Source organism: Acinetobacter sp. UBA5984 (genome assembly GCF_002429925.1).
Lineage (GTDB): Bacteria > Pseudomonadota > Gammaproteobacteria > Pseudomonadales > Moraxellaceae > Acinetobacter > Acinetobacter variabilis.
In genome coordinates this window covers 1-57,671 of sequence record NZ_DJBE01000060.1, presented here as the reverse complement: position 1 = coordinate 57,671, position 57,671 = coordinate 1, and the positions used below count along the sequence as shown (strand labels likewise).

The following is a 57,671-nucleotide window of genomic DNA, read 5'->3' as shown; positions in this document are numbered from 1 at the left end:
CTTTCAGACGTTTTGCTCGTGGGCCTTCTACACACCAAGGTGGCACAATACTTTTCGCATGTGGATCATGAGAAAGTGATTTTTCTACCAGACGCATGCCTGCAATACCATCTACCATCGCATGGTGAATCTTGAAGTACATGGCAAAACGATTGCCTTCAATGCCTTCAATAATATGACAGGTCCATAGTGGTTTAGCGCGGTCAATTAGTGCACTGTGTTCTTGGGAAATATAAGTCAGCAGCTCGCGGATACGCCCAGGCTTCGGTAAGGCAATATGACGAAAATGATGATCTAAATCAAACTCTTCATCTTCATCCCAAAATAAACCGTTTAAATAGTTATTAAATGGAGGAATCGGTGAGGATTTGGAATTACGAATATCAGTCACCAGATCCTGGATAAAAGAGGCTGGTGCATTGTCAGGAATTTGAAACAAAAATAACCCGCCTACATGCATAGGCTGCTGCCGTTTCTCTAAAGACAAAAAAATAAAGTCAATCGGATGTAATGGACGCATAGCGTAGATTGCCTCACTGCATTTTCTTCAGCTGCTCATGTATAAGCAACCTTGTTAGAATTATTGGTATCACATTACAAAGTATAGCGATTTTGTCGCATAAAGGTACTGATTTTTCTGTACCCGATTGGTTCACAAAAAAACCACCCGACGAACGGATGGTTTTTTAAGACTATTTTTTCAAGTTGCCGGCATGCAAGCCACATTCTTTATGGGTGGCTTCTTCCCACCACCAGCGTCCTTCGCGTTCATGCTGATTTGGCAGCACAGGGCGGGTACAAGGTTCACAACCAATCGAGATGAAACCTTTTTCATGCAATGGATTGTATGGAATTTCCATCATACGGATATAATTCCACACATCTGCACTAGACCAGTTGGCAAGGGGATTATATTTAATCAGCTGTTTGCCTGGACCAGAAAAACCTTCATCAGATTGAACCACTGGAATGTCATTACGTGTTCCCGGGCTTTGGTCTTTACGCTGACCGGTAATCCAGCCATCTAAAGTTGCCAGTTTTTTGCGTAAAGGTTGCACCTTGCGGATTCCGCAACATTCCTGATGGCCGTCACGGTAGAAACTGAACAAACCTTTTTCAGTCATCAGTTGTTGAATCGCCTCTGTTTCCGGGAAGCAGATTTCGATATCAATATTATAGTGCTGGCGAACCTTTTCAATAAATTGATAAGTCTCAGCATGCAGACGCCCTGTATCTAGGCTAAATACCCGGAAAGGTTTACCTAAATNNTGGTCGAGAGCAAGCGCTAAAATTTCACTTGGTGATTTATCCGCATATTCAGATGCGAACGCATCTACCATAGCAATAGTGGGGATTTTGGTCATATGAGTCCTGGCAACATAGGCTTGGAAATGACGTGGCCTATATGAATTTATTTCAGATTTATTCTATTTTAATAGAAATGCCCAAAGCTACTTATCACTAAAAAATAAATACTTATGAAAAAAACAGATTTAAAAAAGAACAGTGCAAAATCTTTTTCTTCAGCTATGATAGGGCAAAATTTTTTCAATACAATTGAGGGGGATGCTTCATGGAAGTCGTATGTCTAGATCTAGAGGGCGTTTTGGTTCCAGAAATCTGGATTAATTTTGCTAAAAAAACAGGTATTAAAGAGCTCGAAGCAACGACACGTGATATTCCTGACTATGATGTGTTGATGACCCAGCGTTTGAATATTTTAAAACAGCATGGTTTAGGTCTAAATGATATCCAAGCCGTGATTGCGGATATGGGACCATTTGAAGGCGCTAAAGAATTTGTAGAATGGGTAAGTACTCATTTTCAGCTGATTATTCTGTCTGATACTTTCTATGAATTTGCTCATCCTTTAATGAAGCAATTAGGCTGGCCAACGATTTTCTGTCATAAGCTGGAAACTGATGAAGAGGGCATGATCACTGCTTATAAACTTCGTCAGCCGGACCAAAAACGTCAAGCCGTAAAAGCATTACATGGCTTGAACTTCCGTGTGATTGCAGCAGGAGATTCTTATAATGATACCACGATGCTAGGTGAAGCAGATCATGGTTTCCTATTTGATGCGCCTGAAAATGTGATTGCTGAATTCCCGCAATTCCCGCCAATTCGTGGTTATGATGCGTTAAAAGAAGCCATTCGTAATGCTTCAGTACGTGATATTCCAGCTTAATATTTAAGTGTATGTAATAAAAGAAAGGGCGCTTATAGCGCCCTTTCTTGTTGAATACTAATTTTTTAACGCAATTAGAAACGGTAGCCGATTTTTAAGCCATAACCCATGGCATGGTTGTCTTCAAAATCACCTACAATAGTGCCACCAGTTTGTGCTTGGGCATCGCCTAACCAGAAATATTTTACGCCAGCCTGAATAAAGTAGTTCTCAGCAGGGCTATATTGGGCACCTAAGCCTACGTTCCAGTAACCTTCAGTTGGACCTAAAGTCGTTACAGGGTTGCCTGCACCTGAGTCATAACCTACAGAAGCTGAACCTGACCATTTATTATTGAATTTGCGACCTACACCGACTGTTGCTGACCATTGATCATCAGAGTAATCGATCAGATTTTGTGCTTTTCCTTTTGCCAAGGCTGAAGCTTGAGCGAGTAAAGATGGTGTCACAGCAAATTGGTCCCAATGAACCCAACGAAGATTTGCAAAAGCAATAGTATTTTGAGCGATACCTGACTGTAGATCAATATTTACCGACTGAGGTGTAACCGCCTCAACAGTGCTTTCTCTTTCACCTAAAGTCGCCAATAATGGTTTTGCTGGACTTAAAGGATGACCTGCATCAGGAAGTTGTTGTCCTAAAAGAGCTAAATCAGACTGTTCAGAAGATTTTGCTTTATGCTTAATTTCTGAACGATAGGTAACAGAAGCTTTTAATGCAATTTCAGGAATTTGATAAGCAAATCCAGCAAGCCATCCAAAGGCTTCTTCTTGTTTAAGCTGAATGTTATAGCCACTTAATAAAGAATAAGCACCCCCCCGTAATTTAATATCAGCCTCAACAGTTTGCCACACTGGACCAGCATAGAAATTCCAGTTTTCTGTAGGTTGATAACCAATGAGGGCAGTTAAATTATGTGTGTCAACATCAACTGATGTACCTTCTACACCATTACCAAAAGAACCAGCAGTTTCAGCGTATGTTGCATCTGCTCCAAAAGGTTGATCATAGATCAAGCCTAAAGAAATTTTGTCTGTTGCTTGAACTTTAATTGCAGCAGAGGGGAAATAGTAATCTTCCCCCATGTCGTTAATTTTTTCACCTTCAAAAGCAGATACTTTAGATGTCCCTTTTACAGTGGGATCTAGAACAGAAATTCCTGCTTCTGCATAGTTGCCAGGTTGTAAAAAAGCCTGAATAGACTGACCTGAACGATCTAAACCAGCAGCGAATACCAGAGAAGTAGGCAGGCTAGAAAGAAGAATAGCGATAGAAATTGGCTTAAGCTTCATGGCTCATCCTTGACAATGTTGTATAAATATTAATGAAAGTTGTGGAAAAGTAACACAAATTTAAAAAGAGTAAATGCTCCACTTGTCCAAGAAATGAACTATGGCGGTTATAAAAAATGATTGCTTAGAGTATTTATACTATATTTTGTTGATTAACTTAATGAAAATAAACAAATAATGATTTTTATTAAAATATATTCAAAAATGAATTTAGGCAAAATTTGAGTGGTGATAAAAGCATCGAATAGTATACAGGTGTATAAAAATATAATTGGGATGATAAAAACCACCCGAAGGTGGTCTTTATTAATTATCAGGAATTAGAAGCGATAGCCCATTTTTAAGCCATAACCTAAAGCATGGTTATCTTCAAATTGTGCTACAGAGCTTCCTGTACCAAACATTGATGCAGGTTGAGCTTTAGCATCACCTAACCAGAAGTACTTCACACCACCAGCGATAAAGTAATTTGGAGCAGGTGAGAATTGCAGACCTAGGCCAACGTTCCAGTAACCTTCAGTTGGACCTAAAGTTGAAACAGGGTTGCCTGCACCTGAATCCCAACCTACAGAGACATTACCTGCCCATTTTTCATTAAATTTACGGCCTACACCTACAGTAGCTGACCATTGATCATCTGTATAACCCACTAAGTCAAAACCATTTGGATTATCTGGGGTTAAGCCTGCAGCACCTAAAGCTTCTGAAACTGTGCCAAACTGTTCAGGACGAATTGAAAAATCTTCCCAGTTTACCCAACGTACATTAGCAAAAGCGACTGTGTCAGCCATGATACCAGTTTGGAAATCAAGGTTTACAGATTGTGGAGTTGTAATTTTGGTAGTAGTATTTTCGTTATATACTGCACCTGGTCCAGGAACTAAACCAGTTAAAATTAAGCTTGTACCATATTCATTCGTTGCTGCTTCGTGATCAATTTCAGAACGATACGTTAAAGATGCTTTTAATGCGATTTCAGGAATTTGGTAAGCTAAACCTGCAATCCAGCCTACTGCAGAATCTTCTTTCATATCTGCATTATATTGGCCTAATGCAATAGTAGAACCGTATGCGGTACCACGTAGTTGAACATTCCCTTTAACGGTCTGGTATACCGCACCACCATATAGATTCCAGTTTTCAGTTGGTTGGAAACCTAATAGGAACGTTAAATTTTCGGTTGTAACTTCTACTTCAGTTGCTTCTTGGCCATCATGGAATAAGCCCTGTCCAGCAAATAATGCAGCTGGAAGCCCCAAGCCTGCTAATGCTGGGTTTGCTCCAGCATCACCAACTGAATAGGCTGCATCAGCACCAAAAGGTTGATCGTATAAAAGACCCACTGATAATTTATCAGCTACTTGAAACTTTAATGCTGCACTTGGGAAGTAATAATCTTCGCCCATGTCTGATAGAGAGGTATTCTCAAGACCAGCTAATGCTGCAGGAATGGCAGCGTTAGGTGTATAACCTGCATTAGCTTTACCAGATACAGATGGATCTAAAACAGAAATACCTGCTTCAAAATAGTTACCAGGTTGTAGGAAGGCTGCAATAGATTGGCCTGAACGATCTAGTGCTGCTGCAAAAGCACCCGTCATTGGTACAGTTGCAAGAATCATTGCAGTAGTTAATGTTTTTAATTTCATTTACGTCTTTCCTTGAGGTACAAATTTATATCTAGCGTTGTTGTTTGCACTTATTAAATTCTTGGAGATTTCGGGTATTTATCCGCAATCATTTGTTACTCCATGTGACAAAAATAGCACAATTAAAATAAGAGTAAATGCTCTAGAAAAAACTAATTAGTCTAAAAAAGCACCAAAATAGAGTTTTTGCACCAAAAAATAGCCTTATTTTGAAATAAGTATTTGAAAGTAAAGTAAATAAAATAATGGAGAAAAAATGATTTTTTGTATAAAAAATATTCTAAAAATATGAAGATTAACGCTAATTTTTTGAAGTATAGATTACATTTTGAAAGGATGGTGCGCCCTGCGGGACTCGAACCCACGTCGGTCGCTTAGGAGGCAACTGCTCTATCCAGTTAAGCTAAGGGCGCAAAAAGAAGGCTATTGTACTGTAAAAATGCAAAAAAAAGTTATTGCCGAAACAATAACTTTAAAAATCATCGATTAAAAGATTTTTTGATTAATTCTTAGGGCGCAGTGCCTTAAACAGAATAAACATGATCACGACCCAGATCGGAAGCATCAGCACTGATTCTTTAAAACCTTGTGTCCACATGATGTAAAGAATGGTCGCAATGAAAGCTAAAACCAGAATATTACTTGCAGGTGACCACAATGCAGGGAAACTGGTCTTTTGTCCTAACTGCTTCATGCTTTGCATAAACTTGAAGTGAGTCAGGCTAATCATGGCCCAGTTCAGTACTAATGCACCTACCACCACATAAATCAGATGACTTAAGGCATCTTCAGGAACAAAGTAGTTTAGGAGTACACAGCCGAAAATCAGCAGGGCAGAGAACAGAACTGCAGGAATTGGCACCCCTTGTTTGTTCACGGTCTTGAAGATTTTAGGGGCATTACCTTGCTGCGCCAGACCATAGAGCATACGGCTATTGGCATACATACCACTGTTATAAACAGAAAGTGCAGCTGTCAGGATGATGAAGTTCAGCAGATGTGCTGCCCAGTCAATCCCCAGCTGGCTGAAGATCATCACAAACGGGCTTTTATCCAGGCCACCCAGTTCCAGTTGGTTCCAAGGCACTAAAGACAACAGGATTGTCAATGCACCTACATAGAACACCAGAATACGGAATACCACCTGATTAATCGCTTTTGGAATGGTTTTTTCTGGATTTTCAGCTTCTGCTGCTGCCATCCCGATCAGTTCAATCCCCCCGAAGGCAAACATCAGGAAGGCCAGCATATAGAATAAGCCTTCAAAGCCATTAGGGAAGAAACCACCCGCAGTCCAGAGGTTACTGAAAGAAGCCCCTGAAGATGCATCAGCGGTTAGGATCAGATAGAGACCAAAGACAATCATGGAAATGACTGCAGTCACTTTCACAATGGACAGCCAGAATTCTGATTCACCGTAAAATTTCACATTGCCGAGATTGACCAGCGTAATTACGATGAAGAAAAACAGGACTGAGGTCCAGGCAGGAATATGCGGCCACCAGTAATTAATATATTTTGCAACGGCGGTAAGTTCGGTCATGGCTACCAGGATATATAGGATCCAGTAGTTCCAACCCGCAAGGAAACCAGGGAATTTGCCCCAGTATTTATAAGCAAAATGGCTGAATGAACCTGCTACAGGTTCATGAACAATCATCTCACCCAATTGACGCATGATTAAGAATGCAATTAAGCCACCAATGGCATAGCCAAGAATAATAGAAGGACCCGCAGATTGGATCACCTGTGCGGAACCTAAGAATAAGCCTGTGCCAATTGCACCGCCCATGGCGATCAACTGAATATGACGGTTCTTTAAGCCACGCTGAAGTTGTGAAGACTCGTTATTCAAAGTGTTCAGCCCGACAATGTAAGAAATAGGTATAAAGATTGTAATGGAACAAAGATAAGAAGCCTAGAGCACCCGTCTGGATGAAATATTATTATCGTATTTATAAAAAAAATTATAAAAATAAATAGAATAAAAGATATGTGAATCAATATATTAATTTTATTGAAAATGTAACTGATGAGTTTGCTGTTTTTTTAACTCGACACAAATGCTGTTTTTTTATACTTAGGTCGGGCAAGGCAACTACTTGGCTTTAAACCAATTATACTCGTCTCACAAATATTCAATAATTTTGATCAGAATAAAGACAAGCCAGAGGAAGAAAGTATTCATGAGTTTCGCTGCCCAAATCAAAATCCTAGCCACTTATATGCGCGGAGGCACCAGTAAAGGGGTGTTCTTTAAACTGGACGATTTACCTGTTGCTGCACAACAGGCAGGCCGGATTCGGGACCAGTTATTATTAAGAGTGATCGGCAGCCCGGATCCATATGGCAAGCAGATTGATGGGATGGGCGGTGCCAGTTCAAGTACCAGCAAAACTGTGATTTTGTCTAAAAGTCAGCAAGAAAATCATGATGTAGATTATCTGTTTGGTCAGGTATCGATTGATCGACCTTTTGTGGACTGGAGTGGTAATTGTGGCAATCTGACTGCAGCAGTTGGGGCATTTGCGATCTCCAATGGTCTAGTCGATCCTGCACGTATTCCTGAAAATGGGCTGTCTACGGTGCGAATCTGGCAAGCGAATATTCAGAAAACCATTATTGCCCATGTACCGATGCAGAATGGTCAGGTTCAGGAACTAGGTGATTTTGAGCTGGATGGCGTAACTTTTCCAGCAGCCGAAGTGCAGATTGAATTTCTGGATCCTGCCGATGATGATGCCGAGGGCGGTTCAATGTTTCCGACTGGAAATTTAACCGATACGCTGGAAGTACCGAATATTGGCAGCTTTGAAGTGACGATGATTAATGCCGGGATCCCGACAGTTTTCTTAAAGGCAGAAGATCTGGGCTATAACGGTACTGAGTTACAGGACCATATCAATAATGATGCAGCCGCCTTGGTGAAGTTTGAAGCTATCCGAGCCTATGCTGCTCAACAGATGGGTCTGATTCAGGACATTAGTGAAGCTGTTACACGTCAGCATACGCCAAAGATTGCCTTTGTGGCTCCGCCAAAGACTTATACGTCCTCTAGTGGTAAGGAAGTCACTGAGGCAGATAGCGATATTCTGGTCCGTGCCTTATCGATGGGTAAATTGCATCATGCCATGATGGGGACAGCGGCTGTAGCGATTGGGACAGCGGCAGCAATTCCGGGAACCTTAGTCAATCGTGTTGCAGGTGGCGGAGAGCGTGAATCAGTTCGATTTGGTCATCCTTCCGGTACCTTAAGAGTGGGTGCGCAAGCAGTGCAGGAAAATGGGGAATGGAAAGTGAAAAAAGCCATTATGAGTCGTAGTGCTCGTGTGCTAATGGAAGGTTGGGTGCGTGTTCCTGCAGATGTTCTTTCTTAAAATTATTTCTTGAGAAAATTAGCCTAAGTAAAACCATCAGTTCTCTGGTGGTTTTTTTATTAAAAAAGATATTTCTGATTTGATTATTTTCAGTCTCTATACAGAATTATGAAACAACATTTGGATTTAAGACTGAAAATTCAAAGCAATTCTAGGTACAATACCTGATAACAGACAGGTACTTATAAACTTGTTATTTTATTATTCTGGCTACGTATTCGAGGCGAATGTGTCATCTATCACTGACGTATCAACCCATGCACTAACTCAAGCACAACAACGGATTCAACACGATTTAATGACTGCTTTGGAAGCCTTTTCCATTCCGGAACCGTTAAAGTCGGCAGTACATCATGCCGTAATGCTAGGAGGAAAGCGGGTACGTCCAGCACTCTGTTATGCCACTGCCGCGTTAAAACCAAATCAGAATAGTGCTGCGGTACGCCGTGCCGCAGTTGCGATCGAGTTTATTCATTGCTATTCACTGGCACATGATGATCTGCCATGTATGGATAATGACTTGTTACGTCGTGGTCAGCCCACCTGTCATGCTGCTTTTGGTGAAGATACGGCTCTTCTGGCGGGTGATATTTTGCAATCCATGGCGTTTGAAATTCTGGGTAGTCGTCTGTTTGACCAGGGGCCTGCAGTAGAGCCAGCGATTGTCTTGAAGCAGATACAGATTCTGGCGACTGCTTCCTCGAAAATGGTCAATGGTCAGGTACTGGATTTACAGGCCGAAGGCAAAAAAATTGATCAGGAAGCACTGGAAACCATTCACCGAAATAAAACCGGAGCCTTGATCAGTGCAGCGATTATGATGGCAGCGGTGACGATCTTTGAAGGGACTGATCTGGCCATTCCAAAACTGCGTGAATTCGGGCAAGCGATTGGTCTAGCTTTCCAGGTACAGGACGATATTTTGGATATTATTTCTGATACAGAAGTGCTGGGTAAAACGGCGGGCAAGGATGAACAAGTGGAGAAGTCAACTTATCCTGCATTGATGGGTTTACAGCAAGCCCAAGACTATGCACAGCAGTTACATGATCAGGCGATGACTGCACTGAATCATTTTGAAGGGCAAGTCGATGACCTGATGCAGATTACCCAGTTCCTGCTGACACGTAAAAGCTGATTTTAATAAACTAATCTTCCTGAAATCAGCTGAAAACGAGCATAAAAAAGAGGACTTAAAGTCCTCTTTTTGTTTTATATTAAATTATTTACTTTCGTTATACAGACGTTCTGCCTGTTCAAAGCGTGTCGTAATTTCAGCTGTTGGCGCTTTGCCTAAGAGACTTACAACTACAATCGCAATCCATGAACAGATAAAGCCTGGAATAATTTCATAGATGCCGGCTGGAATAAAGCCAAGACCGGTTGTACCAATGGTGTTTTTCCACAGAATCACCATACATGCACCAACGATCATGCCTACCAAAGCGCCATTCAAGGTCATACGTTTCCAGAACAGAGACAGAATAATCAATGGACCAAAAGCAGCCCCAAAACCTGCCCAGGCATACGCCACCAGACCCAGTACTTTAGATTCAGGATTACCAGCCATCCAGATCGCCAGTAAAGCAATGAGAAGCACCATCAAACGACCGACCCAAACCAGCTCTTTTTGTGAGGCATTTTTACGAAGGAATGATTTATAAAAGTCTTCAGTCAGGGTACTTGAACAAACCAGTAATTGACAGCTAAGCGTACTCATCACCGCGGCCAAAATTGCCGCCAGAACCACACCGGCAATCCATGGATTGAACAGGATTTTAGTCAGTTCCATAAACACGGTTTCAGGATTGGCATTCACCACAGCAGCGAGTTCCGGATGTTGCTGGAAATAGGCAATACCAAAGAAACCTGCGGCCACTGCACCACCCAAACAAAGTGTCATCCAGGTCATCCCGATACGGCGTGCATTCGGAATCGACTTCACTGAATCGGCTGCCATGAAACGCACTAAAATATGCGGCTGACCAAAATAACCCAAACCCCATGCCATTAGGGACAGGATTGCGATGGTACTCAGATCACCGACCAAGTTCATGGCCTGTGGACGTGCGGCTTCCAAAGCGAGCGTAACTTGGGACATATCTGAAAAAGTCAGAATGGTTACGATTGGCGTAAGGAGCAGCGCGAAGATCATTAGGGTTGCCTGAATGGTATCCGTCCAGCTGACTGCCAGGAAACCACCAATAAACACATAACTGATCGTTGCAATCGCACTGATCCAGAGTGCCGTACTATAAGACATGTCGAACATGCTTTCGAACAGACGCGCACCTGCCACCATGCCTGAAGCACAATAAATTGCAAAGAAAATCAGAATGACAAATGCAGAAACCACACGCAGCACTTTTTTCTGATCATTAAAGCGGTTCGAGAAATAGTCCGGTAGGGTTAGAGCATTGTGCTGGACTTCGGTATGTACCCGTAAACGGCCCGCAACCAGCAGCCAGTTTAGCCAGGCACCGATAATCAGACCAATCGCAATCCACATTTCAGACAGACCTGAAAGATAAATTGCGCCCGGCAAGCCCATCAGCAGCCAGCCACTCATGTCGGAAGCCCCTGCAGAAAGTGCAGTTACGAAACTACCTAAACGTCGGCCCCCTAAGATGTAATCAGAAAAGTTGTTTGTCGCACGGTATGCCATCAGGCCAATCACGACCATGCCGACAATATAAAAAAGAAAGGTAATTAAGGTTGGATTTAGGGAGCTCATACGGTATCCATTTTTAAGTTGGACAGTAGATCGAAACAAGGATTATGACAGATGCGAAAGACTTTAATCCGAAAGCCAAGCACCATCGAATCCAGAGGATTTCAAAAATAAACGCGAAATTTAACCATAAATTCACAATCTTTGCTGAGATTTTCTTATTTTGAAAGAAAATAGGCAACCAATTGGCTGCCTATTGTGAAGTATCTCTGAAATTTAGTGACGTCCCATCACACCGCGGATGGTATTCAGCACATCGGCAGGCAAGACCACAGTCTTGGCATTTGGAGACTTGGCCATATCCTGCATGGCTTTGACATATTGTTCACCCAACAGATAAGCCACAGGAATTTCCTTATCGCCAATTGCCTGACTCACCATATCAATCGCACGCTGTGAAGATTCTGCCAGTACGACTTGTGCTTCTGCATCACGACGTGACGCTTCCAGACGACCATCAGCTTCCAGAATAGCGGCCTGTTTTTCACCATCCGCTTTAGTCACGGTTGCACGACGTTGACGCTCTGCCGCTGCCTGTTCTTCCATCGCCGTCTGCATGGTTACAGAAGGTTTAATATCCTGGATTTCAACCGTTTTTAAGGTGATCCCCCAGTCTGAAATATCATCAGAAATACTAGACTTTAAACGTGCCTTAATATGATCGCGTGAAGATAAGGCGTCATCCAGATCCATTTCACCCACGATTGAACGTAGCGAAGTTTGTACCAGGTTCTGAATTGCCCAGGAGTAATTCTCAATCCCGTATACCGCTTTTTCAGGAGTTGTCAGGTTGATATAAGCCACCGCATTCATCAGCAAGACAGCGTTATCACGGGTAATTACTTCCTGCGAAGGAATATCCAGAACGATATCTTTGGTGGTGACTTTATAAGCCACTTCATCTACATAAGGAATAACAAAATTCAGGCCAGGATTAAGTGTGGTGTGGTATTTACCCAGACGTTGTACGATCCATTTATAGCCTTGTGGAACAATTCGTACACCCTTAAAAATGGTAATCGCAACAAAGGCCAAGAACGCAATAACAATGATAGTGCCAGCAGACATAATTTATTCACCTTTTTCGTTTTGATATTGAGTGCTGTGGGGCTGTACAACCAGGTCATTTCCCAAGATATCGACAACACGGACACGATCTCCAACCTGAACTTTATCCAGAGCACGGCAATCCCATTCATCCGAGCCTAAAACTGGCAGCGGAAAACGGACCCGGATCTGATCCTGTTCAAGATCGGTCTGAATCACCATGCCAATTTGGCCAATAGTGGCCTCACGCGACAAGCCGGCTTTGGTCTTGTCGATAGAAAGCGGCTTGATGAATTTGAACCAGAGCAAAGTACAAAGAACAGACAGGATGATCCAGGTCAGGATCTGGGTGGTCAGTCCCATCATCGGGAACATCCAGTACAGAATGCCGACCATAATGGCACCAATCCCGAACCAGAGGGCAGCAAAAGCGGGCAGGAGTAATTCTGACAGAATAAGAAGTATTCCCAATACAAACCAGTGCCAAGGTTCAAGAACTAATTCCATATCGTGACCTATATTGCTAAGTATTTAATTAATCATCATCTTTATATGATTTACTTCCAATGTAGCAGATGCTGCAGCAGATGAATATAAAAAATTTCTGATTAAAATTTTGCCGGTCGTACAGGCTTGAATGCAGCCGGAGACTGCCTAAAATCACTGATGGCTTTTTCAATTGAGCGGATTTTCAGTTGCGCAGCTTTTTCACCTTCAAGGATGGTTTCATTGCTGGCTTTTAAATCCAATGTGCCGATATGACCTACTTTAGGCTGGATCACGATATTGGCCTGGCTGAGTTCTTCATTGATGCTTTGCTGACCCATGATATTAATCGTCTGGTCCAGTACGCCCCACATGTTGAGCGCTTTATTGCTGTCCGGACGTGCAGAAATATCTACGGCAATAACAATATCAGCTCCCATATCCTTAGCAGTTTTTACCGGAATTGGGCTAACCAGACCGCCATCGACATATTTTGTACCGCCAATTACAGCGGGTACAAAGACATTTGGAATACTGCAAGAGGCACGCACGGCTTGTCCGGCATTGCCTTTGATAAAATCAGCTTTACGGCCATTGTCCAGGCGGGTTGCCACTGCCGCGAAGCGAATCGGGAACTGTTCAATCGGTTTATTCGCCACATTTTTATTGACGAAATCCTGCAGTTTTTGTCCGGCAATAATCCCTTGGCGGTTCAGGGTTAAATCACGAATATCGGATTCTTTAAAGTTCAAGGCGATTTGCTGCAACTGATAAGGAGATTTGCCGCTGGCATATAGACTGCCCACGAAGCTTCCGGCACTAGTTCCAGTAACAATCTTCGGTTTGATGCCATGCGATTCGAGGACTTTGAGTACCCCGATATGGGCAAAGCCTTTGGCGCCGCCACCACCGAGCGCAATAGCCACCACAGGTTCACGAGCCTGGAGAGGAGTAGGTGTAGTCGGTGTTTTAGTAGCTTTATCACATGCTGCAAGGCTTAAACCTAGGCAGCCAATCAGAGCATAACGAGCTAATTTCATTATAAAAAACTGGCGATTAAATCAACAAAATTCAGGCTATCACATCAAAAAAAGCCAGTTTTGCCTAGTCTTTTTTCAAAAGGTTTTGTAACGGCTTGGCGACCCAATCCGGATTTTTGGCCGAAAATTTACCTTCATAATGCTTATAGATCTGTTCCAGATCATATTCATAATCACCTGTCAGGTGATATACACCAAGGATATGAATGGTCTTGATGTCATAGTCAAAGGAAAACATCACAATCGGCAAATGGGCTGCCTTGGCAATATGATAAAAACCACTGCGGATTTTTTCTGGCGCCTTGCGAGAACCTTCCGGTGCCATACCTACCCAGATTCGGTCTGTCTTATTAATCACATCAACAATTTGTCGGGTGTGACCTTGCGGTGTATCGCGTACTACAGGAACCACACCGATCCATTCCAGAATGGGTTTAAGCGGAGTACGAAACAGGCTGTCTTTACCAAAAATCGTAATCTGAATACCCAGACCAAGTAGGGCATTAAAACCTAGCCAGGCATCGATATTCGAGGTATGCGGGGAAATAATCGCTACTGCTTTAGGCAGGTTAGGGAACTCGCCTTTGAGCTGCCAGCCCTGAGCCAAAAATAGCTGTTTAAACAGGGTTTGGCTCAGTTTACCTCCGCGGGAGGGAACCAATGGAGGAAGTTTGGGGAAACGTGTTGTACTCATCGATGTCTCATCCTGAAACGTATTTTTCTTTATTTTTGATCATATTAGACTGTTGTAAAATCCGGATCATTGGCAAAATGTATAGCGATGATGGATGCTTTTAGCATTTTTACCTTAAGGACCTGCGCTGAATATGCGGAATACTTATATTTTATTGTTTTCCCTATATTGGGCACAGGGGCTTCCGGTCGGGTTTATGACCCATGCCTTGCCGGTCATTCTGCGAGCTGAAGGCGTATCTCTGGCACATATTGGTGGCTTTGGCCTGCTCATGCTGCCATGGTCGATTAAAATCTTCTGGGCACCTTTAGTTGATCGCCATGGATCAAAAGCTAGAGGTCATTATCGAAGCTGGATTATTCCTTTGCAATGGCTTTCTGTCGCTGTACTGATTGGGCTGTCCTTCTTGCCGATCCAAGCCTTAAACCAGCCGCTGTACCTGCTGATCTTTTTTATCACGTTGTTAGTGATGAATGGGATCGGTGCTACTCAGGATATTGCCACGGATGGACTGGCAGTCAATATTTTAAAAAATGAACAGCAACACTGGGGTAATACCTTTCAGGTGATTGGTTCCCGCTTGGGCTTTATTGTTGGAGGCGGGGCAATCCTGTGGTTACTCGACTTTTTGCATTGGCAGATGACCTTTTTACTGCTGGCAGTTCTGGTCTTTCTGAATACTTTACCGGTGTTATGGTTTAAAGAATCAGATCATCAAAAGATGATTTCTTCATCATCCGAGAAATTACCTGCTCGGACTAGAATCAAAGCTTATTTTCAATATTTTTTAGCTGATTCTACCTTGGCGAAATGGCTGCTGGTTTTACTAACCTTTAAAGTGGCGGATGGTCTGTCTGGGCCATTATTAAAACCTTTGATGGTCGATTTGGGACTGAGTTTTAGCCAGATTGGTATTTATGTCACCATGCTCGGCGCTTTTGCAGCGTTGATTGGCGCAGGGCTAGCTGGCTGGTGTTTGAAATACTGGTCTCGTAGCTGGAGCTTAATGATTTTCTCTATTCTGAAAATACTTAGTCTAATCGCCTATGCTTGGCTGGCTGCACAATATGAAGCCCAAAACAAAGTAGCAAACTGGATCATTTATCTTATCAATGCTGCTGAAGATATGGTATCGGCCATGCTCTTAGTGGTTATGCTGACCTTGGTGATGCAATACAGTCGCAAGCATCTGGCAGGGACTGATTTCACCTTTCAGGTCGCCTTGATGGCTACTATAAGCGGGGGACTTTATAGCCTGAGCGGGCTACTAGGGGACGCTTTAGGTTACCAAAACTATCTAAATTTGATCGTAATTATTGCGATTTTTTGCCTGATTCCTATTTTCCGATGGATGAAAGCAGTAAGAAATATATAAAATTCTTTATGAATAAATAGGTTAATTGACTCTCCACCTAAAGTATTAAAAAGAATATGTAAATATTTTTTTAATAATTTTGTAATATAGGCGCCGTGTGTATTATTTGTAACAAAATAAGTTAAAGGATTTTTTAATGAAAACTAAGTTAGCAACAGCAATCGCACTCAGCCTTTTAGCGGGGACTACATTTGCAGCACCAACTTTCTATGGTGAAATTGACGTAACTGCAGATTACCTACCTGAAGACAATGCAGGTAAAAATCGTGACGTTGTAGAATTAAATAGCAATAACTCATTTATCGGTATTAAAGGTGATGAAAAACTTACTGACCGTTTAAGCGCGCTTTACCAAGCTGAACTTACATTCTATGTAGATAATGGCCAAGGTGGATCAGGGAATGATACTTTTGTACCACGTAACCTTTTAGTCGGTTTAAAAGATGAAAAATTAGGTGCAGTAAAACTGGGTAAAATCGATACGCCTGTAAAACAGTTATCTGCGACAGTTGATACTTTCAATAACTACGTTGCAAATAAGGCAGACGTAAATGGTATTTTTACTGGTGAAAACCGTATTGATAACGTAGTTGTTTATGAAGCTCCAGCACTCGCTGTAGGTGAAGGTAAAGTTAAAGCTACTGCGTTATTAGCTTCAGGTGAAGCGGGTGGCATATCTAAATCTAATGGCGGTTCTAAAGTTGCAGGTCGTGGTCTAGGTGATGCATGGTCAGCATCTGTAGTGTATGACAGCAAACCTGTAGTTTTAGGTATTGGTTATGATAAAGCGATTCCGTCAAACTTTGCGGGTGTGGGTATCTTAAACACTGCGCGAGGTGAAATTGGCGATAGTAGAGCAATTTTTGCTGCTGCGAATACAATCCGTGCTATTGGCCGTGTAAACCTTGATGGTGGTCTGTCTCTACGTGCTCTATATCAAACTTCAGAAGTTGAAGATGTTGCTGGAAATGATGTCAGTACAAACCTCGCTGCTGATGCAGCAAATATTGATGATGCACAAGGCTGGTTAATTGGTGCTGAATATAATCTGCCAAATGCAAAAAACTGGACAGTAAAAGGTCAATATAGCCAGAACACGACTGAGTTTAAAATAGGTGATGACTTCGAAGCACAACAATTTTTATTAGGTGCTGATTATGCATTCTCTAAACAAGTCAAAGCATATGGCTATGCAGGTGCTTTATTCCTTGAAAGAGGTGCAGCTGAAACTAAACAACCAGTAGTTGGTACAGGTATTGAATACAAGTTCTAATTTTAGAACAAAATAAAAGCGGTGCTTCGGCATCGCTTTTTTTATGCCTAAAACAACAAAACTTAGCAATTTTAGATCTAATCCTGAAAGTTCCCAGCTGTTACCATGACAGAAAACCTTCTATTCCTTTTTAAATTATGACCATTCAAGCTGTTCTATTCGATCTTGACAATACCTTGACGCACCGTGACCTGACGACACAAGCCTATAGCCGTTATCTGGCAGAATATTATGCTTCAGCATTTGCACAGGTTGAACTTGAGAAAATTATCGAGATTGTGCGACGCATTGATAATGGCGGTTATCCGAAAAAGGAATTACTGACTCATGGCAGTATTGGCGCTTCAGCCGCATATGCATTGTTGCAGGAATTATCCTGGTTAACTCCACCAGATCTAGATGAGCTAGCGCAGTTCTGGTTCAGTCAGTTTGGACGTTTCGCCGTAGAGATACCGCAAGCAGGGCAAGTATTAAAACAGCTTAAAACTGAAGGTTATCGCTTAGCCATTGTGTCTAATGGTGGACATGAGACCCGATTAAATACTATTCGCGGTTTAGGTATTGCAGAGTATTTTGATGAGATTGTCAGTTCAGGATTGGTCGGTTTCAGCAAACCGCAGGCAGAAATTTTTCAGATTACCGCAGAGCGTTTAGGCGTGCAGCCAGAGAAGTGTCTATATATTGGCGATCATCCTGTTAATGATATTCAAGGCGCAACAGCCGCAGGTATGCATGCTTTATGGATGCAAGGTTTCCATCCGGATGCCGGACATATTCAATATAAGATTCAGCAATTACCAGAAATCTTTGATCATTTGCAGCGGCTTAAGCAGCTTTAAGTAATCCGGTGACTATTCATGGCTTTTGCCCATTGGTGAGAATGACAGCGTGGACAAGTTTGTTCCGCTTCTTTTAAATGCTGGACTTGACCGCAATAAATACAAGCATAAAGCTCTTCTGGCTTGACTTCTTTGACTATGCAGCAGGATTTAGGGAAAAGCGGGAGCCCATGCCGAACATCATCTGGATGGAAATACAAAATGCTGAATTTACCGTCAGTTTCCAGTAAACCTAAACGCACCTGACCCAAATGTTCAATGCCTTGCTGACGCATTTCAGCAAAGAATTCATCATGAGACATTTTGCCTTTTTTAATTTCATCAATGACCAGTAAACCATCTTCCACAATATGAATCGGTTTGCCTTCGAGCAGGTCTTCAAACCATTGAAATTTCATCATGAGCCAGGTGGTGAGGCGATACAGAAAAATGATCACCGACATGATCAGCGCTGCCTGGATCAGAGGAAGATCTTCCGTAAACATCGGATCGCCAGCAATGGAACCCAAAGCAAGAATGATGGTGACTTCAAAGATCGAAAGTTGTCGTACCCCACGTTTACCTGTCAGCCGTAGAAACAGGATAATCATCGCGTACATGACTACGCAGCGTAGCAAAATCTCTGTGGCAAATTCCCAGGTCGTATCATTTATAAATATGGTGGCCCAGTCCATTGTTATTATTTCCAGAACACTCTTTGTTTCGAGTCTAGCAATCTCAGCTGTTAATTTGCTGCTGTAATTGTGTAAGTTTTTGAATAAAAATAAATTATGTTTTTTGAATATGATCGCTGTGAATAAAAGATATAGCGATTTTGAGAAAATAAGATAGATATTTCATGTAAATATTGATTGATTATTCAACAGATTAAATTTGAACCAGTTCATATTTTACTCTGTATGACTTTTAATCAGTATAAATAATATCCTGCTGAAATATATCAAGATAAAATCTGAGTAATTTCCTAGGAATAATGAGAACTATTTAATGATTTGTAATCAAATAACGTGATACTTATAAATTTCTGTATGTTGTGGCCTGAAAAATATAGCGATTAGGTCAAGCTAAAATTCTGTTTTTTAAATTAAAAATATTGATTTTGACTTCCAAGAAAGGATGTATTGTGAAAAAGATATTCACGCTTTTAACGGTTATGGGCTTAAGTACAGCGGTATTTGCAGATGCAGACTGGAACTATGATCAGCCTGAACAGTGGTCGACTCTAAACCAGAAATATTCAGCCTGTAATGGATTGAACCAGTCACCAATCAATATTGAGCGAACTGTCAAAGCCGAACTGGAACCGCTCAAGTTTAGCTATAACACCATGATTCACGCAATTGAAAATAAAGGTCATACCGTTCAGGTAGACTTTGCCCAAGGCGGAGAATTGCAGCTGGATGATGAAACTTTTGTGCTGAAACAGTTTCATCTGCATAGCCCAAGTGAGAACCTGATTAAAGGCAAGAGCTATCCCCTAGAGATTCATTTTGTCCATGCCAATACTCAAGGGGAACTTGCTGTAGTGGCGATGATGTTTGAACAGGGCACAGAAAATCCGATGCTTAAACGTATGTGGAATCGCTTACCGAAAAAGCAAGGTGAAAAAGTCATCTTGAAGAACCCGCAACCTGTAAATGAGATGTTGCCTAAGAATCTGGATTATTACCGCTTTAGCGGTTCGCTGACGACACCCCCATGTTCCGAAGGTGTGCGCTGGTTAATTCTGAAAGAAATCCAGCAGGCCTCTGCGACACAGATTTCAGAATTTTCCAAGTTAATGGGCCATCCAAATAACCGTCCAGTACAGTCTTTAAATGGCCGTGTTGTACTGGAATAATAAAGAGCCGCGTGAAAAAAGCAGACTTAGTTCTGCTTTTTTTAATTCTGATACAAATTTCAATAGCCTAAGGTGAAAAGAACTTTGTGGCGAAAGCTGAAAGAATTAATATAGATAAGATTTCCTTGGGTCTTTCTGCTGCCATGCTCTTTGACTTAAAAACCATGATCCAGCCATTCACAGCGCTTTCGCCACAGCAGAAGAAGCTGGATCGTTTGATTGATAAAATCGAACAGCAGAAGTTGGAGTTAAAACAATGGCAACAGGCTGAAGAAGATCTACAGCAATATACGCATAAAACCTTCATGCCGGTCTATCATGAATTGCATGGTGTGCTGTTTGAGCAGCTTGAACAGCTCTGGAAGTATTTACAGGAAACAGATTTTACTAAGGCCGAGTTGATAGTGCTGGATGAGAAGATTCAATACCTGGCAGATTACCTGCAAGATTCTCAGGCGATGTCAGCGCAAGAAGCCAATAAGGTAAATGAAATCTTCACCTATTATCAGCAGCGTGCCGAACATGCCCAATTCAGAAAAAGCCAAAAAAAGACCAATGAACTGGAAAGGTTTTTTAAGAATGAAAATGTCCCAGATCCGGCAGATGCTGAGGGATTTGAAGAATGGGCTTCTGATCATTTTCAGCAAATCCGCGAGCAGGCCAAACTAAAACGCCAGCAGGAAAAGCAGGAACAGGCAGCCGCAATGGCAGAGCAGTCAGTGAAATCGGTGTATTTAAAGATTGCTGCGGCGATTCATCCAGATCGTGAAGCGAATGATGTAAAGAAGATTAAAAAGACTGAATTGTTGCAACGTGCCAACGAGGCATATGCAGAACAGGATTTGTTTGCCTTACTGAAAATGCAGCTTCAGATTGAGCAAGATCGAGATCCTTCACAAAAGAGTTTAAGTGCAGAGCAACTCAAGTTTTATCAACTGGCTTTGGATGTGCAGAGCCAGAAGTTACAAGAGCAGATCGATGCATTGATCAATCGACTGGTCTGGTCATCGGAAACCAGAATTGCAGTCAAAAAGGCAAAAGGTAAGGTTCAAATTGTTGATCTGTGCAAGCAGATTGATGAAGATACTTCTACTATCAAGCAGCAGATTAAAGTCGAAAAAGAACGCCTGATGTATATCAAAAAGGTAAGTGGATTAGAGATGTTTTTAAGGCATGGGATGCTTTAACTTAATTAGAACTACCTCTCCCTAACCCTCACTTGCGCTTCGTTTTAAAGCAGTGCTTTAAAACTTGCTCAGGAGAGGGAATTCCATTGTGTATCATATGATAAGAATTATATTAAGAAGAAATAAAATGAAAATAGATCCCCAATTATTAGAATTCGCTAAATCCATGCGCCACACCGCCACCAATGCAGAACACTTGATGTGGCAACTGCTTCGTGCCAAACGTTTTATGAATCTGAAATTCCGTCGTCAGCATGTGATTGCACCGTATATTGTGGATTTTTACTGTCATGAAATTGGTTTGGTGATTGAGTTAGATGGCGGTCAGCATGGAACAGATGATGCCATTGAATATGATGCTGAACGCACCAAGTTTTTAGAGGCTTTGGGTTTGAGAGTTGTGAGGTATTGGAATAATGAAGTGTTGGGGCGGACGGATGTGGTGTTGGAGGATTTGTCGCAGAGATGCTTCGAATTAAAAAATACCTCTCCCTAACCCTCTCCTAAAAGGAGAGGGAATTTCATTACTAAATCCATGCAAGCATTAATTCAAATGACGCTCCCTCTCCCTATGGGAGAGGGCTGGGGTGAGGGAAAAGAGCTATCTGCGCATAGATTCAGTTATTCTTAATATGGCTGCTTGCTTTTGCTCAAAGGTAGCTGTTGATAAATCAATTTCGAGTAAATCATCAATAGTTTGTACTTGTTTTCCAGTCATGTCTTTATAACCTGCAAATTCCTGATAAAAACGATTTAGGTCACACATTTTTACAGTAGCTTTACCTTTAGGGGTGTGAGCTTTTAGGAAATAGTGATCAGGATAATCACAGTGATTTGCAGAGATACGTTCAATATGATTTTCATATATATCATATAAAGGATGAATGATTTTGAAGCGCCCACTCGTGCGCGGATAGGTAGGCTGTGAGCAAGCTCTATCTCCATTTACATGAGGATTTTGATCACCTTTTTCTCGGTTGCAGTCTGGACAGATGACAATTAAGTTTCTAGGTTCAAATAAGAATTGAGGAAATAATGATTTAGGTAAAATATGCTCTACTTGCCAATGGAATCCATTAGTTGAAAAAATATATTGCTTACAGTAAAAGCAAGTAAGTTTTTGATCAGATAAATAGTGAGCACGAATTAAAGATCGAAAAGCTTGTACATCTTTATTTGTCTCATTATTCCAAAGCTGATAGTTCTCTTTATCATAGTTTTCAATAAAAGATTGCAGTTCAGTCGGTATCTGAAAAATTTCCATTTCAACCTCTATAACTATCTATGAGATTGAAAAGAATAAAAACTTTATCTTCTTTATCTATTTTTTCATATTTGATTAAATTTTTTAAGTGGTCTAACAGTGCTTTGTCTTCTTCATCGAAGAAAAAATCAGTTTCTGTATTTAATTTATTTAAAATAATAATTAATTTTCTAATTAAATATTCATTATTGTTACCGGGGAAATTGAAAACCTCAGATAATTGAAAATCAGATGATCTATTTTTAAATTTTGAGCTGTTTTTTACTAAGTTGGTATTTAAATCAAGAATAAACGTATTATCATTTTTTATTCCTGAAATAATTTGAGGTGAATGAGTTGCTATAAAAAAATGGCATCCATAATAATTACTAGAAACTTTTTCTAATAACTCTATAATTTTTTCTTGCCATTCAGGATGAAGATTCACTTCTGGCTCATCTATGCATATTAGTGAGTTGTGTTCTAGATTGGATAAAAGGCTAAAAATTATTGATAAAATAGATTTTTCGCCAGAACTTAATTCTTGAATCTTCATTATTGTATTTTTCTTCTGAACCTTGATATTTGTTACTGTAATTAAATTTAATTTTATTAAAATTGATAATTGATACAATTCATCATTATCCATTGATAAAATTGGTAGTTTTTGAAATTTATTTATATTTTTTAAAATTGATAATAAAGTATTTATATCTTTTAAATAATTTTTATTTGAGTAGAAGTTCAATATTTCTATAAGTTTTTTGAAATCATTTTCAATTGGTGTAACTATTTTTGTATGTATTTCTATATATGGATCTAAACCAAGAAATTCTAAGGTTTCAATTATTTTAAAAGATAAATTTTTTATTTTGTCAATATTGAATAGAATTGAATCTAAGTATAGAAAATCATTTAGAAAAGTTTCAGGAACTTCATTTGTTTTATACCATCTAATTTCATTTTTATAAAATTTATCAAATATTTCAGGATTTAGTATGCTTGAATCTTGATTGATTCTAACATTATGGTACTTCTCTATATCTGTTCTTTCATTTTTCCTAAATCTTTTATTCCAATACTTTATGGAACTACTATGATTTTCAAAAGCTGTGCAAGTATATTTTTCTATATTTAAATAATTTTCTTCATCTAGTTCCCATATATAAGGATATTTATGATACTGCGTATTAGAAATAGCTAAAATTTTTTGAAAGTCAGGATTTTTTAATGTGTGTATTATAATACTTCTAAGTAACCTACTTTTTCCTGATCCATTTTTTCCTATTAGAAATGTTGATGTATTATTGTTCGAATTTAAATATGAAGAATCAATAAACTCTAGAACTCGTCTATTTTGTTCTAATTTTTTTAAAACTGGCATAAGAATCCCCTCTAATTAGAAGGGATTTTATCTTAAATATTAATAAAAACAAATCTTAAAGCGCCGCAATTTGCTCCATATTCGCTTTAATCTTCGCTAATTGGTCAGCAAACTCAGCAAGTTTTACTTTCTCGCCTTCAACCACAGCCGCAGGTGCTTTCGCCACAAAACCTTCGTTAGAAAGTTTAGTCGCAATTTGATCATGCTGTTTTTGAACCTTGTCTAAGTCTTTTTGTAGACGACCCAATTCCGCTTTAGGGTCAATTAAACCTTTCATTGGAACGAATACAGACACATGACCCACTACACTTGATGAAGACAAAGGTGGTTGTTCGGCATCAGCCAAGAAGGTAATGCTTTCAACTTTCGCCAATGCTTTAAACAACGGTTCAATACGTGCGATTTGTGCTTTCTCGCTATCCGTTGTGTTTTGAAGAAGAACAGGCAACAAACGCGCATTACCTAGGCCCATTTCACCACGGATGTTACGTACCGCACCAATCAAACCTTGCAGCCATTGCATATCTGCTTCAGCTTGTTCATTCACTAATGCTTGGTCAGCAACAGGGTACTGTGCGAGCATAATCGTTTCGCCAGAAATGTTGAGTTTCGGCGCAAGTGTTTGCCAGATTTCTTCTGTTAAGTAAGGCATCAACGGATGTGCCAAACGTAAAGAGGCTTCCATTACAGAAAGAAGCACACGACGCACTTCAGCTTTACGTTCAACCGATACGTTTTCGTCATTCAGAACCGGTTTCGTCAGCTCGACATACCAGTCACAGTATTCATTCCAAATGAACTCGTAAATCGCTTGTGCAGCCAAGTCTAAACGATACGTTGCAAACGCAGTTTGCACCGCTTGTTCCGCTTTTTGTAGACGGCTGACAATCCACTGCTCAGGCAATTCCCAAAGGTCTTGACGAACGTCTTGACCAATCACTTGCTCTTCGCAGTTCATCATCACGAAACGGGTTGCGTTCCAGATTTTGTTGGCGAAGTTACGGTAACCTTCAACACGTTTCATGTCGAACTTAATGTCACGACCTGTGTTGGCAAGCGCACAGAAGGTGAAACGAACTGCATCTGTACCGTAAGATTGAATCCCTTCAGGGAATTCTTTACGGGTCGATTTTTCAATCTTCGCTGCTTGTTTCGGATTCATCAAACCTGTGGTACGTTTTTGTACTAAAGTTTCAAGATCAACACCGTCAATCAAATCTAATGGGTCAAGCACGTTACCCTTAGATTTAGACATCTTCTGACCTTCGCCATCACGTACCAAACCGTGTACATACACAGTTTTGAATGGTACTTGTGGTGTGCCATCTTCATTTTTCATGAAGTGCATCGTAAGCATGATCATACGAGCAACCCAGAAGAAAATGATGTCGAAACCAGTCACAAGCACATCAGTCGGGTGGAAAGTATTCAAGAAATAATTTTCTTTATCTTTCGCTTCGTCGCCAGTCCAACCTAAAGTTGAGAATGTCCAAAGACCAGAAGAGAACCAGGTATCCAGTACATCTTCGTCCTGTTTCAATTCAATTTCAGGTGAAATACCGTGTTTCGCACGAACTTCTTCTTCGTTACGACCGACAAATACATTGCCTTCAGCATCGTACCAGGCCGGAATACGGTGACCCCACCACAATTGACGCGAGATACACCAGTCCTGGATATTGTTCATCCATGACATGTACATGTTGCTGTACTGCTCAGGAACGAACTTGATGCGGCCATCCTGAACCGCTTCAATGGCAGGCTTCGCAAGCGGTGCAATTTTTACATACCATTGGTCAGTCAGTAATGGTTCAACAATCACACCTGAACGGTCACCACGAGGTGGTTTCAAAGTGTAAGGTTGGATCTGATCTAACCAGCCTTCAGCTTCCGCTTGCTCAACCAGTTTCTTACGTGCTTCAAAACGTTCTAAACCGATGTAGTCTGCGGGTGCAGGGATGGTTTTAGAAATCTGTTCACCCGCTTTCGCGATGTATTCAAACTCAGCCAGTACTTCAGCATTTTTGTTGAAGATGTTGATTAGTGCCAGACCACAGCGTTTACCCACTTCATAGTCATTAAAGTCGTGCGCAGGCGTAATTTTCACACAGCCTGTACCGAATTCTTTTTCTACATATTCATCAGCAACGATGGCAACGGTACGGCCAGTAATTGGCAATACAATATTTTTGCCGACAAGATGCGCATAACGTTCATCTTCAGGGTTGACCGCAACCGCAGTATCACCGAGTAATGTTTCTGGACGAGTGGTTGCAACGACAATATGGTCTTTACCATCTTGAGTGCGCAGTGATTTATCTTCAAAGAAATATTTGAAGTGCCACAGTGAGCTTTGTTCTTCTTTATCAGATTCTACTTCAAGGTCAGACAGGGCGGTTTGCAGTTTAGGATCCCAGTTCACCAGACGTTTGCCGCGGTAAATCAGGCCTTCTTCATGCAGTTTCACGAATACTTCTTTAACGGCGTTGGATAAACCTTCATCCATGGTGAAGCGTTCACGTGACCAGTCTACAGAAGAACCCAAACGACGGATTTGACGGGTAATATTACCGCCAGATTGCTCTTTCCATTCCCAGACTTTTTCGATGAACTTTTCACGGCCCAGATCATGACGGCTTACGCCTTGAGCACCGAGCTGACGCTCAACAACCATCTGGGTTGCGATCCCCGCATGGTCAGTACCTGGCTGCCATAAGGTATTTTTGCCTGACATACGGTTATAACGGGTCAACGCATCCATGATGGCATTGTTAAAACCATGACCCATGTGCAAGCTACCAGTGACGTTTGGCGGCGGAATCATGATACAGAATGATTCACCTTTTTGAGACGGCTTGAAGTAACCGCGCTCTTCCCAGGTTTGGTACCATTTTTTCTCGATCTCGGTCGGATCGTAGGTCGTAGCAATGTTTTGCGCTGAATCAGTCATAGTCTAAACAGATCAAAAGTGGATAAAAAATTGCATCTATTGTAGCAAAAAAATCAAGGCATGCGGCAGCTTAACCAAAAGCAAACTTTCGCCAATTGGCAGTTGCCTGAACTCAACGTATGATAGATTGATAAAACGCGACTCATCGCAGACGATTAAAAAAAAGGATAACAAGATGAGCTATAGCATTTCTCTCAAGATTCATCCCGATACCCATCAACGCTTTAAAGACCTGCATTCCCGATTTAATGCTGGCGAACAGGAAAGTCTGGCCAAATTGCTCGGTGAAAATCTGGCCGATATTGCCTGTGAAATTATTGACCAGATTTTTGGTCGTGTGGTGCAGCTCTCTAGCTCCCCAGATCAGGAATCTGAAAAAGTCATTCAACAGATTTTAGAAACGACTCGCAAATATATGCCGTGGTCGGTTTCGTTTTTTGGTAATGATCGCCTGATTCCTATGGTGAACTATCTGTATAAGATGACCCATGAAAATGAAGATGGATACTTTGTTCGCTATCCGGTAGAACGCATGCTGATCACGGAACTGCTGGGCTGTGTGGAGCAAATGAAAGGTGGCAATAATCAGTATGTATCACCAGCATTGAAAGCTTTTATTCAGGTAGTGGATCAGGGTGTGACGCATCTGGTGCGTGAACCGAAAAAGATGCTGAAATTTAATGTGGTAGTCGATAAAACATTGAATGGTGTGATTCACCTGACTACACAACTGGGTTATAAACGTTTTGATAAACTTGGTAGCCTCTATGATGCGGATACCATGAGTTATTATTTTGAGCAGTTGTTGGCATTTCTGGAAGATGAAATACCGCCAGGAACATATTCATATAAAGAAGGTGACAGGATTTAATGGCAAAACTAGAAAATTTACAGGGAAAAGTCGTCTGGATTACCGGAGCATCTTCAGGAATTGGTAAGGCACTGGCTGAAGAATGTGCTGCACAAGGTGCACAGATAGTATTGACCGCGCGACGTTTGGAAGAACTGGAAAAAGTCCGTTCAGGACTGGTAAATCCTGATCAGCACATCTCAGTCGTAGCTGATATTACTGATGAAAGTCAGGTACGCACGGCTTATGAACAGGTGCTGAGTGAGAAAGGCCGCATTGACTGGCTGATCAATAATGCCGGACTCAGCCAGCGTGCCCTAATTCAGGAAACCACCATGCAGACTGAACGCGCCATTATGGAAGTCGATTATTTCTCTCAGGTGTTTTTTACCAAAACAGTTTTACCAACGTTTTTAAAACAGAAATCTGGCCGGATTGTCTTTATTTCCAGTGTGGCCGGTCTACTTGGAACTCAATATCGGGCGTCTTATTCAGCAGCCAAAGGTGCAATTCATATGTGGGCCAACAGCCTGCGTGCTGAAATGGCAGATCAGGGTATTCAGGTATCCGTGATTTTCCCGGGCTTTATTAAAACCAATGTGTCTTTTAATGCCTTAAATGGGGAAGGTAAACCTCAGGCCAAGCAGGATGAAGCAATTGAAAACGGTCTGGAGCCGGCTGATTTTGCCCGTCAGACTGTAGAAGCGTTGAAACGTGGTGAAGAATATATTGTGGTGGGTGGCTCTAAAGAAAAACTGGGTGTTTTAGTTTCACGTCTATCGCCAAAGGTGTTGTATAAGATGATTCGCAAAACTAAGGTGAAATAATCTGCTTGCAAGATCAAGCTGGTTGTCATCGGTTACAGGTTTATTGCTCCATAGAAATAGACCTGTAATCTGAAAATAATGTGCTCATCTTTTTTATTTCTCTTTTTTAAGATTTCTTATCTTGTCCAATTAAGTCATCTATTTTTACTATCCCTTTTGTCCATATCCCATTTTCACAACATAAAACTGCATAAAAGTAGCAAAACCGCCGTCAGTATTCAGTTTTAATAAAAATGATATAAAAGATTGAGATGGGAGCATTTGCCATGAAAACGCCGGTACCGGATTATTTGAATCATGTGCTTTCTGCTTGCCATGACAATAAAAAAGGCGCGCTGGCAGATTACATTCCTGAACTCGCGTCGGTTAATCCTGACAAGCTCGGACTTGCGCTATCGACCGTAGATGGAACCATCTATTCTGCCGGGGATGATGACGTTGAATTTACCATGCAGTCTCTTTCCAAGCCTTTTGCCTATGCGCTGGCAATCAAGGAGCTAGGGCTAAAACAGGTACTGGAAAAAGTAGGTGTGGAACCTTCGGGAGAGGCCTTTAACCAGATTTCGTTGGAAAAAGAACGCAATATTCCCAAAAACCCGATGATTAATTCTGGCGCGATTACTACACATTCCCTGATTCCTGCCAAGAAAACGGTATCACGTGCTGAACAGTTACGCCGTTTTCTTAGTGGACTGGCAGGACGGGAATTGTCTTTTGATGAGCAAGTTTATAATTCGGAAATTAAAACAGCTTTTCGTAACATGTCGATTGGTTACATGCTGCGTACTGTTGGTGTGCTAGACGAAGATCCTAAAGAAATCGTGCATGGCTATATTAAGCAGTGCGCAATTAAGGTCACCGTCAAAGATCTAGCCGTGATCACCAGTATATTGGCCAATGGTGGTGTGCATCCCAAGACAGGGAAACGTATGCTGGATCGGGCTTTAGTCCGGCAATTGCTCAGTGTCATGCTAACCTGCGGTATGTACGATGCTGCCGGTGACTGGCTGACCACAGTCGGTATTCCGGCCAAAAGTGGCGTGGCAGGTGGCATTATTGGAGTGCTGCCAGGGCAAGTGGGAATTGCGGTATTTTCCCCAAAAATTGATGAGCATGGTAACAGTGTGCGTGGTGTCAGAATCTTTGAAAATCTGTCACACGATATGGGATTGCATCTCATGGAAGGTACGCCGTCAGCACAAACCATTCTGCAAAGCCGTTATACGGTGGGGAAAAAGAATAACGTCGTGGTTTATGAACTGCGTGGCGTGTTGCAGTTTACCGAGTCTGAAATGCTGCTACGGATCTTGCAGGATGAACCAGAAGGTAAAAGCACCATTATTCTCGATTTAACTAATCTTATGCTAATGCATGATGTCGGTGCCCGAATGCTGTTTGAAGGCGTAGATCGTTTAAAACAGGATGGACATAAAGTGCTGGTTGTAGACTCAGAAGGTTTATTGGATAAAGATCAGTTGAAGGGGAGAAAGAGAGTGGTGGTGACGGAGGAATTGGAGAAGTTTTTGGAGAGATTTAAATAAAGGAATGGAATCCCCCTAAATCCCCCTTTTACAAAAGGGGACTCCATATGGATCAAATAACAATATTAAATTCGCGTGGTTCCTCTCTTTTCTAAAGGGTGAGAAGCACCGCTTCGTAAGGGAGGGATTTTTAATTATTTAATATGCTCAGCAATATCAGTAAAGATCACACCTAAACCATGCGCACCAGCATCCGGATAACCCAGACTACGATCACCCACAGTCCCGGCACGGCCCATACGCGCCACGATTTCCTTAGTTGATTCCGCACCGTGAACTGCAGCTTGAGCACCTAGAACAAAGTTTTCTTTAAAGCTCTTATTAATATTAGCTGACCAAGAATCTGCACATGGCACCAAAGCATCAATCAGGGTTTTGTCACCTACAACGGCACCACGGCCAAATGAACGTTCACCTGTAATCTGAATGCCTTTGACTGCTGCTTGCAGCATGTCAGCAAAATCTGCCACAGTTAATGTGGTTTTGCCTTTAATGGATTTACTGGCTGCACGGAAAGCAGATCCCCAGATTGGACCTGAAGCACCGCCACAATATTCCATAATGATCATTGAACAGTTCAACAGGAAATCATCCATCTGTTCAGCCTGAACCAGTTCATGCCATTGACATTTGAGTTGTTTAAAGCCTTTAGCCACACTCATACCAAAGTCACCGTCACCTGCATGGGCATCCAGTTCACAGAAAGGTACTTCATTTTTAATGATGCAGGCACTCATCACATCGACCACATAGCGCATGTTCTCGATAGTGAACTGTTCATTGGCAATCACAGCATGTTCAGGATGTGTTTCAACATCTGTATTCACTGTACGGGTAGCCGTTTGACCTTTGGCTGCAAACTCAAATGGCAGTACAGGTGAACCATCCATTTTAAAAGCAGGCGTATTGGCTTCTGCATCCAGATAAGTTTTCAGTTCATCATCCACAGCTAGTAGGGAAACTGATGCACCTGCCATATCGATACTGGTCATGTAGTTGCCGACAAAGGTACGGTAAATTTTGATGCCTTTGCTTGCCAGATGTTCACAGACATCATTGTTGAACACATACAATTCTTGCAGTGGTATTGTACCAAAGCCATTAACCAGAACGGCAACTTCAGTCAGGTCAGGACGATCCAGGAACAGGTCATCGACAATGCGTTGAGCCAGTTCTTTAGAAGGCAAGATTTTTTCACGACGGATGCCCGGTTCACCGTGGATGCCGACGCCGTATTCTATTTCATCATCAGCTAAAGTGAACGTTGGTGTTCCTTTGGCTGGAACGGTACAAGAGGTAAAGGCAAAACCAAGACTAATCACATTGTCAGCCGCTTTTTGTGCAAGTTCTTTGACGCGTGCAAGTTCATAACCTTTAGAGGCAGCAGCTCCGGCAATTTTATGTACGAAGATCGTGCCAGCAACACCACGACGACCAACTGTATAGAGGCTATCTTTTACTGCGATGTCATCCGCTACTTTCACATAGTCAACCTTGATGCCATCCTCAGTTGCTAATGCAGCACCATTCTGAAAATTCATCATATCGCCAGAATAGTTTTTGATGATCATCAAGACGCCTTTGTCAGTCGCGACTTGTTGTAAGGCTTTATAGACCTGAATTTGTGAAGGAGAGGCGAACACGTCACCACATACGGCAGCATCAAGCATGCCTAGACCGACAAAACCGGCATGGGCAGGTTCATGACCACTACCACCGCCACTGATCAGTGCCACATTATTGTGTTTTTGTTTACGTGAGATGATTTTGTGCGATTCAGTAAATTGCAGTTCAGGGTGGGCAAGGACAAAGCCCCAGATAATTCTTTTCTATCGAGATATTGCGTTAAATTATTGGATCAATTACAAGAGAATAAATTGTCATATGAATTTGTTGAGCAAGAATTTAGTAGATTAATTGAAAGTGCAGATAATATCAGTCAAAGGGAAGTGCTTGAAGATATTAAAACTAGATTTTTAACAAGGAAGAATTAATGAATTTTGATCAATATATTTGTAATTATTCAGGTTGTCGTTGTTCAAACGAAATATGGAAATGTGAAAGATTTAAGCCGCTTAAACTTAAATACAAAGAATTACTGAAGGCTAAATTTCAGAATTCTTGTGCCTATTGTCAAAGAGCTTTAGCTCATGATGAAAATATTATTATTGATCTAGAACTTGTGTTACCAAAAGCTGAATATAAAAAATATATTTTTAATTTAACAAACTTAACAATTAGTTGTAGACGGTGTAATACGGCTCCTCGAAAGGGGAGGAGGAAAGATTTTATAGTTAATAATCATTTAGGGTTTCAGTATTCAATAAATGATTTTTCTTCTCAGAACTATAAATTTATTCATCCTAATCTTGAGGACGTAACTCAATTTTATGAATTAAATCTTCTTCAGAAAGGAAGAAGAAAATATTTAAGATATGAATTAAAAAATTGGCATCCTAAACGGGAATATACGATTGAATTTTTTAAGCTCAAGGAAATAGAGGTTGGGTCACTAGATGAGTATGCTGGTATTAAAAATGATATTGAAAGTGCAATACTTAAGAGAATACCAATTAAATTTTAAGTAAAAAAAATCCCCTCATTCGAGGGGATTTTTTCTTCTCTAAATTAGAGGATTCTTATACCACTGAATCATCCAGATTTGGCGCTAACCAGCGTTTCGCCTCATCCAAGGTCCAACCTTTACGCTTCGCATAATCTTCCAGCTGATCGCCAGAGATTTTACCTACATTAAAGTATTCAGTTTCAGGGTTTGCATAATAGAAACCGCTGACAGATGAAGGTGGCCACATTGCAAAGCTCGAAGTCAGGCAAGTACCCATCTTCTCTGTCGTACCTAACCAATCAAACAGCGGCGCTTTTTCAGAATGTTCAGGACAAGCAGGGTAGCCCGGTGCAGGACGAATACCGATATATTTCTCTTTGATCAATTCTTCATTAGAAAGCTGTTCGTCTGCCTGGTAGCCCCAGAATTCTTTACGAATACGTTGATGCAAATGCTCAGCAAAAGCTTCTGCAAAACGGTCACCCAAGGCTTGAACCATAATTGCATTATAGTCATCACCTTTGGCTTTATATTCCTGAGACAACTCTTCCGCACCGAAGATCGAAACGGTAAAGCCACCCAAGTAATCCTGCGCCACATCTTTTGGCGCAATAAAGTCAGCCAGAGAGTAGTTTGCTTTACCGGTGACTTTGTCAGACTGCTGACGAAGGTGCTCGAAGCTGTGTGTTACATTGCCATTTTCATCAGTCACCGCAACGGTATCTGCCGCCACACGGTTGGCAGGGTAGATACTAAAGGTTGCACGCGCATCGAAACGTTTATTTTCGATAATGTCTTTCAGCATTGCTTGCGCTTGTTCATACAAATCACGCGCTGCTTCACCTACCACTTCATCTTCAAGGATTTTCGGGAATTTACCCGCAAGGCTCCAAGAGATAAAGAATGGCGTCCAGTCAAAGTATTCCACCAAGGTTTCTAGAGGATAGTTGGTGAAAGTCTGAGAACCAATGAAGTTTGGTTTAAATGGTGCATTTTTGTCGAAGTCGATTTTGAAACCATTTTCAACCGATTCAGCATAAGACAGCTTCGCTGCTTTCGGCTGTTTGTTGGCAAGACGGGTACGGATTTTTTCATAATCCGCTGCATAGTCTGCTGCCAGTTTTGGTTTCATTTCGGCAGAAAGCAATTGAGTTGCTACACCCACCGCACGAGAAGCATCGGCAGTATAGTACACGCGATCATTTTGATATTGCGGTGCAATCTTCACAGCAGTATGCGCTTTAGAGGTCGTCGCACCACCAATCATCAATGGAATTTTAAAGCCTTTACGCTGCATTTCTTTGGCAACGAAAACCATCTCATCCAGAGAAGGAGTGATCAGACCAGACAAACCGATGATATCAACTTTTTCATCAATCGCTGTTTGCAGAATCTTTTCACATGGCACCATTACACCAAGATCGACTACGTCATAACCGTTACAGCCCAGTACCACGCCCACGATATTCTTACCGATGTCATGCACGTCGCCTTTTACGGTTGCCATCAGGATTTTACCTTTGGCTTCACCTTGGGTTTTTTCCGCTTCGATGTACGGGTTCAACCAAGCCACGGCCTGTTTCATCACACGTGCAGACTTCACCACCTGTGGCAGGAACATTTTACCGGCACCGAACAGATCACCGACCACGTTCATACCGGCCATCAATGGACCTTCGATCACATCCAGTGGACGAACAGCTTTCAGACGAGCCTCTTCAGTATCCTGATCGATATAAGTCGTGATGCCTTTGACTAGCGCATATTCAAGACGCTTTTCAACTGGTTCATTACGCCATTCAAGGTTTTCTTCGGCTTTTTGCGCGCCGCCTTGACCACGGTATTTTTCAGCAATTTCCAGCAATTTTTCAGTGGCTTCGTTGCCGCTTGCACCCTGGTTACGGTTAAGCACGACATCTTCAACGGCTGCTTTCAGTTCTTTATCGATGTCATCGTAAATTGCCATTTGACCTGCATTCACGATCCCCATGGTCATGCCTTGTTGAATGGCATGGTACAAGAACACCGAGTGAATCGCTTCACGCACAGGCTCATTCCCACGGAATGAGAACGATACGTTCGATACACCACCTGAAATCATCGCATTTGGCAGGTTCTGTTTAATCCAGCCAGTTGCTTCGATGAAATCGACTGCGTAGTTGTTATGTTCTTCGATACCGGTTGCTACCGCGAACACATTCGGGTCAAAGATGATATCTTCAGACGGGAAGCCAACCTCATTCACCAGCACGTCATAAGAACGCTTACAGATTTCTTTTTTGCGTTCCGCAGTATCAGCCTGACCATTTTCATCAAATGCCATGACGATCACGGCTGCACCGTATTGACGGCAAAGACGGGCGCGTTCTACAAACTCGTCATAACCTTCTTTCAGGGAAATCGAGTTAACAACCGCTTTACCTTGGACGCATTTCAGACCAGCTTCAATGATTTCCCATTTAGAGGAGTCAATCATGATTGGCACACGAGAAATATCAGGTTCAGATGCCACCAGATTCAGGAAGTGCACCATCGCACCTTCTGAATCGAGCATGCCTTCATCCATGTTGATGTCGATGATCTGTGCACCAGCTTCAACCTGTTGACGTGCAACATCTAGCGCTTCTGCGAAATTTTCTTCTTTGATCAGACGCAGGAATTTTTTCGAACCGGTGACGTTAGTACGTTCCCCCACGTTCACGAATAATGAATCTTTGGTAATGTTAAATGGTTCTAAACCACTTAAACGGCACGCTGGTTCAATTTCAGGAACCTGACGCGGCGCAATCCCTTCAACTGCTTGAGCAATCGCACGGATGTGATCCGGGGTGGTACCACAACAACCACCAGTAATATTGATCAGACCACTTTCAGCAAATTCTTTAATGAATGCTGCTGTTTCTTCCGGAGTTTCATCATAACCACCGAAAGCATTTGGCAAGCCGGCATTAGGGTGGGCAGATACAAAAGTATCTGCCACATCAGACACGGTTTTTACGTGTGGACGCATGGCATCTGCACCGAGGGCACAGTTGAAACCAATTGAGATTGATTCTGCATGACGCATTGAGTTCCAGAACGCTTCCGCAGTTTGACCCGTTAATGTACGGCCAGATGCATCAGTAATCGTACCTGAAATCATGATTGGCAATTCAGTGCCCAGTTCTTTAAACACTTCCTTCACTGCAAAGATCGCAGCTTTGGCATTTAAAGTATCAAATACGGTTTCGATCAGGATGATATCGACGCCACCTTCAATCAAGGCCTTGGTTGATTCGATGTAATTCACTTTCAATTCGTCAAAAGTGATATTACGGAAGGCAGGGTCATTTACATTTGGAGAAATTGAAGTGGTTCGTGATGTCGGACCAATCACACCTGCCACAAAACGTGGTTTTTCAGGTGTTGAGTATTTTGCACAGGCTTCTTTAGCCAGACGCGCCGCTTCACGGTTGATCTCAGGAACCAGATCTTCCATGTGATAGTCAGACATTGAAACACGGGTACCATTAAAAGTATTGGTTTCAATAATATCGGCACCAGCTTCAAGATAGGCTTCGTGAATGCCTTGAATAATCTGTGGCTGAGTCAGCACAAGTAAGTCGTTATTGCCTTTAAGGTCGTATGCCCAATCAGCAAAACGCTCACCACGATAATCGACTTCTTCCAATTTATGGCGTTGGATCATGGTACCCATCGCACCATCGATAATTAAAATTCTCTTGGCAAGAAGTTCTTTTAGGGTGGCAAGTGTGGACATTCAAACTTTCTCAGTAAGCATCAAAAACGGCAATAATCTTAACAGATTAGTGCGCAGTTTTCTGTAACGCTTATACAGAATGCTGGATATGCTTGATATGAAAATTTGATAAAGAAACTCAAGCCGGTATAGAAAGTTGAAAACAGATGGAAATCTGGAAATTAAAGTTCTTGATAAAAGCGTGCGACTGGAAAATAAAATGTAAGCAGCTTTCATCAGAGTGTCATATAACAAAGCTAATCTTTAATCAAATATGACAGGCTCGGAAATATGACAGCCGGGTAGGAATGATCAGATATATTGCAAAACATGAATAAAGCTGGGCGATTCAAGCGTTTTATTTTTAATAAATAATTGATTATATTTGTATATTTTTAAAATTTAGAGCATGTGGTTACAGGATAAACGGCAACGAGAAAGTCTAAAAAACTGGTTTATATGACAGCACTTTGTCATATAATTGTCACAATTTAATTGAACAATATGGGGATTCTTGAATCCTCTATTCCTGCTTGCATGAATTCTAATCAAACTCCCTTAGGTTCAGCACAACAGTCGCCTTCTGATAAGCCGGCCAATGTTCATGTGCCAACACCGAAATTTTTTATGCCGGTGTTTCTGACTCTAATTATCTCCACGCTGATCTATATCGGCTTCCAATTGACCTCAGATTTAGCTCATATTCCACCGATCGGTCTGTATTCAATGATTCTTTTAGGCACGGCGTTATTCATTGCGCTGGGCTTTGAATTCGTCAATGGTTTCCACGATACAGCCAACGCGGTTGCCACCGTAATCTATACCAACGCATTGTCTGCACCGGTTGCAGTCATGTGGGCAGGTTTCTGTAATTTCCTTGGGGTAATGGTGGCCAGTGGTGCCGTTGCTTACGGGATCATTGCATTACTTCCTGTTGAACTGATTATGAACGTGGGTACAGGGGCCGGTTTTGCCATGGTCTTTGCCATGTTGATCGCCGCGATTCTCTGGAATCTGGGCACCTGGTTCCTGGGTATTCCTGCTTCTAGTTCACATACCTTGATTGGTTCGATTCTGGGTGTGGGTATCATGAACTATCTGCTCAATGCAGGTGGCGGTGCTTCCGGTGTGGACATGGAACAGGTGCTGAAAGTTGGTAAAGCATTGCTGTTTTCACCTTTGATCGGTTTTGCTTTTGCTGGAGTGCTATTCCTGCTGGTGAAGAAGATTTTCAGAAAACAGCTTGAACTGTTTAAGCCACCTGAAGGCAATAAGCCACCACCACCGCTGATTCGTGCCATTCTGATCTTTACCTGTACAGGTGTAAGCTTCGCGCACGGTTCAAACGATGGTCAAAAAGGTATGGGTCTGATCATGCTGATCCTGATCGGCTGTGTACCTTTGGCATATTCACTGAACAAAAATCTGGATGCAGCTCATATCCAGTCTTTTGGCCAGTTGTCTGCGCAAACGGCTGATGCGATTTATCCGCAGCATGAAGATATTCCGGATGAGAAGGCTCGTGCCATCATCACGACCTACATTCAAACCAAAGAATTGAATGCTGAGGTTGTTCCTGCACTGGCAAGCCTGACGGATCACTTGGGTGATAAAGTCGGTAGTTACAGCAATATTAAAGATGTTCCAGAAGCGCAAGTTTCAGAATTCCGTAATGACATGTACCTGAGCACCACAGCATTTAAACGTCTGGACAAAGCAGAAGCTTTACCGGCAATGAGCGAGGCTCAGGAACAAACCGTTGATGAGTATCGCGACAACCTGGATTCATTCCTGCAATACATTCCAACCTGGGTGAAAGTGGCAACAGCCTTGGCATTGGGTTTAGGTACCATGGTGGGTTGGAAACGAATTGTCGTGACGGTTGGTGAACGGATCGGTAAAGAGCACATGACTTATGGTCAGGGGATGTCTGCTGAGCTAGTAGCCATGTCTACGATTGCGGCTGCTGATGGCTTTGGTATGCCAGTCTCTACCACGCACGTTTTAAACTCTGCCGTTGCGGGTACGATGGTGGCGAACAAATCCGGTCTGAACTTCAAGATGGTGAAATCGATTCTGTCTGCCTGGGTGTTTACACTGCCAGCAACGATCTGTTTATCCGGTGGTTTATACTGGTTACTTTTGAAAGTGTTCTAAGAAATTCGATGTAAAAAACGCTGCTTAGGCAGCGTTTTTTTATGGGTGCTAGAAAAGTTTTAGCCTTAAGAAATAGCAATTTTCTTTCTGAAAATGAGAGACTTCTTATTATCTCATGGCTTTTAGAAATATAAGGGATGTTCCCTCTCCCTATGGGATGAGTAGCATTGCTGCGCAAGGGGGTGAGGGTAATCAGAAGGCTAAAAGTACTTTCAATAGAGAGATTAATAGCTAATTTCAACTAAATGTAAAAAATGAGTATTTCTTAGTCTTACTTTTGAAAGATGAGAAGTGCACTTCGCAAGGTAACAAAAATCTTTTGTTAGGCTGATGATACTTCCTGAGTATCTTTACAAGCACTGCTTGTGAAAGATACGCAAGACAGCCTAATGGAGACATCCATGTCGCCTGACCAATAAAATTGATTTCATCTTTATTTCAGAAAAAATTACTTCTTCAACTTACCCAACAATCCCTTCGGCAGTTTATCCGTTGCAAAACCATAAAGCGCGGCAAATGGTAGAGCAGTACGTGCCAGATAAGCCACACGCCATAAACCGCCATGATTCGCGCCTGACATCATCAATTCAAGTGGGTGATTGAGTTGTACATCAGGGTTTGCAACAGACTCAGAGTTGCGTAAGTCATGAATCCACAGGGCTGCCATAATCGCATTAGTGGTTTCAGGTGCAAACGCTTCTACATCAAACAGGCTGGCACCATTAAACGCAGCTTTCAGCAGTGGATTCTTGGTCACTGAATAAGTCGTTGTTGAAGGAGCGATATTGATGCTCACTTGCTGCCCGTTGGCACGAGCCAATGTTGCACGCCATTGCTGGATGCGTTTAGCCAGTGCATAGTTTGGACCTTGCTCAACGACCAAACAGTCGCAAACACCATAGGACTTGTCGCCAACCTTAAACAGATCCTGCTCATTCTTCTGGAAAAAATGCTTGCGTGAAATCAGTGAAATGCCTTTGGTTAACGTACTTTCCAGTTTTGACAGCTGTTGGTATTTGCTTTGTGAAGCCTGCACCACTTCTTCTGGAACTGCATATACATCCGTCGGGGTGCACATATACATTAGGCTGGTATTGGCTTTCTGCTCACTGACATATTTCATAATGGCATCCATCGCCATAGAAACACGGACGTGCTTTTCACCGTCCAGATAAGCAATTGCCGCGAGATCCAGATCCTGTTTGAACTGAATCAGCCATTGGGCAATTTCAGGAATCTGGGTGAGCAGGTTAGCCCCCAGTTTTTCTTTTAAAACTTCCAGTGAAGTATCAGTTGGCAGCGCTTCAACTGATGGTGCATATAAAGTGGCGTTGCCTTGACTTACTGTATCCAGAATTTTGCCCCAGACACGGGTATTCGGCAGGTCAATTGCGACGATATTGGCTTTCCATTTCGACAGCCAGGTCAGTGGACCTGCTTCAGAAGCAGCCCCAAATAGAACAGTGGTACGATCGGATAGGTCAAACCATTCCGGATGGGCAATACATTCACGCAGGGCATTGGCATGACTTGGCTCGACAATGCCACGCTCTTCCCAAGACTGGATCTGATCCAGTAATGCTTGTCCTTGCAGCTTTTTGCCATGGTAAGGCACATACCATTCTGGGGCTTTTTCAGACTGGCCTTTCAGCTGGAAAGTATTCAGGTTCTGAGCAGGCAGAGACATCACATCTTTTAGTAGATGCTTCTGGCCATCACGATAAAACTCAAAGCTAGCATGTGCGGTTTCCAGACCTTGCTTGGCAATACTCAATGCTGCACCCGCAGAGCGTAATCCACCTTCAACCAGATGTTTAAAGTGTAGTGGATATTGCTTACGCCAGTTCTTTTCCTGTTGTGCTGCAGTAGCATGTACAGGATCGACTGCGCCTAAGGCTTCAGAAATAATGTTACGGCCGATTTTCGATGTGCTTGGTTTTTGTTGTGAAGCAGAAATGGGAAATTGAAGACCGTCTAGGGAAGTGGACATGCAAAATATCTCGCGACTTACAGCAATTAATATACAGATGTATACATTATCGCTGCTAAGTTGCTTCCTGGGTTGGCATTAAATTCCAGTCTTGAGCGTTAATTTATTACGAGATGTTTCAAGGAAAAAGGAAGCTCGAAACTTCCTTTTTAGTAATGGATGGCTTTGTTGCACAAACCTATCTCTAAAGGCTTATTCCACAATATAATTTTCAAATGAATAAGTCGACACCTAAAATTTATCGCACAACCAATTGGTCTTCATATAACCGAGCTCTCATTAATCGTGGAAATATTGCCATTTGGTTTGATCCTGCTACGCAATGGTATGCCCCATCAAAAGGCAAACAAGGACGAAATCAAACTTACTCCGACGCAGCTATCCAATGCTGCCTAATGATTAAATCTCTCTTTCGATTGTCTTTACGCATGGTCACTGGCTTTGTTCAAAGTCTCATCCATCTTTGTGGGTTAAATTGGATAGCGCCAGACTACACTACAATTTGTAGACGACAACAGCATATTGATATTGTGATTAGCTATCAAAAAAGTTGTGATGGACTGTATCTAATCGTTGACTCTACAGGTCTGAAATTCTTAGGTGAGGGTGAATGGAAGCGTAAAAAACATCAGCCTGAATATCGTCGCCAATGGCGTAAATTACATATTGGTATAGATGCTAAAACCTTACAAATACGCGCTGTTCAGCTCACAACCAACAATGTGAGTGATTCACAGGTACTTGGTGATTTACTCGATCAGATTCCACAAGATGAGAGAGTTGACTCCGTCTATACCGATGGAGCTTATGATACCAAACAGTGCCGACAGGTCATTGCGGATCGGCAAGCACATGCAGTGATTCCACCAAGAAAAAATGCGAAGCCATGGAAAGATAAAAAGATGGGCTCGCTAGAACGCAATGAGTTGCTTCGAACAGTTAAACGTTTAGGAAGAACTATTTGGAAGAAATGGTCAGGCTATCATCGCCGCAGTTTGGTGGAAACCAAGAGGCATTGCATCAAATTATTAGGGGATAAACTCAGTGCGAGAAATTTTCAAAGCCAAGTCAATGAGATTCATGCACGTATGGCAGTATTAAATAAATTTACGGACTTAGGCAGACCACATACCCGAGTTGTCACTTAAATTTGAGTAGATATGAGAAGTCTTAACTTTTAAATCTTTGTGCAACAAAGCCGTAATGGATTAAAAATTAATTCGCTGTGCCTTTGATCAGTTCTTCCAACATGAAAGCGGTATTGTCCAAACCCGCACCAGTGATGTACCAAGCATCAGCATTCACATAGATCACTTTTTTCTCTGCCAAGGCTTTGGCATTTTTTAGGGCAGGGTGTTTCTGAATATTATCCTGAGCGGTGTATTTCTGGGTATTCACTGCACCACGATCCAGGACAATGATGTAATCCGGATTCTTCTCAACGGCTGTTGTAATACGCTGAACATTTTTCTCCGCTGCTTTCAATGCTTCCGGAGAGCCTACTTCTGGACGGGGTGCATTTGACTGTTCAGAGGGGTCCAATACCGGTTTAAAACCTGCTAATTCATAAACAAAGCCAAAACGGTCATTTTCTGCATGTGGCATAAAATTTTCACCGACTGCAAACAGCATCAGTGCAGTTTTGCCTTCAGTCTGCTTTTTCAGTTGTTGCTGCAGCGTTGCGATTTTACTAAGCTTTTCAGTAGCAATTTTCTCTTTACCAAATGCACGTGCCAAGACATGGGCACGTTCCGTCAGATCGGCAATATATTGGCTAGTATCTGGTGAAAGATCTAAAGTCGGAGCAATACCTTTAACAGCCTCTGCTTTAGAAGCCGAACGGCCACCGACAATAATCAGGTCAGGTTTAGCAGTTTTTAGTACATTGAGATCCGGTTCGAACAGTGAACCAGCTTTGGTGAATTTGCCCTGCTGGTATTTGCTTAAATTGCTTGCAAAGCTTGCTGCAGGCACCAGCTGAGCTTCAAGCCCTAGTGCATTCAAGGTATCCAGTGCAGATAGGTCATATACTGCGATCTTTTTCGGAGCTTTTTTAAGTTGAATATTTTGGTCTTTATAGTCGAAAGTGACCTGTGCAGAAACTGTAAAAGAAGTTGTCAGTCCTAATATTGTGACAAGTGCTAAAGTCTTAAATTTCATGTTTATTCCTCTAAATTCGCGACAAGATTAGCATAATTTATAGAAATGAAAATCATTTTCATATGTGAATAATTAAAAAAGGGATAATGGCTATCCCTTAATCATTTAAAACTTTAGAAGGGGATTTGAGTTAGTTTATTCAGGAAATGCGGAATAAGTCGTGGTTCCAGAATAATGGTCATCACCACACCATAAGCTGCACCCCACAGATGGGCACTGTGATTGATATTACTGTTGCCGCGTTTGCCCGACCAGATACTATAAGCCACATATAAAACAGCAAAAATAATCGCAGGGACTGGAATAAAGAACACGAAAATCAGCTTCCATGGTTCAAACAGAATATAAGCGAACAAAACCGCGGATACTGCACCGGAAGCACCCAAGCTGGCCCAGCGCGCATCATTTTTATGTTTCAGATAACTTGGCAAAATCGCTGCAACCAGACCACCAAGATAAAACAGAATAAAGCCCAGATCATATAAATACTGGCGATAAAAACTTTCAATAATGCTGCCGAAAAAGAACAGCGTGATCATATTGAACAGTAAATGCGTGCCATCTGCATGGATAAAACCATGGGTAATGAAACGGTCATATTGACCACGTTGCATGGCAGGCGGCCAGAAAATCAGACGATTCATTACCGTTTCTTTTGAAAAAGCAATAAAAGAAACAATACAGGTGATCAGAATAATAGTGGCAGTATGATTAAAAGGTAAATCAAGCATATAAGTAATTCTGGTCCTATCTATTTGACAATGATCATGCCATTAAAACAAATCTAAAGTGCGACTTTTATAATAAATCCGACAATTTTGGTTGAATTTTTATAATTACCCCGCATCTTCAGTTAAAATAGCAGCTTCAGCTTGAGGAAATTATTGTTATGTCGACTGAGAACAGCAACACTCCGGTTGCAGAAGAAATTCCAAATCTTTTGATTACACCGACAGCACAAGAGTATTTAAAGGATCTATTGGACAAACAGAATACACCAGGTATTGGCGTACGTGTGTTTGTAGAAAATCCGGGTACACCGCGCGCTGAATGTTGCATGGCTTATAGTGCACCTGATGAGGTTGTACCTACAGACTATAAGCAGGAATATCCAGATTTTCCGGCCTATATAGACTCTCCGTCAATTCCATACTTGCTAGATGCAGTTATTGACTACAATAAAGACCGTTTTGGTGGTCAGCTGACTTTCCGTGCACCAAATTCTAAAGTGCCACGTGTGGGTCCTGATGCCTCTGTAGAAGAACGTATTACTTATGTGCTTCAGTCAGAAATTAACCCAGGTCTGGCAGGTCATGGTGGTAACTGTGCACTGGTTGAAGTGGTTGAAGATCCTGAGCATGGCTTAACTGCGGTTCTTAAATTTGGTGGCGGTTGCCAAGGCTGTTCAGCAATTGATGTGACTTTAAAACAAGGTGTTGAAACAACCTTGAAACAGCACATTCCTGAGTTGGCACGTGTCGTTGACCAGACTGACCATACCCAAGCTGAAGGTGCTTATTTCAAATAAGTCTCTAATAAAATTTAGCTTGTAAGAAATACCTCGAATAATCGGGGTATTTTTTTATTTGTATTTGATAGTGATAATAATTATCAATAGTGATTGTATTTGTAATTACTTTTGTTACAATGCGTCACAATTCCAGCAATATTTCTTCATAAATCAACTTTTGGGGCACCTTCGAATATGAGTAAGCCGTTTATGAAATCGACTTTGGCCTTTGCAGTGCTTTCAGCATTAGCTGTTTCAGTACAAGCACAAGACCAGGTAACTGAAGAACAAAAAGCAGCATTACAGACTGAAGCTACTAAATTGCAGACCATTGTGGTAACCACAGCGGGCGGTTTTGAACAAAATATTGCAGATGCACCTGCTTCTATTTCAGTCATTACCGCGGAAGAATTACAAAAAAAATCATATACAGATGTAATTGATGCTGTAAAAAATATGCCAGGTGTTTCTGTACAAGGCGGTGGCAATAATAAAGAGATTACAATCCGAGGTATGGGTGCAACCTACACGAAATACCTTGTTGATGGCAGACCAATTAGTGCCGGTAGAGCAGTGAATGGTAATGGTACAGATGGTGGGAAAATTGGTGCATATTTACCACCAATTGACATGATTGAACGGATCGAAGTCGTACGTGGTCCAATGTCATCACTTTATGGTTCAGATGCTATGGGGGGGGTAATTAACATTATTACTAAAAAAGCGTCTGCTAGTAATTGGCATGGAAGTATTTCTCCTGAATATACGAAGTCTGATAATGATTATGCAAATGATAGTTATGGCGTCAGCATGTATGTCACAGGCCCATTAATTCAAGATAAATTATCTTTAAGTATAGATGGTAACTTCCAGGGGAATGACGAAAGTGACTTTGTCGGTGGAGAAGGGCAAAAATCTGGTTCAAGTGAGTCTGAGAAGAAAGTTAGAAAGCTCGGTACTGAACTGGTTTGGAATATCGATGAACATAACGATATTGGTTTGAGATATGATTTTACAGGGCAGCAGTACACCACAACACTGGGTAAAAGTGTGGATGTTGCCACTCAAGCCTCTATCAATGAAAATGAGAAAAATCTATATACCTTAACGCATAAAGCACGTTACGATAATTTTACCCTTGATTCATACTATCAAGATGAAACAACTAAAAAAGTTTATAGTGGTGCCGTTGCTGACGAAAAAAATGAAGAATTAAAAGTCTTTAATACACAAGGCTCATTCTTTTTGGGTAACCATGCATTAACAGTGGGTGGTCAATATCAAAAAGAAAAAATCACTGATACCACAAATGGTCTAGCCGATATTACTGGGGTCACTTCACTCGACCGTTGGTTATTTGCTTTATATGCAGAAAATGAGTGGAGCATTACCGATGATTTCGCTTTAACTGTGGGCGCCCGCTACAATAAAGATGAATACTTTGGTGGTGAAATTACACCGCGTGTCTATGGTGTTTATCATTTAACAGATGTTATAACTTTGAAAGGTGGTGTAAGTACAGGCTATAAGCAACCAACGATTAGCCAAATTTCAGAAGGTTTTGGTAGCAGAACAGGAAAAGGCAGTGCTGTCATCATTGGTAACCCTGATTTGTCTCCAGAAAAAAGCACGAGCTATGAATTCGGATTTAACTATTCGGCTCCTGAACTTGGCTTAACAAGCAGTTTAATGGTCTTTAAATCTGATTTTAAAGATAAAATTGTTGAAGATCGTTTATGTGACACGCCAGGAACAACAAATAGTTCTCCTGTAGAAGAATGGAAATGTTCGGCAAATGGCAAGCCATATCGATTTGTTAGCCAAATGAAAAACGTTTCCGATGCAGAAATGAAAGGTGCTGAATTCACATTAGACTATGATGTACTGGATAATCTTCACGCGAGTACAAGTTATACTTATACAAAAACTGAGCAAAAAAGTGGCGAATTTAAAGGCCAGCCTTTGAATAAAATGCCAAAACATATGCTGAATGTCGGTCTGAATTATGATGTTTCAGATACCTGGACGACCTGGCTGGACTATAATTACCGTGGCAAAACCAGTGATTATTTAAGCCGTACTTCTATGGATAATGGGACACCGGGATATGGTACTTTTGATGCCGGTGCAGTCTTTAAAGCGACAGATAACTTAAGTTTGACTGCTGGTATTTATAACATTGCCAATAAAGAAATTACCAATGGCGATTATGACATTGTACTTGATGGTCGTAGATACACCGTGGGTATGAATATCAAATTCTAATTCATAGATATGAAAAAGCCGCTCTCGAGCGGCTTTTTTTAGTCTTCAATCTTTAAAATTTTTAAAGTATTTTCTGCATAGTAGAATTTTTCCAGATAAGCACGGGCACGTTCACGCAAATAGCCCTGATGAATCATCTGCTGAATAATCGGTATCAGCAATTCATTCAATTCATGTTGAATCAATGCTTCATCAATATTCAGATCTCGTAATAACTGATCAAAGGTATGTTCCTGATTGCGTACATACCAGGTATAAACCCCGTCATGCAGTTGCTGCTGTATATATTCCGTCTGGCGCATATGATCCCAGATCTCGTGCCCTAAACTCACCGTCTGGTTCAGATCCTGGGTTTCAATATAGTTTTTAAGCACGGACAGTGGCATGTCTTTAATCTTATGCCAAAGATTGGCCTGAAAATGGTACAGCTTGTCATCATCAAAGTGCTGGTTCAGCACATGCTCACTCATCTGGCTGAGTTTTAAAATATTTTTTTGAAGATAACGGGCGACCGTGTTGTCCAGACTGGTATCAGTGACATTTTCCAGAACAGATTTTCCCATTTTCATGAAGCGGGAAACGCCCGGAACACTCTTGGTAATCACAGAATTATCCAGATAATCCTGAATCGAATGCTGGATCAGTTGCGTAATCATGGCTGAAAAAGCAGGATTATTCACCACCGCTTTGATCAGGCGCTGACGATGACCACTTTTGCTGGCCACATATTGTGCAATTTTATCAATGGTCAGTACCGGAATGACATCTGCAATTTTGGTCGTATCATTGGCTGGATGAACCAGTGCGAACCGGATATGTTCGGTAATCTGCTCAATCAGAAAAGAACTGGCAGCAGTATCCAGAATCTGCTTTTGTAGCAGCTGATTGATCAGTTCACAGCTCCACAGATCTTTAAGCGTCTGCTTGCGCAACCAGAGATAAAACTCATGAAACTCGCTTCGAATGGTTTCAGATTGAGAAAATACCTGATCAAGAAAATCAAGTTGAGCATCAATCAACTGCTCAATCATCGGGTGTTTCTGCATAACTTCTCTGAAACTTAATTGAAAGGAATGAGTTTATCAGCTAGTGGATTTTTTAGGGTCTGTGTCTTGGCCAGGAAAGGCAAATAATGTTGGGCGACCTGTTTTTCTGCTTCCAGAATCGGCATATGACCAACATTATTTAAAATCACTGGAGTTTCGGCACGTTTTAGCAGTGAATATAGCTCTTTCACCACTTCGACATTAATAATCCGGTCCTGTTTTCCCCATAGAATTAAGGTCGGGGCTTCCACTGTACGGGTCAGACGGGCAAAGGTATCAGGCGTATACAACCGGTTAAGCATCACCACCTGATCAATCGATTTGCTGGTTTGCTCAGAACGGGCAATCAGCAATTTTTCCTGTGCATGTCTAAGCTGGTAAGGCATCGCTGGCGGATTCTGCATTAGCTGTTTGGAGACATCTTCCAGATCACCAGGTTTACTAACAATCAGGTCTTTGAGTGCATGCGGGTCTTTGGTATAAGGCGTATTTCCCATTTTATAGATGCCGGCACTATTCACTAGAAACAGGCTTTGGGTATCGAAAGGGTATTGGGATGCATAAACTGTCGCAATTGAGCCGCCTAGAGAATGACCGGCGACATGCAGATTTTTTTCAATCTTCAGGGTTTCGACAAAGGTACGTAATTGCGATGTGACATTGGGGACAGACAAGTCAAAATCTGCTGGAACCCGGGTATCGCCATTGCTCGGCAAATCTGGAATGATGACATGATAATACGGGGTCAAAAACTGGGCGACGCGGTTCCAGTTGTCGCGTGTGCCTGCCAGACCATGAATCAGGATAATCGAGGGTTTGTTTTTTGCCCCGCCTTCACTATAACTCCAGGTCACATCACCGACTTTTAGAGTTTTAGATTGTAGACCCGCCTGAATGCGTTGCTGGCTCAGATACAGCTGTAAAACTTCGGCAGACTTGGCTTTCGGCGGCGTAAACAGATATTGGCTATGGCTCAGGCTAGATAGGCTAAGACCTAGAGCGACTAAAGTGGAATAGATAATTTTTGAGCGCAATTTTATTATTTTCTTCATTAGCACTGTCCCCTGAAAAAACTGAGCAAAAACGCTCAAAATACTTCCGTGTTATCGATTTGCAATTTATAGATGAATCAAATCGTAATCTTTCACTTATTTTAAAGCATTCCTTAATATTGTACATCTGTTAATTATTAGCTNNGCTAAAAATTTTACAGCTAATTTTTTTTGCAAGTGACATTCAAAAAATCTAGCAGTAAGATATTCCCACTAAAAACATCGATGGTAAAAAAGAATGCTCACAGCTCAGGAAGCTATAGATCGTCTTAAAAAGGGTAACCAGCGCTTTGTCAATGGTGAAACGCAGCATTTAAAATTATTATCGCATCAGCAACGTGCTGAGATGGCAGAAAGTCAGGAACCATTTGCTATTGTTTTAGGATGTTCAGATTCACGTGTACCTGCAGAAATGGTCTTTGACCAGGGGCTGGGTGATCTGTTTGTCATTCGGGTAGCAGGTAATATTGTTGCACCGTCTCAAGTCGGCAGTGTCGAATTCGCAGCAGAAAGCTTTGGCTGTCCGATTGTAATTGTCTTGGGTCATACGCATTGTGGCGCTATTCATTCAACAATTGAAGCATTAACCAATCCGGCAACACCGCCATCTGCAAATCTGATGTCAATCGTGAACCGTGTACGTCCATCAGTTGAAATTCTAATGCAGACTGAACTGAAAGATGACCTAAATAAACTGTCTAAACATGCAGTACGCTCTAATGTGTTTGCTTCAGTAAACCAATTACGTCATGGTTCTGCAGTTCTGGAAAGCCTGATTGCTAAAGGTAAGTTACAGGTGATTGGTGCAGAATATTCACTGGAAACTGGTGAAGTGACTTTCTTTGACTTCTAAGAAAATTTCAAGATTTGATTCAGTTAAAGGCGCCTTAGAGGGCGCCTTTAATATAAGGATAAGCATTATTTAATAAAATAGTCTGGGCTTTGGCATTAGGGTGGATCTGATCCTGTTGCATTAGGCCTTTATTGCCAGCGACGCCTTGCATAAAGAAGGGTAGTAGTTTGACCTTATACTGCTGACTGACCACCTTATAGTTATTTTCAAAAGCCTTGCTATATGCCTGACCATAATTTGGCGGCATTTTCATTCCAAAAACAATAACATTCGCCTTGGCTTTCTGGCTCTGCTGTACCAGAGCTGCTAAATTTTTTTGAATCATTTGGGGTGGCTGCCCACGCAGGCCATCATTCCCGCCCAGCTCAATCACCACAATATCTGGACGATGTGTCTGTAGCAGTTTCGGTAGCCTTGCCAAGGCACCACTGGTGGTTTCACCGCTCACACTTGCATTGACCACTTTATGCTGTTTCGGATAGTGTTGGTCCAAACGTTTTTGTAATAAATGTACCCAACCTTGCTGTGGTTGCATGCCATAACCAGCACTTATACTGTCACCCAGAATCATAATGGTCTTTGCCGACAGACTAAAAGGAATCAGGCACAGTCCAAAGAATAGCAGGCAAGGCAATACACGATTTTTCTGATTTAGATCTTTCATATAGGACACGTATGATTCAAAGCAGCAACGATTCGACCATCATGCCACAAGCGATTATTTCTGCCCAGAAATTGACACAAAAGATACAACTTTCACAAAAACAACTGACTATTTTTGAAGATCTTTCGCTGGAAATTTTGACTGGAGAACAGGTCGCCATTACCGGACGTTCCGGTTCAGGAAAGTCGACTTTACTAGGCATTTTGGCCACTTTGGATCAGGCCAGTGCCGGGCAGTTAATGGTTTGTGGGGAGCTGGTATCGAGCCTGAATGAAGAACAGCGCGCTTTAGTCCGGCTAAAAAATATTGGCTTTGTATTTCAGTCTTTCCAGCTTTTGCCTCATCTTACTGCGCTTGAAAATGTCATGCTGCCTTTACGTTTACAGCCATATTTTAAATATAGCCATGCCGAACAAAAGGCGCTGGCATTGCTACAAAAGGTCGGATTAGACCGTCAGGCTCAGCAAACGCCCAAAGTGTTGTCGGGTGGAGAACAGCAACGTGTCGCCATTGCCCGTGCACTGGTCAGTGAGCCCAAAATCATTTTTGCTGATGAACCGACAGGTAATCTGGACGGGGAAACTGCCCAAGAAATCGAACAGCTGCTCTTTCAGTTNNCAATGCCAGCGTCATTTTGAACTGGTCAATGGTCAGTTGATTGAACATGCGAGTGGAGGCTGATATGCAGCATCTGTTTCGTCCTTTACTCAGACAAAGTTTTAATACGACAGGAATTTATCTGCTAATCATCGCGCTGGCCTTAGCGATTAGTGCCACAACGGCACTAAAGTTCAGTAATGAACAGATTCAGAACGCCGTTGCTTTACAGGCAGCTGAAATGCTGGCTGGAGATCTGGTGCTATCTGATAATGAACCATTGGCACAGGAATGGCGTGATCAGGCCAGGCAGCTAGATTTACAGCAATCCGAAGTCACATTTTTCAGTACGATGGCTTATACCAATGATCAGTTTGTCATGGTGAATGTTAAGGCCATTGATCAGGCTTTTCCATTGCGAGGAGAGCTACGGGTTCAACCTGCAGCAGACCAAATCCAAGCGGGGGAAATCTGGCTGAGTTCACGGGCCATGGATCTACTCAAGGTCAAACTGGGTGATGAACTGAATATTGCCGATGCCAAATTTAAGGTTACTGCAAAAATCGAGCAGGATTCGAATCAGGAGCTCGGTTTTTCTGGCTTTTCGCCGACTGTAATTATTGCTCAGTCAGAAGTGGCGCGCACCAATGCGATTCAGGTCGGTAGCCGGATTGATTACCGTTTATTAATGGCGGGTAATCCAGCCGATACCCGGCAATATGAAACCTGGTTCAAGCAGAAGATAAAATCTGAAAATGGAACTTCAGATGAAGCAGATGCTGGGGTTGAGAGACAAGAACTGGAACAGCAGGGCAGTCTGCGCTTACGTAATGCCAGCGAAGGCAATACCCGTTTAATGAAACCAATTGCCAATCTGGATACTTTTTTGCAACTGGCCAATATTCTCACCATTTTGTTATGCGGGATTGCCATTGCTTTAACTGCGCAGCGTTATGTGCAGCAGAATCAGGATCATATTGCCCTGATGCGCTGTATTGGCGCGACCAAAAATCAGATTCTGGCCGCTTATCTGGCTTTGCTAGGTTTAGTGCTTTTAATCGCCATGCTGATTGGTAGCGTAATAGGTGTAGCATTGGGTTATGGCTTATTGCAACTTATGCTACAGCTGATTCCAAACTTGCAGCTTGAGTTTTCTGCTACGGCGATGCTGCTGGGACCATTGCCAATTGCCATGCTGACCAGTGCTGTGGTGTTATTGGGCTTTGTCATGCCAAGTCTGTTTCAGCTCTTGAATACCCCTCCGATTCGGGTCATTCGTCAGCAGGAAAAATCTGTCCATTCGATGTTGTGGATGTTACTGACCGGAACCTTAAGTCTGATTATTTTCAGTGTGATTTTAACGGAAAATATTGTGCTGACAGCTTGGGTGATCGGGGCGATTATCCTGCTCTGTGCCGTACTGTATTTCACGGTCTGGAGTATCTTAAAACTGCTGCGTAATCTGAAATTCAACCTGTCTGCGTATGTGCGGACACCGTATCAGACCGCTTTACAAATTACTGCTTTAGCCCTTGGACTCAGCTTGATCAGTGTGCTGGCTGTGCTACGTACCGACCTGCTTGATCGCTGGCAGCAACAGTTGCCGGAAGGGACACCCAACCAGTTTGTCTATGGTCTGCCGCCTTTTGACATGCCTGACTTAAAAGCTCAGTTAGAACAGAATGGCTGGAAAAGTACACCCTTGTATCCCAATATTCGCGGGCGTCTGGTGGCGAAAAATGATCATCCTTTTGCTGCTGAACTGGTCAAGCAGAGTAATACCTTAAGACGTGAACTGAATCTGACTCAATCGGACCGCTATCCTCAGGATAATGTCATTGTGCAAGGGGAGGCAGGATTGAAACAGCCGGGTGAAGTTTCGGTCGAAGCCAATACTGCACAAGAGCTGGGCATCAAACTGGGGGATAAGCTCAGTTTTAGCTTGCCTGAAGGCATACTTGAGGCCAAGGTGGTGAACCTCAGAACAGTAGAGTGGGAAAGTTTTAGTCCAAACTTCTTCTTTATCTTTGCACCAAATACCATGGATGCTAATGCTGGCAGTTATTTGGGCAGCTTCTATGTACCGGAAACAGATAAAGATAAACTGGTGAATCTGGTTCAGCGGTTTTCCAATACGGTATTTATTGATGTCAGCCTGATTCTGGAAGAAATCAAACGGATTGTGAATGTACTGGTGCAGATCATTACCATTCTGGCTGTGCTGGTCAGCGTATCCGGTTTTCTGGTACTGATGGCCTGTCTAAACCTGCTCATGGATGAACGTAAACGTGAAGTGGCTTTGCTTCGGTCTTTTGGTAGTTCCAAACAGAAGCTGAAAACCATGATGAGTCTGGAAATCGGTTTTATCGGACTATTCGCAGGTATTGTTTCATGTCTGTTTGCAGAAGTGATCAGCGCCATTGCCAGCTATAAGATGGATCTGATCATCCAGCCCCATTGGGAAATCTGGATTATCCTACCTGTGTTTATGACTGTGGTATGTACCTTGATTGGGCGTTATCGTCTGAGTTATCTTTCCGAAATTCCGCCCTTGCAAAGCCTGCGTGAGATGAATCAATAAGATTTATCTTGCAGGCTGATCCGCCAACTGCTGTTGTAGCATTTGTAAAATTTCCTGCCAGAGCGGGCGGATCGGTTCAAGCAGGGCCAGGTTATGTTGATACAGTACGACACAGGCAGCGACGCCGAGCAGTAAAGCAACCAGACTGACCCAAAGGCCACGCTGCATTTTCTGACCGAGATACCAGAGCGCTGTTAGTCCGGCCCCCATGATCATGCCGCCAATATGTGCGGCATTGTTAATTCCGCTAATCATAAAGCCCATCGCCAGGTTAAGGCCCATGATCATTACCAGTGTCTTTTTATCCAGAATAAAAGGCTGACGGGGCAACATCGGCAGTAAAGACAGAACAGTCAGTGAGGCACCGAGACCCATGACTGCACCCGAAGCACCCGCACTAACACCCGGCAATAAGCCAGGATTGGCTACACCGCCTTCGATTAAGGCATAGCTGTCCTGGATGCTCATATAACCACTGAGTAAACTGCCCATCAGGCCGGCACAAATATAAAGACCTGTAAAATAGACCCGGCCAAAAATTTGTTCAGCGACACTACCAAAAATATACAGTGCCCACATATTCAACATCAGGTGAATTAAGCCAAAATGAAAAAACATGCTACTAAACAGGCGTATGGGTTCCGCTAAATACGTTAAAGGTGCATAATCTGCTCCCCAGCGAATGGCATCTGGAGAACTNNGAGTGCGGTCATCCACCAGAGCTGCATTTCCAGTTTGCGATGTGTTGTTGGGGGAGAATATTCAGGCATGCTATTTTTTTGCTGTGATTGTATATTTCGAATAAGCTTAACACGAAAAATTGAATTTTCAGGAGTAACGCACTGACATGAAAGCCTTTCTGACCCGTACCCTTCTCGTGATTGTCAGTGTGATTCTACTTGTTCAACTATGGATTTTTGCAAGCTTGGCTTGGTGGCGGACCAATCCGGTGAATACCACCATGATGATGCGGATCGATTATTGGACTGAACCCTCCACACCTATTCAACATCAGTGGCGTCCTTATGATGAAATCAGTACCAATCTGAAGCGGGCAGTTGTTACGGCAGAAGATGGAAAATTCATGCACCATCATGGCTTTGACTGGGATGGTATTCAGACTGCACTCAGCCGTAACAAGAATGAAGGCCGTGTTGTAGCAGGGGGATCAACCATTTCCCAGCAGCTGGCTAAAAACCTGTTCCTCGTTAACAAGCGTTCATTCCTGCGTAAAGGTCAGGAAGCTGTTGCGACCTGGATGATGGAACGCATGTGGTCTAAAGAGCGTATTCTGGAAGTGTATTTAAACTCGATCGAGTTTGGAGATAATATTTATGGGGCAGAAGCAGCAGCCAAACATTATTTCGGTAAGACCGCTAAGAGCCTGACCCGTGATCAGGCCATCTTCCTGGCAGCGATTCTCACCAATCCAAAATATTTTGAAGATCATCGTAATGCATCGGCACTAAAAGCACGTAAACGCATGATTCAACGTTATATGCGCTATGCCGAAATCCCTTAAGTAAAAATATCAAGATAAAGCCCAAATATTTGGGCTTTTTTTATGAAAATGTCATTAATTTGAAGCATACTAAAAGCAATAAGCAAGACTTGAAAATAGCGTAGGTTTGATATGAATACGGCAGCCAGTACGACTTCAGTACCAACCGAATATACTTATAATGATCGTTACATTAATCGTGAACTGTCTATTCTGGATTTCCATTTGCGAGTGCTGGAACAGGCGGTCGATCCTTTGCATCCTTTGTTGGAACGCATGAACTTTCTGTTGATTTTTTCACGTAATCTGGATGAGTTTTTTGAAATTCGTGTGGCTGGCGTCATGGAACAACTGGATTTGGGCAATGAAAGTCGCAGTCCAGATGGTTTGACGCCAAAACAAGTATTAGAACAGATTGCCGAAACTGCGCATGCCGCCATTGAACGCCAGTACCGTATTTTAAATGAAGAGATTTTACCAAAACTGCGTGAGGAAGATATCTGCTTCCTGCGCCGTGGAGAGCTAACACCAGCACAATCGGCCTGGGTGAAAAAATATTTTCAGGAGCAGGTTGCTCCAGTTCTTACGCCTATTAGCCTTGATCCGGCCCATCCATTCCCACGATTGGTCAACAAATCCTTGAACTTTATTGTGACGCTCGAAGGGAAAGATGCCTTTGGCCGTCAGATTGATCTTGCAGTTGTTCCTGCGCCACGTTCATTGCCGCGTGTGGTACGTTTACCGGACGAACTCACTGATGGTAAAGAACATCATGTAATGTTATCCGCCATCATTCATGAACATGTGTCTGACCTGTTCCCAGGCATGACCGCGACCGGCTGTTATCAGTTCCGTGTCACCCGAAATGCCGATCTGGCCTTAAATGAAGATGTTGAAGACCTGGCCAAAGCCTTAAAAGGCGAATTGAGTTCGCGCCGTTTTGGTCGTGCGGTTCGTCTGGAAGTCACCGAAAATTGTCCGCAGCATATTTATGAATATCTGCTGGAAGAATTTGATCTGGATGAAGAACAGCTTTATAAAGTGGCAGGACCGGTTAATCTGGCGCGGTTACTTTCCAACTTCAAACGTCCACATTTACGTTATGATTCACATACGCCAATTCTGCCTAAAGTACTGAAAAAATCTGAAAATGTTTTCAGTGCCATGCAGAAGCAGGATATTTTGCTACATCATCCATTTGAATCTTTTGCACCCGTGATTACGCTATTACGTGAAGCGGCACGTGACCCTCAGGTACTGGCAATCAAGCAAACATTGTACCGTAGTGGTCCAGATTCCGAGATCGTGCAGGTGCTGGCAGAGGCGGCCCGTAACGGGAAAGAAGTTACTGCCGTTATCGAGCTGCGTGCACGTTTTGATGAAGAATCCAATATTGCAGTTGCCAATGTGCTGCAAGAAGCGGGGGCTGTCGTGGTCTATGGCATTGTTGGCTATAAAACCCATGCCAAAATGATTCTGGTGGTACGCCGAGAAAATAACAAGTTGGTGCGTTATGTACATCTGGGTACCGGGAACTATCATGCGGGCAATGCACGGATTTATACCGACTATGGTTTGTTAACCACGGACAAAGATCTGTGTGAAGATGTGCATCGTATCTTCCAGGAATTGACCGGAATGGGGAAAATGGCCAAGCTGAAAAAGCTGCTCCATGCACCATTTACCTTGCATGCCCAGCTGATCAATTATATTGATAATGAAATTGCCAATGCCAAAGCGGGCAAGAAAGCCCAGATTATCGTGAAGGTCAATGCTTTAACTGAACTGCAACTGATCAACAAACTTTATGAAGCTTCTCAAGCAGGTGTACAGATTGATCTTATTATCCGCTCGATTTGTTGTCTACGTCCAGGCTTGCCGGGACTTTCAGAGAATATTCGGGTACGTTCAATCGTCGGCCGTTTCCTGGAACATACGCGCGTATTTTATTTTAGTAATAATGGTAATTCTCGTATTTATTGCTCAAGCGCAGACTGGATGGATCGCAACCTGTTTAATCGTGTAGAAGCCTGTTTCCCGATCGAAGATGAAGTATTAAAGAAACGTATTTACCAGCAAGGTTTATTAAATTACCTGAAAGACAATCAACAGGCCTGGTTGTTACAGGGAGATGGAAACTGGGTGCGTGCTCAAGTCGCTGAAGGTGAACAACCACATAATGCACAGCGTACTTTATTGGAAACCTTTAAATAACTCAAACAAACTAAAAAGGCTGATAATTCAGCCTTTTTTATATTTTATCAATTTTGAGAATGGATAAATGGATTCGCGAGTTTTTGATAGATTCTGCGAATAGCGGCATAAATCTGGTAATCGTGCAGACTTAATCTGTTTTGAATTTCGGCCAAAGTCAGGTCTTGGCTGAAATACTTTAAAATTTGTACCTCAGTCTGATTTAAAAGATGTATCTTTGTTTTCTGACTCACTAAATAACGGGCTAATTCAGGATGTAGATCGGAGTCACCACGTAGGATAATTTTCAGGCTTGTTACTATTTTCGAAACAGGATGCGAAGCAATCAGATATCGATCCACGCCAAATGACAAGAATAAATCGATCATTTCAGGTGAATCATCAGGTAAAACTGCAATCAGATGAGGAATCTGGATTCGTGCTTGAATTACATTAAGATTCTTAAGTTGGGCTTTCTCATGAATCTCATATAACACTAGATTGGGAAGATACTGTTCAATATGGGATTGAGCAGACAGATGAGCGGTATAGGACAGCATATCTGGTTGATAACCGAGCTGTAGCAATGCAAGATCAAGATTGGAAGAGAGCGGTGGTGGATAAGGTTGCACCAATAATACGGGTGCGGGCAAAAATGAGGCCAAAGAAATCTTATCCTGAGAGTAATTAATATACAGATGTATTTTGGCTTAAATTATTCTCAATGCCAATCCCAAGAAATAGGGATTTAATTTTTATATATTATAAATAGTTAAAGTTTGAAAAATTGATTTTTGGATCATTTTAATTAACTGAATGTATAAAAATTGGTGGTGTTTTAAAAAGTATGCTGACATTAAATGAAGCCATTATTGATGTAAAAGAAAGTTAAGTCGAAGGCTTTAAAATGGTTTTCAAGCTTTTTGGAGAAATTACAACTTCTTCTAAAACCACGCCTTATTCGATGCCTTATTTTGCAAT

The 57,671-nt window shown here is 42.0% G+C and carries 43 protein-coding genes, 1 tRNA gene and 4 pseudogenes (1 of these 48 running past the window's edge); 22 read left to right on the top strand and 26 right to left on the bottom strand.

Going from position 1 to position 57,671, the window contains the following annotated elements:
- Positions 1–520 (bottom strand): annotated as a pseudogene (locus B3J29_RS10080) (wax ester/triacylglycerol synthase family O-acyltransferase) (it extends 564 nt beyond the left edge of the window).
- Between the two features lie 172 nt (positions 521–692).
- Positions 693–1,364 carry a phosphoadenylyl-sulfate reductase gene (locus B3J29_RS10075; RefSeq protein WP_286965254.1) on the bottom strand — a complete coding sequence of 224 codons (672 nt, stop codon included), beginning with the start codon at positions 1,362–1,364 and terminating at the stop codon, positions 693–695.
- Between the two features lie 209 nt (positions 1,365–1,573).
- Here B3J29_RS10075 and thrH point away from each other — a divergent pair, with 209 nt between their 5' ends.
- Complete coding sequence (thrH, locus tag B3J29_RS10070; RefSeq protein WP_179993412.1) at positions 1,574–2,191, top strand: bifunctional phosphoserine phosphatase/homoserine phosphotransferase ThrH; 618 nt, start codon at positions 1,574–1,576, stop codon at positions 2,189–2,191.
- 74 nt (positions 2,192–2,265) lie between these two features.
- Here thrH and B3J29_RS10065 read toward each other — a convergent pair whose 3' ends face one another.
- The 4 genes from B3J29_RS10065 to B3J29_RS10050 form a co-directional block, all read right to left on the bottom strand.
- Positions 2,266–3,483, bottom strand: coding sequence for an OmpP1/FadL family transporter (locus tag B3J29_RS10065; RefSeq protein ID WP_286965253.1), 1,218 nt, complete (start codon positions 3,481–3,483; stop codon positions 2,266–2,268).
- A 320-nt stretch (positions 3,484–3,803) separates the two neighbouring features.
- The gene (locus B3J29_RS10060) at positions 3,804–5,132 is read right to left on the bottom strand and encodes an OmpP1/FadL family transporter (protein ID WP_286965252.1); all 1,329 of its coding nucleotides are present in this window, start codon (positions 5,130–5,132) and stop codon (positions 3,804–3,806) included.
- Between the two features lie 337 nt (positions 5,133–5,469).
- Positions 5,470–5,545: transfer RNA gene (locus B3J29_RS10055), tRNA-Arg, on the bottom strand.
- A gap of 89 nt (positions 5,546–5,634) precedes the next feature.
- Complete coding sequence (locus B3J29_RS10050; protein WP_004783078.1) at positions 5,635–6,987, bottom strand: amino acid permease; 1,353 nt, start codon at positions 6,985–6,987, stop codon at positions 5,635–5,637.
- 331 nt (positions 6,988–7,318) lie between these two features.
- On the opposite strand from B3J29_RS10050, the gene prpF reads away from it, so the two are divergent.
- On the top strand, positions 7,319–8,509 hold the full coding sequence (prpF, locus tag B3J29_RS10045) for a 2-methylaconitate cis-trans isomerase PrpF (RefSeq protein WP_286965251.1): 1,191 nt from the start codon (positions 7,319–7,321) through the stop codon (positions 8,507–8,509).
- A 229-nt stretch (positions 8,510–8,738) separates the two neighbouring features.
- Positions 8,739–9,647, top strand: a complete 909-nt coding sequence (locus B3J29_RS10040) for a polyprenyl synthetase family protein (RefSeq protein ID WP_286965250.1) — start codon at positions 8,739–8,741, stop codon at positions 9,645–9,647.
- Positions 9,648–9,731: 84 nt separating this feature from the next.
- Here B3J29_RS10040 and putP read toward each other — a convergent pair whose 3' ends face one another.
- The 5 genes from putP to B3J29_RS10015 all read right to left on the bottom strand — a co-directional run bounded on the left by putP (position 9,732) and on the right by B3J29_RS10015 (position 14,507).
- Positions 9,732–11,243, bottom strand: coding sequence for a sodium/proline symporter PutP (gene putP, locus B3J29_RS10035; RefSeq protein WP_286965249.1), 1,512 nt, complete (start codon positions 11,241–11,243; stop codon positions 9,732–9,734).
- A gap of 213 nt (positions 11,244–11,456) precedes the next feature.
- The gene (locus B3J29_RS10030) at positions 11,457–12,308 is read right to left on the bottom strand and encodes an SPFH domain-containing protein (protein WP_005234507.1); all 852 of its coding nucleotides are present in this window, start codon (positions 12,306–12,308) and stop codon (positions 11,457–11,459) included.
- 3 nt (positions 12,309–12,311) lie between these two features.
- The gene (locus B3J29_RS10025) at positions 12,312–12,794 is read right to left on the bottom strand and encodes an NfeD family protein (protein WP_004783073.1); all 483 of its coding nucleotides are present in this window, start codon (positions 12,792–12,794) and stop codon (positions 12,312–12,314) included.
- Between the two features lie 101 nt (positions 12,795–12,895).
- The gene (locus tag B3J29_RS10020) at positions 12,896–13,813 is read right to left on the bottom strand and encodes a patatin-like phospholipase family protein (protein WP_286965248.1); all 918 of its coding nucleotides are present in this window, start codon (positions 13,811–13,813) and stop codon (positions 12,896–12,898) included.
- Between the two features lie 64 nt (positions 13,814–13,877).
- Positions 13,878–14,507 (bottom strand): 1-acyl-sn-glycerol-3-phosphate acyltransferase, encoded by a 630-nt coding sequence (locus tag B3J29_RS10015; protein WP_286965247.1) that lies wholly within the window; start codon positions 14,505–14,507, stop codon positions 13,878–13,880.
- Positions 14,508–14,640: 133 nt separating this feature from the next.
- On the opposite strand from B3J29_RS10015, the gene B3J29_RS10010 reads away from it, so the two are divergent.
- The 3 genes from B3J29_RS10010 to B3J29_RS10000 all read left to right on the top strand — a co-directional run bounded on the left by B3J29_RS10010 (position 14,641) and on the right by B3J29_RS10000 (position 17,994).
- Positions 14,641–15,882 carry an MFS transporter gene (locus tag B3J29_RS10010; protein ID WP_286965245.1) on the top strand — a complete coding sequence of 414 codons (1,242 nt, stop codon included), beginning with the start codon at positions 14,641–14,643 and terminating at the stop codon, positions 15,880–15,882.
- Positions 15,883–16,018: 136 nt separating this feature from the next.
- Positions 16,019–17,155 (top strand): porin, encoded by a 1,137-nt coding sequence (locus B3J29_RS10005; protein WP_286965244.1) that lies wholly within the window; start codon positions 16,019–16,021, stop codon positions 17,153–17,155.
- A 137-nt stretch (positions 17,156–17,292) separates the two neighbouring features.
- Positions 17,293–17,994 (top strand): HAD family hydrolase, encoded by a 702-nt coding sequence (locus tag B3J29_RS10000; RefSeq protein WP_286965242.1) that lies wholly within the window; start codon positions 17,293–17,295, stop codon positions 17,992–17,994.
- Here the strand turns inward: B3J29_RS10000 and B3J29_RS09995 are convergent.
- The gene (locus B3J29_RS09995) at positions 17,991–18,668 is read right to left on the bottom strand and encodes a DUF421 domain-containing protein (protein WP_104426479.1); all 678 of its coding nucleotides are present in this window, start codon (positions 18,666–18,668) and stop codon (positions 17,991–17,993) included. The genes B3J29_RS10000 and B3J29_RS09995 overlap by 4 nt on opposite strands.
- Before the next feature lie 479 nt (positions 18,669–19,147).
- On the opposite strand from B3J29_RS09995, the gene B3J29_RS09990 reads away from it, so the two are divergent.
- The 3 genes from B3J29_RS09990 (at position 19,148) to B3J29_RS09980 (ending at position 21,517) form a co-directional block, all read left to right on the top strand.
- Entirely contained in the window at positions 19,148–19,834 is a 687-nt protein-coding gene (locus tag B3J29_RS09990) for a carbonic anhydrase (protein WP_286965260.1), read from the top strand.
- 143 nt (positions 19,835–19,977) lie between these two features.
- On the top strand, positions 19,978–21,021 hold the full coding sequence (locus B3J29_RS09985; protein WP_286965259.1) for a molecular chaperone DnaJ: 1,044 nt from the start codon (positions 19,978–19,980) through the stop codon (positions 21,019–21,021).
- 127 nt (positions 21,022–21,148) lie between these two features.
- Positions 21,149–21,517: an endonuclease domain-containing protein gene (locus B3J29_RS09980; RefSeq protein ID WP_286965240.1), complete on the top strand. Its 369-nt coding sequence runs from the start codon at positions 21,149–21,151 to the stop codon at positions 21,515–21,517.
- A 105-nt stretch (positions 21,518–21,622) separates the two neighbouring features.
- Here B3J29_RS09980 and B3J29_RS09975 read toward each other — a convergent pair whose 3' ends face one another.
- From B3J29_RS09975 to B3J29_RS09965, 3 genes are read right to left on the bottom strand one after another with little or no spacing between them, the layout of a single operon-like run.
- Positions 21,623–22,285, bottom strand: coding sequence for an HNH endonuclease (locus B3J29_RS09975; protein ID WP_286965238.1), 663 nt, complete (start codon positions 22,283–22,285; stop codon positions 21,623–21,625).
- A 1-nt stretch (position 22,286) separates the two neighbouring features.
- Positions 22,287–23,648, bottom strand: a complete 1,362-nt coding sequence (locus tag B3J29_RS09970) for an AAA family ATPase (RefSeq protein ID WP_286965236.1) — start codon at positions 23,646–23,648, stop codon at positions 22,287–22,289.
- A gap of 55 nt (positions 23,649–23,703) precedes the next feature.
- On the bottom strand, positions 23,704–26,598 hold the full coding sequence (locus B3J29_RS09965; protein WP_286965234.1) for a valine--tRNA ligase: 2,895 nt from the start codon (positions 26,596–26,598) through the stop codon (positions 23,704–23,706).
- Between the two features lie 175 nt (positions 26,599–26,773).
- Between B3J29_RS09965 and B3J29_RS09960 the strand changes: the two genes are divergently transcribed.
- The 3 genes from B3J29_RS09960 (at position 26,774) to B3J29_RS09950 (ending at position 29,816) form a co-directional block, all read left to right on the top strand.
- Positions 26,774–27,469 (top strand): hypothetical protein, encoded by a 696-nt coding sequence (locus B3J29_RS09960; RefSeq protein ID WP_004783051.1) that lies wholly within the window; start codon positions 26,774–26,776, stop codon positions 27,467–27,469.
- Positions 27,469–28,275 (top strand): SDR family oxidoreductase, encoded by an 807-nt coding sequence (locus tag B3J29_RS09955; protein WP_004783050.1) that lies wholly within the window; start codon positions 27,469–27,471, stop codon positions 28,273–28,275. Before B3J29_RS09960 ends, B3J29_RS09955 begins: the two co-directional genes overlap by 1 nt.
- 266 nt (positions 28,276–28,541) lie before the next feature.
- A complete protein-coding gene (locus B3J29_RS09950; RefSeq protein WP_286965230.1) occupies positions 28,542–29,816 on the top strand; it encodes a glutaminase in 1,275 nt (424 codons plus the stop codon).
- Between the two features lie 134 nt (positions 29,817–29,950).
- Here B3J29_RS09950 and dhaK read toward each other — a convergent pair whose 3' ends face one another.
- A complete protein-coding gene (gene dhaK, locus B3J29_RS09945) occupies positions 29,951–31,639 on the bottom strand; it encodes a dihydroxyacetone kinase subunit DhaK (protein WP_286965258.1) in 1,689 nt (562 codons plus the stop codon).
- Positions 31,640–31,809: 170 nt separating this feature from the next.
- Here dhaK and B3J29_RS09940 point away from each other — a divergent pair, with 170 nt between their 5' ends.
- Complete coding sequence (locus tag B3J29_RS09940) at positions 31,810–32,400, top strand: hypothetical protein (protein ID WP_286965228.1); 591 nt, start codon at positions 31,810–31,812, stop codon at positions 32,398–32,400.
- Between the two features lie 55 nt (positions 32,401–32,455).
- On the opposite strand, the gene metH is transcribed toward B3J29_RS09940, so the two are convergent.
- Positions 32,456–36,142 carry a methionine synthase gene (metH, locus tag B3J29_RS09935; RefSeq protein WP_286965227.1) on the bottom strand — a complete coding sequence of 1,229 codons (3,687 nt, stop codon included), beginning with the start codon at positions 36,140–36,142 and terminating at the stop codon, positions 32,456–32,458.
- 516 nt (positions 36,143–36,658) lie between these two features.
- On the opposite strand from metH, the gene B3J29_RS09930 reads away from it, so the two are divergent.
- Positions 36,659–38,278, top strand: a complete 1,620-nt coding sequence (locus B3J29_RS09930) for an inorganic phosphate transporter (protein WP_286965225.1) — start codon at positions 36,659–36,661, stop codon at positions 38,276–38,278.
- A gap of 448 nt (positions 38,279–38,726) precedes the next feature.
- Here B3J29_RS09930 and B3J29_RS09925 read toward each other — a convergent pair whose 3' ends face one another.
- Positions 38,727–40,268, bottom strand: coding sequence for a hypothetical protein (locus tag B3J29_RS09925; RefSeq protein ID WP_286965223.1), 1,542 nt, complete (start codon positions 40,266–40,268; stop codon positions 38,727–38,729).
- A 215-nt stretch (positions 40,269–40,483) separates the two neighbouring features.
- Here B3J29_RS09925 and B3J29_RS09920 point away from each other — a divergent pair, with 215 nt between their 5' ends.
- On the top strand, positions 40,484–41,416 hold the full coding sequence (locus tag B3J29_RS09920) for an IS5-like element ISAba13 family transposase (RefSeq protein WP_286965221.1): 933 nt from the start codon (positions 40,484–40,486) through the stop codon (positions 41,414–41,416).
- A gap of 67 nt (positions 41,417–41,483) precedes the next feature.
- On the opposite strand, the gene B3J29_RS09915 is transcribed toward B3J29_RS09920, so the two are convergent.
- Both B3J29_RS09915 and B3J29_RS09910 read right to left on the bottom strand, forming a co-directional pair.
- A complete protein-coding gene (locus B3J29_RS09915; protein WP_286965219.1) occupies positions 41,484–42,428 on the bottom strand; it encodes an ABC transporter substrate-binding protein in 945 nt (314 codons plus the stop codon).
- A 113-nt stretch (positions 42,429–42,541) separates the two neighbouring features.
- Entirely contained in the window at positions 42,542–43,159 is a 618-nt protein-coding gene (locus B3J29_RS09910; RefSeq protein WP_286965218.1) for a rhomboid family intramembrane serine protease, read from the bottom strand.
- Between the two features lie 158 nt (positions 43,160–43,317).
- On the opposite strand from B3J29_RS09910, the gene nfuA reads away from it, so the two are divergent.
- Positions 43,318–43,956 (top strand): Fe-S biogenesis protein NfuA, encoded by a 639-nt coding sequence (nfuA, locus tag B3J29_RS09905; protein ID WP_004783039.1) that lies wholly within the window; start codon positions 43,318–43,320, stop codon positions 43,954–43,956.
- Positions 43,957–44,148: 192 nt separating this feature from the next.
- Positions 44,149–46,203: a TonB-dependent receptor domain-containing protein gene (locus tag B3J29_RS09900; protein ID WP_286965216.1), complete on the top strand. Its 2,055-nt coding sequence runs from the start codon at positions 44,149–44,151 to the stop codon at positions 46,201–46,203.
- 38 nt (positions 46,204–46,241) lie between these two features.
- Here the strand turns inward: B3J29_RS09900 and B3J29_RS09895 are convergent, their stop codons facing one another.
- A complete protein-coding gene (locus B3J29_RS09895) occupies positions 46,242–47,249 on the bottom strand; it encodes a hypothetical protein (RefSeq protein WP_286965214.1) in 1,008 nt (335 codons plus the stop codon).
- Between the two features lie 14 nt (positions 47,250–47,263).
- Entirely contained in the window at positions 47,264–48,301 is a 1,038-nt protein-coding gene (locus B3J29_RS09890) for an alpha/beta fold hydrolase (RefSeq protein ID WP_286965212.1), read from the bottom strand.
- 238 nt (positions 48,302–48,539) lie between these two features.
- Between B3J29_RS09890 and B3J29_RS09885 the strand changes: the two genes are divergently transcribed.
- On the top strand, positions 48,540–49,154 hold the full coding sequence (locus B3J29_RS09885; protein ID WP_004783034.1) for a carbonic anhydrase: 615 nt from the start codon (positions 48,540–48,542) through the stop codon (positions 49,152–49,154).
- Between the two features lie 34 nt (positions 49,155–49,188).
- Here B3J29_RS09885 and B3J29_RS09880 read toward each other — a convergent pair whose 3' ends face one another.
- Positions 49,189–49,818 carry an arylesterase gene (locus B3J29_RS09880; RefSeq protein ID WP_286965210.1) on the bottom strand — a complete coding sequence of 210 codons (630 nt, stop codon included), beginning with the start codon at positions 49,816–49,818 and terminating at the stop codon, positions 49,189–49,191.
- Between the two features lie 11 nt (positions 49,819–49,829).
- Between B3J29_RS09880 and B3J29_RS09875 the strand changes: the two are divergent.
- Positions 49,830–50,499 (top strand): annotated as a pseudogene (locus B3J29_RS09875) (ABC transporter ATP-binding protein).
- A 1-nt stretch (position 50,500) separates the two neighbouring features.
- Positions 50,501–52,996, top strand: a complete 2,496-nt coding sequence (locus B3J29_RS09870; RefSeq protein ID WP_286965206.1) for an ABC transporter permease — start codon at positions 50,501–50,503, stop codon at positions 52,994–52,996.
- A 3-nt stretch (positions 52,997–52,999) separates the two neighbouring features.
- Here B3J29_RS09870 and B3J29_RS09865 read toward each other — a convergent pair.
- Positions 53,000–53,766: pseudogene (locus tag B3J29_RS09865) on the bottom strand (rhomboid family intramembrane serine protease).
- A 77-nt stretch (positions 53,767–53,843) separates the two neighbouring features.
- Here B3J29_RS09865 and mtgA point away from each other — a divergent pair.
- A complete protein-coding gene (gene mtgA, locus B3J29_RS09860) occupies positions 53,844–54,518 on the top strand; it encodes a monofunctional biosynthetic peptidoglycan transglycosylase (protein ID WP_286965205.1) in 675 nt (224 codons plus the stop codon).
- Between the two features lie 111 nt (positions 54,519–54,629).
- Positions 54,630–56,711: a polyphosphate kinase 1 gene (gene ppk1, locus B3J29_RS09855; protein WP_286965203.1), complete on the top strand. Its 2,082-nt coding sequence runs from the start codon at positions 54,630–54,632 to the stop codon at positions 56,709–56,711.
- Positions 56,712–56,758: 47 nt separating this feature from the next.
- On the opposite strand, the gene B3J29_RS09850 is transcribed toward ppk1, so the two are convergent.
- Both B3J29_RS09850 and B3J29_RS09845 read right to left on the bottom strand, forming a co-directional pair.
- Complete coding sequence (locus B3J29_RS09850) at positions 56,759–57,355, bottom strand: helix-turn-helix transcriptional regulator (protein ID WP_286965201.1); 597 nt, start codon at positions 57,353–57,355, stop codon at positions 56,759–56,761.
- Positions 57,356–57,546: 191 nt separating this feature from the next.
- Positions 57,547–57,671 (bottom strand): annotated as a pseudogene (locus B3J29_RS09845) (IS1 family transposase); the annotation flags it as partial.

What these genes read in the sequence shown, in the direction of transcription:
- thrH (WP_179993412.1), top strand. Translation starts at nt 1,574, where the DNA reads ATGGAAGTCGTATGTCTAGATCTAGAGGGCGTTTTGGTTCCAGAAATC.
- B3J29_RS10065 (WP_286965253.1), bottom strand. Translation starts at nt 3,483, where the DNA reads ATGAAGCTTAAGCCAATTTCTATCGCTATTCTTCTTTCTAGCCTGCCT.
- B3J29_RS10060 (WP_286965252.1), bottom strand. Translation starts at nt 5,132, where the DNA reads ATGAAATTAAAAACATTAACTACTGCAATGATTCTTGCAACTGTACCA.
- prpF (WP_286965251.1), top strand. Translation starts at nt 7,319, where the DNA reads ATGAGTTTCGCTGCCCAAATCAAAATCCTAGCCACTTATATGCGCGGA.
- putP (WP_286965249.1), bottom strand. Translation starts at nt 11,243, where the DNA reads ATGAGCTCCCTAAATCCAACCTTAATTACCTTTCTTTTTTATATTGTC.
- B3J29_RS10030 (WP_005234507.1), bottom strand. Translation starts at nt 12,308, where the DNA reads ATGTCTGCTGGCACTATCATTGTTATTGCGTTCTTGGCCTTTGTTGCG.
- B3J29_RS10025 (WP_004783073.1), bottom strand. Translation starts at nt 12,794, where the DNA reads ATGGAATTAGTTCTTGAACCTTGGCACTGGTTTGTATTGGGAATACTT.
- B3J29_RS10020 (WP_286965248.1), bottom strand. Translation starts at nt 13,813, where the DNA reads ATGAAATTAGCTCGTTATGCTCTGATTGGCTGCCTAGGTTTAAGCCTT.
- B3J29_RS10015 (WP_286965247.1), bottom strand. Translation starts at nt 14,507, where the DNA reads ATGAGTACAACACGTTTCCCCAAACTTCCTCCATTGGTTCCCTCCCGC.
- B3J29_RS10010 (WP_286965245.1), top strand. Translation starts at nt 14,641, where the DNA reads ATGCGGAATACTTATATTTTATTGTTTTCCCTATATTGGGCACAGGGG.
- B3J29_RS10005 (WP_286965244.1), top strand. Translation starts at nt 16,019, where the DNA reads ATGAAAACTAAGTTAGCAACAGCAATCGCACTCAGCCTTTTAGCGGGG.
- B3J29_RS10000 (WP_286965242.1), top strand. Translation starts at nt 17,293, where the DNA reads ATGACCATTCAAGCTGTTCTATTCGATCTTGACAATACCTTGACGCAC.
- B3J29_RS09995 (WP_104426479.1), bottom strand. Translation starts at nt 18,668, where the DNA reads ATGGACTGGGCCACCATATTTATAAATGATACGACCTGGGAATTTGCC.
- B3J29_RS09990 (WP_286965260.1), top strand. Translation starts at nt 19,148, where the DNA reads ATGGGCTTAAGTACAGCGGTATTTGCAGATGCAGACTGGAACTATGAT.
- B3J29_RS09985 (WP_286965259.1), top strand. Translation starts at nt 19,978, where the DNA reads ATGCTCTTTGACTTAAAAACCATGATCCAGCCATTCACAGCGCTTTCG.
- B3J29_RS09980 (WP_286965240.1), top strand. Translation starts at nt 21,149, where the DNA reads ATGAAAATAGATCCCCAATTATTAGAATTCGCTAAATCCATGCGCCAC.
- B3J29_RS09975 (WP_286965238.1), bottom strand. Translation starts at nt 22,285, where the DNA reads ATGGAAATTTTTCAGATACCGACTGAACTGCAATCTTTTATTGAAAAC.
- B3J29_RS09970 (WP_286965236.1), bottom strand. Translation starts at nt 23,648, where the DNA reads ATGCCAGTTTTAAAAAAATTAGAACAAAATAGACGAGTTCTAGAGTTT.
- B3J29_RS09965 (WP_286965234.1), bottom strand. Translation starts at nt 26,598, where the DNA reads ATGACTGATTCAGCGCAAAACATTGCTACGACCTACGATCCGACCGAG.
- B3J29_RS09960 (WP_004783051.1), top strand. Translation starts at nt 26,774, where the DNA reads ATGAGCTATAGCATTTCTCTCAAGATTCATCCCGATACCCATCAACGC.
- B3J29_RS09955 (WP_004783050.1), top strand. Translation starts at nt 27,469, where the DNA reads ATGGCAAAACTAGAAAATTTACAGGGAAAAGTCGTCTGGATTACCGGA.
- B3J29_RS09950 (WP_286965230.1), top strand. Translation starts at nt 28,542, where the DNA reads ATGAAAACGCCGGTACCGGATTATTTGAATCATGTGCTTTCTGCTTGC.
- B3J29_RS09940 (WP_286965228.1), top strand. Translation starts at nt 31,810, where the DNA reads ATGAATTTTGATCAATATATTTGTAATTATTCAGGTTGTCGTTGTTCA.
- metH (WP_286965227.1), bottom strand. Translation starts at nt 36,142, where the DNA reads ATGTCCACACTTGCCACCCTAAAAGAACTTCTTGCCAAGAGAATTTTA.
- B3J29_RS09930 (WP_286965225.1), top strand. Translation starts at nt 36,659, where the DNA reads ATGAATTCTAATCAAACTCCCTTAGGTTCAGCACAACAGTCGCCTTCT.
- B3J29_RS09925 (WP_286965223.1), bottom strand. Translation starts at nt 40,268, where the DNA reads ATGTCCACTTCCCTAGACGGTCTTCAATTTCCCATTTCTGCTTCACAA.
- B3J29_RS09920 (WP_286965221.1), top strand. Translation starts at nt 40,484, where the DNA reads ATGAATAAGTCGACACCTAAAATTTATCGCACAACCAATTGGTCTTCA.
- B3J29_RS09915 (WP_286965219.1), bottom strand. Translation starts at nt 42,428, where the DNA reads ATGAAATTTAAGACTTTAGCACTTGTCACAATATTAGGACTGACAACT.
- B3J29_RS09910 (WP_286965218.1), bottom strand. Translation starts at nt 43,159, where the DNA reads ATGCTTGATTTACCTTTTAATCATACTGCCACTATTATTCTGATCACC.
- nfuA (WP_004783039.1), top strand. Translation starts at nt 43,318, where the DNA reads ATGTCGACTGAGAACAGCAACACTCCGGTTGCAGAAGAAATTCCAAAT.
- B3J29_RS09900 (WP_286965216.1), top strand. Translation starts at nt 44,149, where the DNA reads ATGAAATCGACTTTGGCCTTTGCAGTGCTTTCAGCATTAGCTGTTTCA.
- B3J29_RS09895 (WP_286965214.1), bottom strand. Translation starts at nt 47,249, where the DNA reads ATGCAGAAACACCCGATGATTGAGCAGTTGATTGATGCTCAACTTGAT.
- B3J29_RS09890 (WP_286965212.1), bottom strand. Translation starts at nt 48,301, where the DNA reads ATGAAGAAAATAATAAAATTGCGCTCAAAAATTATCTATTCCACTTTA.
- B3J29_RS09885 (WP_004783034.1), top strand. Translation starts at nt 48,540, where the DNA reads ATGCTCACAGCTCAGGAAGCTATAGATCGTCTTAAAAAGGGTAACCAG.
- B3J29_RS09880 (WP_286965210.1), bottom strand. Translation starts at nt 49,818, where the DNA reads ATGAAAGATCTAAATCAGAAAAATCGTGTATTGCCTTGCCTGCTATTC.
- B3J29_RS09870 (WP_286965206.1), top strand. Translation starts at nt 50,501, where the DNA reads ATGCAGCATCTGTTTCGTCCTTTACTCAGACAAAGTTTTAATACGACA.
- mtgA (WP_286965205.1), top strand. Translation starts at nt 53,844, where the DNA reads ATGAAAGCCTTTCTGACCCGTACCCTTCTCGTGATTGTCAGTGTGATT.
- ppk1 (WP_286965203.1), top strand. Translation starts at nt 54,630, where the DNA reads ATGAATACGGCAGCCAGTACGACTTCAGTACCAACCGAATATACTTAT.